The organism is Paenibacillus sp. NRS-1760 (assembly GCF_050467785.1).
GTDB lineage: Bacteria > Bacillota > Bacilli > Paenibacillales > Paenibacillaceae > Pristimantibacillus.
Genome location: NZ_JBITPK010000014.1, coordinates 519,045 through 575,431, shown reverse-complemented (window position 1 = coordinate 575,431; position 56,387 = coordinate 519,045). Strand labels below are relative to the sequence as shown.

The 56,387-nt window shown below is 43.9% G+C and carries 65 protein-coding genes (2 of these 65 cut by a window edge); 15 read left to right on the top strand and 50 right to left on the bottom strand.

Going from position 1 to position 56,387, the window contains the following annotated elements; genetic code table 11:
• From ACIFSR_RS21845 to ACIFSR_RS21730, 24 genes are all read right to left on the bottom strand, one after another.
• On the bottom strand, positions 1-1,296 hold the 5' portion of the coding sequence (locus tag ACIFSR_RS21845; RefSeq protein WP_430059921.1) for a hypothetical protein. It extends 153 nt beyond the left edge of the window; 1,296 of the gene's 1,449 nt are visible here — the first part of the coding sequence; it begins with the start codon at positions 1,294-1,296; its stop codon lies off the left edge, out of view.
• Between the two features lie 20 nt (positions 1,297-1,316).
• Positions 1,317-2,771, bottom strand: coding sequence for an AAA family ATPase (locus ACIFSR_RS21840; protein ID WP_430059919.1), 1,455 nt, complete (start codon positions 2,769-2,771; stop codon positions 1,317-1,319).
• Positions 2,764-3,570, bottom strand: coding sequence for a phage terminase small subunit (gene terS / locus ACIFSR_RS21835; protein WP_430059917.1), 807 nt, complete (start codon positions 3,568-3,570; stop codon positions 2,764-2,766). Before terS ends, ACIFSR_RS21840 begins: the two co-directional genes overlap by 8 nt.
• Positions 3,571-3,855: 285 nt before the next feature.
• Entirely contained in the window at positions 3,856-4,416 is a 561-nt protein-coding gene (locus tag ACIFSR_RS21830; RefSeq protein ID WP_430059915.1) for a site-specific integrase, read from the bottom strand.
• A 772-nt stretch (positions 4,417-5,188) separates the two neighbouring features.
• Positions 5,189-5,572: a hypothetical protein gene (locus ACIFSR_RS21825; RefSeq protein WP_430059913.1), complete on the bottom strand. Its 384-nt coding sequence runs from the start codon at positions 5,570-5,572 to the stop codon at positions 5,189-5,191.
• Between the two features lie 98 nt (positions 5,573-5,670).
• On the bottom strand, positions 5,671-6,060 hold the full coding sequence (locus tag ACIFSR_RS21820) for a hypothetical protein (protein ID WP_430059911.1): 390 nt from the start codon (positions 6,058-6,060) through the stop codon (positions 5,671-5,673).
• On the bottom strand, positions 6,057-6,734 hold the full coding sequence (locus ACIFSR_RS21815) for a hypothetical protein (RefSeq protein WP_430059909.1): 678 nt from the start codon (positions 6,732-6,734) through the stop codon (positions 6,057-6,059). Before ACIFSR_RS21815 ends, ACIFSR_RS21820 begins: the two co-directional genes overlap by 4 nt.
• 19 nt (positions 6,735-6,753) lie before the next feature.
• Positions 6,754-7,098: a hypothetical protein gene (locus ACIFSR_RS21810; RefSeq protein WP_430059907.1), complete on the bottom strand. Its 345-nt coding sequence runs from the start codon at positions 7,096-7,098 to the stop codon at positions 6,754-6,756.
• A 29-nt stretch (positions 7,099-7,127) separates the two neighbouring features.
• Positions 7,128-7,550, bottom strand: coding sequence for a hypothetical protein (locus tag ACIFSR_RS21805; RefSeq protein WP_430059905.1), 423 nt, complete (start codon positions 7,548-7,550; stop codon positions 7,128-7,130).
• Positions 7,551-7,579: 29 nt separating this feature from the next.
• On the bottom strand, positions 7,580-8,719 hold the full coding sequence (locus ACIFSR_RS21800; RefSeq protein ID WP_430059903.1) for a DNA-methyltransferase: 1,140 nt from the start codon (positions 8,717-8,719) through the stop codon (positions 7,580-7,582).
• A gap of 39 nt (positions 8,720-8,758) precedes the next feature.
• The gene (locus ACIFSR_RS21795; protein WP_430059901.1) at positions 8,759-9,844 is read right to left on the bottom strand and encodes a phosphoadenosine phosphosulfate reductase family protein; all 1,086 of its coding nucleotides are present in this window, start codon (positions 9,842-9,844) and stop codon (positions 8,759-8,761) included.
• Positions 9,845-9,869: 25 nt separating this feature from the next.
• Positions 9,870-10,364, bottom strand: a complete 495-nt coding sequence (locus ACIFSR_RS21790; protein ID WP_430059899.1) for a hypothetical protein — start codon at positions 10,362-10,364, stop codon at positions 9,870-9,872.
• 46 nt (positions 10,365-10,410) lie between these two features.
• A complete protein-coding gene (locus tag ACIFSR_RS21785) occupies positions 10,411-10,677 on the bottom strand; it encodes a hypothetical protein (protein WP_430059898.1) in 267 nt (88 codons plus the stop codon).
• Positions 10,661-11,500, bottom strand: a complete 840-nt coding sequence (locus tag ACIFSR_RS21780; protein WP_430059896.1) for a ParM/StbA family protein — start codon at positions 11,498-11,500, stop codon at positions 10,661-10,663. The genes ACIFSR_RS21785 and ACIFSR_RS21780 overlap by 17 nt, the downstream gene beginning before the upstream one ends.
• Before the next feature lie 112 nt (positions 11,501-11,612).
• Positions 11,613-11,852, bottom strand: a complete 240-nt coding sequence (locus ACIFSR_RS21775) for a hypothetical protein (RefSeq protein WP_430059894.1) — start codon at positions 11,850-11,852, stop codon at positions 11,613-11,615.
• 117 nt (positions 11,853-11,969) lie between these two features.
• Positions 11,970-13,535, bottom strand: coding sequence for a replicative DNA helicase (dnaB, locus tag ACIFSR_RS21770; protein ID WP_430059893.1), 1,566 nt, complete (start codon positions 13,533-13,535; stop codon positions 11,970-11,972).
• Complete coding sequence (locus ACIFSR_RS21765) at positions 13,465-13,857, bottom strand: hypothetical protein (RefSeq protein ID WP_430059892.1); 393 nt, start codon at positions 13,855-13,857, stop codon at positions 13,465-13,467. Before ACIFSR_RS21765 ends, dnaB begins: the two co-directional genes overlap by 71 nt.
• Complete coding sequence (locus ACIFSR_RS21760) at positions 13,814-14,797, bottom strand: DUF4373 domain-containing protein (RefSeq protein WP_430059890.1); 984 nt, start codon at positions 14,795-14,797, stop codon at positions 13,814-13,816. The genes ACIFSR_RS21765 and ACIFSR_RS21760 overlap by 44 nt, the downstream gene beginning before the upstream one ends.
• Before the next feature lie 33 nt (positions 14,798-14,830).
• Positions 14,831-14,980: a DUF6906 family protein gene (locus ACIFSR_RS21755; RefSeq protein ID WP_430059889.1), complete on the bottom strand. Its 150-nt coding sequence runs from the start codon at positions 14,978-14,980 to the stop codon at positions 14,831-14,833.
• Entirely contained in the window at positions 14,977-15,174 is a 198-nt protein-coding gene (locus ACIFSR_RS21750; RefSeq protein ID WP_430059887.1) for a hypothetical protein, read from the bottom strand. Before ACIFSR_RS21750 ends, ACIFSR_RS21755 begins: the two co-directional genes overlap by 4 nt.
• Before the next feature lie 264 nt (positions 15,175-15,438).
• Entirely contained in the window at positions 15,439-15,651 is a 213-nt protein-coding gene (locus ACIFSR_RS21745) for a hypothetical protein (RefSeq protein ID WP_430059885.1), read from the bottom strand.
• 14 nt (positions 15,652-15,665) lie between these two features.
• Positions 15,666-15,917, bottom strand: a complete 252-nt coding sequence (locus ACIFSR_RS21740; RefSeq protein WP_430059883.1) for a helix-turn-helix domain-containing protein — start codon at positions 15,915-15,917, stop codon at positions 15,666-15,668.
• A 167-nt stretch (positions 15,918-16,084) separates the two neighbouring features.
• Complete coding sequence (locus tag ACIFSR_RS21735) at positions 16,085-16,408, bottom strand: DNA-binding protein (RefSeq protein WP_430059881.1); 324 nt, start codon at positions 16,406-16,408, stop codon at positions 16,085-16,087.
• Between the two features lie 29 nt (positions 16,409-16,437).
• Complete coding sequence (locus ACIFSR_RS21730; RefSeq protein WP_430059879.1) at positions 16,438-16,704, bottom strand: XRE family transcriptional regulator; 267 nt, start codon at positions 16,702-16,704, stop codon at positions 16,438-16,440.
• Between the two features lie 199 nt (positions 16,705-16,903).
• Here ACIFSR_RS21730 and ACIFSR_RS21725 point away from each other — a divergent pair, with 199 nt between their 5' ends.
• Positions 16,904-17,635 carry a helix-turn-helix domain-containing protein gene (locus tag ACIFSR_RS21725; protein ID WP_430059877.1) on the top strand — a complete coding sequence of 244 codons (732 nt, stop codon included), beginning with the start codon at positions 16,904-16,906 and terminating at the stop codon, positions 17,633-17,635.
• 220 nt (positions 17,636-17,855) lie between these two features.
• Positions 17,856-18,086: a helix-turn-helix domain-containing protein gene (locus ACIFSR_RS21720; RefSeq protein WP_430059875.1), complete on the top strand. Its 231-nt coding sequence runs from the start codon at positions 17,856-17,858 to the stop codon at positions 18,084-18,086.
• 158 nt (positions 18,087-18,244) lie between these two features.
• On the opposite strand, the gene ACIFSR_RS21715 is transcribed toward ACIFSR_RS21720, so the two are convergent.
• Positions 18,245-18,577: a LytTR family transcriptional regulator DNA-binding domain-containing protein gene (locus tag ACIFSR_RS21715; protein WP_430059873.1), complete on the bottom strand. Its 333-nt coding sequence runs from the start codon at positions 18,575-18,577 to the stop codon at positions 18,245-18,247.
• Between the two features lie 125 nt (positions 18,578-18,702).
• Here ACIFSR_RS21715 and ACIFSR_RS21710 point away from each other — a divergent pair, with 125 nt between their 5' ends.
• Together ACIFSR_RS21710 and ACIFSR_RS21705 are read left to right on the top strand one after the other, a co-directional pair.
• Positions 18,703-19,914 carry a tyrosine-type recombinase/integrase gene (locus ACIFSR_RS21710; protein ID WP_430059871.1) on the top strand — a complete coding sequence of 404 codons (1,212 nt, stop codon included), beginning with the start codon at positions 18,703-18,705 and terminating at the stop codon, positions 19,912-19,914.
• Between the two features lie 125 nt (positions 19,915-20,039).
• Positions 20,040-21,302, top strand: a complete 1,263-nt coding sequence (locus ACIFSR_RS21705) for a methyl-accepting chemotaxis protein (RefSeq protein ID WP_430060426.1) — start codon at positions 20,040-20,042, stop codon at positions 21,300-21,302.
• Positions 21,303-21,385: 83 nt separating this feature from the next.
• Here the strand turns inward: ACIFSR_RS21705 and ACIFSR_RS21700 are convergent, their stop codons facing one another.
• Together ACIFSR_RS21700 and ACIFSR_RS21695 are read right to left on the bottom strand one after the other, a co-directional pair.
• The gene (locus tag ACIFSR_RS21700; protein WP_430059870.1) at positions 21,386-22,195 is read right to left on the bottom strand and encodes a (2Fe-2S)-binding protein; all 810 of its coding nucleotides are present in this window, start codon (positions 22,193-22,195) and stop codon (positions 21,386-21,388) included.
• Positions 22,196-22,287: 92 nt separating this feature from the next.
• Complete coding sequence (locus ACIFSR_RS21695) at positions 22,288-23,172, bottom strand: fumarylacetoacetate hydrolase family protein (RefSeq protein ID WP_339204497.1); 885 nt, start codon at positions 23,170-23,172, stop codon at positions 22,288-22,290.
• Between the two features lie 88 nt (positions 23,173-23,260).
• On the opposite strand from ACIFSR_RS21695, the gene ACIFSR_RS21690 reads away from it, so the two are divergent.
• Positions 23,261-24,139, top strand: coding sequence for a polysaccharide deacetylase family protein (locus ACIFSR_RS21690; protein WP_430059868.1), 879 nt, complete (start codon positions 23,261-23,263; stop codon positions 24,137-24,139).
• Positions 24,140-24,200: 61 nt separating this feature from the next.
• Here the strand turns inward: ACIFSR_RS21690 and ACIFSR_RS21685 are convergent, their stop codons facing one another.
• The 9 genes from ACIFSR_RS21685 to yicI form a co-directional block, all read right to left on the bottom strand.
• Complete coding sequence (locus tag ACIFSR_RS21685; protein ID WP_430059866.1) at positions 24,201-24,839, bottom strand: 3D domain-containing protein; 639 nt, start codon at positions 24,837-24,839, stop codon at positions 24,201-24,203.
• Between the two features lie 123 nt (positions 24,840-24,962).
• Positions 24,963-25,787, bottom strand: a complete 825-nt coding sequence (locus tag ACIFSR_RS21680; RefSeq protein WP_430059865.1) for a CAP domain-containing protein — start codon at positions 25,785-25,787, stop codon at positions 24,963-24,965.
• A 230-nt stretch (positions 25,788-26,017) separates the two neighbouring features.
• On the bottom strand, positions 26,018-26,704 hold the full coding sequence (locus ACIFSR_RS21675) for a peptidoglycan recognition protein family protein (protein WP_430059863.1): 687 nt from the start codon (positions 26,702-26,704) through the stop codon (positions 26,018-26,020).
• A 136-nt stretch (positions 26,705-26,840) separates the two neighbouring features.
• The gene (locus tag ACIFSR_RS21670) at positions 26,841-27,680 is read right to left on the bottom strand and encodes a DUF4097 family beta strand repeat-containing protein (protein ID WP_430059861.1); all 840 of its coding nucleotides are present in this window, start codon (positions 27,678-27,680) and stop codon (positions 26,841-26,843) included.
• On the bottom strand, positions 27,677-28,234 hold the full coding sequence (locus ACIFSR_RS21665) for an HAAS signaling domain-containing protein (protein WP_339204503.1): 558 nt from the start codon (positions 28,232-28,234) through the stop codon (positions 27,677-27,679). The genes ACIFSR_RS21670 and ACIFSR_RS21665 overlap by 4 nt, the downstream gene beginning before the upstream one ends.
• On the bottom strand, positions 28,231-28,551 hold the full coding sequence (locus ACIFSR_RS21660) for a PadR family transcriptional regulator (RefSeq protein ID WP_076267484.1): 321 nt from the start codon (positions 28,549-28,551) through the stop codon (positions 28,231-28,233). Before ACIFSR_RS21660 ends, ACIFSR_RS21665 begins: the two co-directional genes overlap by 4 nt.
• A gap of 220 nt (positions 28,552-28,771) precedes the next feature.
• Complete coding sequence (locus tag ACIFSR_RS21655) at positions 28,772-29,791, bottom strand: Gfo/Idh/MocA family protein (protein ID WP_076267483.1); 1,020 nt, start codon at positions 29,789-29,791, stop codon at positions 28,772-28,774.
• 34 nt (positions 29,792-29,825) lie between these two features.
• Positions 29,826-30,596, bottom strand: coding sequence for a sugar phosphate isomerase/epimerase family protein (locus ACIFSR_RS21650; protein ID WP_339204504.1), 771 nt, complete (start codon positions 30,594-30,596; stop codon positions 29,826-29,828).
• Positions 30,597-30,801: 205 nt separating this feature from the next.
• Positions 30,802-33,123 (bottom strand): alpha-xylosidase, encoded by a 2,322-nt coding sequence (yicI, locus tag ACIFSR_RS21645; protein ID WP_430059857.1) that lies wholly within the window; start codon positions 33,121-33,123, stop codon positions 30,802-30,804.
• Positions 33,124-33,294: 171 nt separating this feature from the next.
• On the opposite strand from yicI, the gene ACIFSR_RS21640 reads away from it, so the two are divergent.
• The 3 genes from ACIFSR_RS21640 to ACIFSR_RS21630 all read left to right on the top strand — a co-directional run bounded on the left by ACIFSR_RS21640 (position 33,295) and on the right by ACIFSR_RS21630 (position 35,654).
• On the top strand, positions 33,295-34,206 hold the full coding sequence (locus ACIFSR_RS21640; protein ID WP_076267480.1) for an AraC family transcriptional regulator: 912 nt from the start codon (positions 33,295-33,297) through the stop codon (positions 34,204-34,206).
• A gap of 140 nt (positions 34,207-34,346) precedes the next feature.
• Positions 34,347-34,574: a hypothetical protein gene (locus ACIFSR_RS21635; RefSeq protein ID WP_053372108.1), complete on the top strand. Its 228-nt coding sequence runs from the start codon at positions 34,347-34,349 to the stop codon at positions 34,572-34,574.
• Positions 34,575-34,754: 180 nt separating this feature from the next.
• On the top strand, positions 34,755-35,654 hold the full coding sequence (locus tag ACIFSR_RS21630) for an ArsR/SmtB family transcription factor (RefSeq protein ID WP_430059854.1): 900 nt from the start codon (positions 34,755-34,757) through the stop codon (positions 35,652-35,654).
• A 3-nt stretch (positions 35,655-35,657) separates the two neighbouring features.
• On the opposite strand, the gene ACIFSR_RS21625 is transcribed toward ACIFSR_RS21630, so the two are convergent.
• The 10 genes from ACIFSR_RS21625 to ACIFSR_RS21580 all read right to left on the bottom strand — a co-directional run bounded on the left by ACIFSR_RS21625 (position 35,658) and on the right by ACIFSR_RS21580 (position 48,002).
• Positions 35,658-37,283, bottom strand: coding sequence for a response regulator (locus tag ACIFSR_RS21625; RefSeq protein ID WP_430059852.1), 1,626 nt, complete (start codon positions 37,281-37,283; stop codon positions 35,658-35,660).
• The gene (locus tag ACIFSR_RS21620; RefSeq protein ID WP_430059850.1) at positions 37,276-39,099 is read right to left on the bottom strand and encodes a cache domain-containing sensor histidine kinase; all 1,824 of its coding nucleotides are present in this window, start codon (positions 39,097-39,099) and stop codon (positions 37,276-37,278) included. The genes ACIFSR_RS21625 and ACIFSR_RS21620 overlap by 8 nt, the downstream gene beginning before the upstream one ends.
• Before the next feature lie 10 nt (positions 39,100-39,109).
• On the bottom strand, positions 39,110-40,414 hold the full coding sequence (locus ACIFSR_RS21615) for an ABC transporter substrate-binding protein (protein WP_430059848.1): 1,305 nt from the start codon (positions 40,412-40,414) through the stop codon (positions 39,110-39,112).
• Between the two features lie 30 nt (positions 40,415-40,444).
• Positions 40,445-42,196: a family 43 glycosylhydrolase gene (locus ACIFSR_RS21610; protein ID WP_430059846.1), complete on the bottom strand. Its 1,752-nt coding sequence runs from the start codon at positions 42,194-42,196 to the stop codon at positions 40,445-40,447.
• Between the two features lie 84 nt (positions 42,197-42,280).
• On the bottom strand, positions 42,281-43,114 hold the full coding sequence (locus ACIFSR_RS21605; RefSeq protein ID WP_339204513.1) for a carbohydrate ABC transporter permease: 834 nt from the start codon (positions 43,112-43,114) through the stop codon (positions 42,281-42,283).
• Positions 43,115-43,723 carry a carbohydrate ABC transporter permease gene (locus tag ACIFSR_RS21600; RefSeq protein ID WP_430059844.1) on the bottom strand — a complete coding sequence of 203 codons (609 nt, stop codon included), beginning with the start codon at positions 43,721-43,723 and terminating at the stop codon, positions 43,115-43,117.
• A 6-nt stretch (positions 43,724-43,729) separates the two neighbouring features.
• A complete protein-coding gene (locus ACIFSR_RS21595; protein WP_430059842.1) occupies positions 43,730-44,011 on the bottom strand; it encodes a hypothetical protein in 282 nt (93 codons plus the stop codon).
• Between the two features lie 105 nt (positions 44,012-44,116).
• Positions 44,117-45,403, bottom strand: coding sequence for an ABC transporter substrate-binding protein (locus ACIFSR_RS21590; RefSeq protein ID WP_339204515.1), 1,287 nt, complete (start codon positions 45,401-45,403; stop codon positions 44,117-44,119).
• A 591-nt stretch (positions 45,404-45,994) separates the two neighbouring features.
• Positions 45,995-46,654 (bottom strand): hypothetical protein, encoded by a 660-nt coding sequence (locus ACIFSR_RS21585; protein ID WP_430059840.1) that lies wholly within the window; start codon positions 46,652-46,654, stop codon positions 45,995-45,997.
• A gap of 97 nt (positions 46,655-46,751) precedes the next feature.
• Positions 46,752-48,002, bottom strand: a complete 1,251-nt coding sequence (locus ACIFSR_RS21580; RefSeq protein ID WP_430059838.1) for an MFS transporter — start codon at positions 48,000-48,002, stop codon at positions 46,752-46,754.
• Between the two features lie 254 nt (positions 48,003-48,256).
• On the opposite strand from ACIFSR_RS21580, the gene ACIFSR_RS21575 reads away from it, so the two are divergent.
• From ACIFSR_RS21575 to ACIFSR_RS21550, 6 genes are all read left to right on the top strand, one after another.
• The gene (locus tag ACIFSR_RS21575) at positions 48,257-49,147 is read left to right on the top strand and encodes an ROK family protein (protein ID WP_339204518.1); all 891 of its coding nucleotides are present in this window, start codon (positions 48,257-48,259) and stop codon (positions 49,145-49,147) included.
• Between the two features lie 225 nt (positions 49,148-49,372).
• On the top strand, positions 49,373-49,975 hold the full coding sequence (locus ACIFSR_RS21570) for a DUF4183 domain-containing protein (protein WP_339204519.1): 603 nt from the start codon (positions 49,373-49,375) through the stop codon (positions 49,973-49,975).
• Between the two features lie 83 nt (positions 49,976-50,058).
• On the top strand, positions 50,059-50,343 hold the full coding sequence (locus ACIFSR_RS21565; RefSeq protein ID WP_076267468.1) for a DUF4183 domain-containing protein: 285 nt from the start codon (positions 50,059-50,061) through the stop codon (positions 50,341-50,343).
• A gap of 116 nt (positions 50,344-50,459) precedes the next feature.
• Entirely contained in the window at positions 50,460-50,894 is a 435-nt protein-coding gene (locus tag ACIFSR_RS21560) for a collagen-like protein (RefSeq protein ID WP_339204520.1), read from the top strand.
• Between the two features lie 237 nt (positions 50,895-51,131).
• Complete coding sequence (locus ACIFSR_RS21555; protein WP_339204521.1) at positions 51,132-51,683, top strand: glutathione peroxidase; 552 nt, start codon at positions 51,132-51,134, stop codon at positions 51,681-51,683.
• Between the two features lie 48 nt (positions 51,684-51,731).
• The gene (locus ACIFSR_RS21550; protein ID WP_339204522.1) at positions 51,732-52,412 is read left to right on the top strand and encodes a class I SAM-dependent methyltransferase; all 681 of its coding nucleotides are present in this window, start codon (positions 51,732-51,734) and stop codon (positions 52,410-52,412) included.
• 63 nt (positions 52,413-52,475) lie between these two features.
• On the opposite strand, the gene ACIFSR_RS21545 is transcribed toward ACIFSR_RS21550, so the two are convergent.
• The 3 genes from ACIFSR_RS21545 to rbsK all read right to left on the bottom strand — a co-directional run bounded on the left by ACIFSR_RS21545 (position 52,476) and on the right by rbsK (position 54,778).
• Positions 52,476-53,042, bottom strand: coding sequence for a TetR/AcrR family transcriptional regulator (locus ACIFSR_RS21545; RefSeq protein ID WP_339204523.1), 567 nt, complete (start codon positions 53,040-53,042; stop codon positions 52,476-52,478).
• 19 nt (positions 53,043-53,061) lie between these two features.
• Complete coding sequence (locus ACIFSR_RS21540) at positions 53,062-53,772, bottom strand: MBL fold metallo-hydrolase (RefSeq protein ID WP_339204524.1); 711 nt, start codon at positions 53,770-53,772, stop codon at positions 53,062-53,064.
• Between the two features lie 79 nt (positions 53,773-53,851).
• The gene (gene rbsK / locus ACIFSR_RS21535; RefSeq protein ID WP_339204525.1) at positions 53,852-54,778 is read right to left on the bottom strand and encodes a ribokinase; all 927 of its coding nucleotides are present in this window, start codon (positions 54,776-54,778) and stop codon (positions 53,852-53,854) included.
• An 87-nt stretch (positions 54,779-54,865) separates the two neighbouring features.
• Here rbsK and ACIFSR_RS21530 point away from each other — a divergent pair, with 87 nt between their 5' ends.
• Positions 54,866-55,411, top strand: a complete 546-nt coding sequence (locus ACIFSR_RS21530) for a hypothetical protein (RefSeq protein ID WP_339204526.1) — start codon at positions 54,866-54,868, stop codon at positions 55,409-55,411.
• A gap of 23 nt (positions 55,412-55,434) precedes the next feature.
• On the opposite strand, the gene ACIFSR_RS21525 is transcribed toward ACIFSR_RS21530, so the two are convergent.
• A protein-coding gene (locus ACIFSR_RS21525) for an adenylosuccinate synthase (protein ID WP_339204527.1) crosses the window boundary here: on the bottom strand, positions 55,435-56,387 show its 3' portion. It continues 328 nt past the right edge of the window; only the last 953 of its 1,281 coding nucleotides appear in the window; its start codon lies beyond the right edge, outside the window; the stop codon is at positions 55,435-55,437.

Sequence of the window (56,387 nt, the reverse complement as noted above, 5' to 3'; positions counted from 1 at the left end):
AACATAGTTATTGATTTTAGAACGCCTATCTCTTTCAATCTCATTTTCAGATCGTAAATCAATAGGAGCATAATCAACTTCAACATTTGTCTGCATCCCCTTTACCCTTGCGGACATAGCAAAAGCCCGCTGCCAGAAACGTTTGGTTACGCCCCGTGCGGACTCTACATTCTTGATGTATATTTGGGTATCGATTGAGCTGTATGTCTCCGTTGACCCTTGATGCCGGGAAAGGATTGTAAGCAACGTCTTAAGCGATGTAGCCATTTGAGTATCAATGATATCGATAAGTTTCTTAATATCAATCATCGGGCCTGTGCTGCCGCCTTTTAAATACTCGACCTTAACGCTGTCCCAATGCACGAAAGTATCGTCAGGGTTAAGGGAATTGAAGTGTGTCATCACCTCGCCCATCCGTTCTGTTAGGAACTTCTGCTGGGCTGCCGGATTGTTCTGTATAGATGGAGGTGCATTCTTCAACATAATCTCTTCCATCATCGAAATGTCCAATCGTGGGTACCCTTGATTATGGACTACCGCTTTCAGATCCTGCAGCACTTGAAGGTGGAAGAATACCACCTGAAGCACTGGCAACATAGGCGTTCGCCCATATGGATCATCAACCATGGGATCAAATTCTTCATAAATGAATGTCGGCGTGTCAATCTTCTTATATTGCCCAAACCATTCTTCGCCGGATTGCCGCCTTGGATGCTTTACATATTGCCATGGTGTAAGCCGATCAGTGTCTGACTCTCTCCGAAACCAAATGAGCGCCGGATCGACCGGGACAATATCTATCACATCGTTACATTGTTCATTTAGTACGACTTCACCAGCGCATGCCCCTCGGACCATAACCATCATACGTTGTATCGTATCCAGCTTGTCCAATGACCGTCCGTGCTGATAACCAGGTGACGGCAGCGGTGTATTCAGCATGCTCTTTAGCTCATCCAGCACACGTTGCCCGCTTTTATCGTTGCTGTTATTTGGTTTTTTAGCCGTAAACGTTAAGGCCGTATCCCCCATCCTCAAATAGGTGTACAGAGCATAGGACACGTCTGGATGGACGGATATAAGTAGCTCTAACAATTCCTCGGCTGTATAGCTTTGGAGCTTGGTAAGATCGATGTTATGCGCTTGCTGATACTTTTTTGGTAACCAGTTGAATATGCCGAATGGGTTCGTGCTTTTTGGAACTGTTGCCCTGCCTCCTCCCATCATCCGGTTCTTAACGGATGAAGGAAGTACACTCATGGCAAATGAATAGATTGTCTTTTGATACCATTTCAAGTCTCCACCTCCCTCCTTTACTACCTCCGAATAGTCACACCACCGATAAATGGAGTCATCACGCGATCATTCTGCGGCTCAAGCATGTATTCACCAAAGGCCAACACGAAAGCATCTGCTCTGTCAGGAGACTTGAGACCACGTTTCTTCATGTCATCCTTGCTTTCGAGCATGATCTTGCCCTTGGACGTCATCCGCCATTTACGAGTAGAGAGTTGAGATATTAATTTGTCATCATCGGGCAGCTCAAACTCTGGCTGCTGTCCGTTGATGAAAGCAGTCATGTTCCCTTCCAGCTCAGTTCGTATCGCTCCCCACATTTCAGAGCTTAAGTTGCCGTAATACTCATCATACGTCTTGCCATTGTTGTTGATCGGCACAATCTCCCAGAATAAACCTTCTTCTGCCACAATCTCATTTAAACGATCGGTTACTCCGCCGCCAACCCCAGTGTCATCCACTCGGATAATGACTCTTTCGATGTTGGTATGCTCGAGTAATATGTCTTTGGTCAATCTAATAACCCAGCCTGCTGTAACCATCGTATCCTCTTTATGATGATGCTGCTGACCGACTACCTTCTTGCCAATGCCTGCATATATGGATGTTTCGTCATCTCCGAAACGAGCAACGTCACAACCAATCGTTAGCACTGTGCCGGATGGATTGACTTGGACTTCCCTTGCCGCAAACTCCGCCACTTCTAACGTTATGAATGTGCCAGCTTCACCACGAGGGAATTGACCTTCCACCCTGACGCGATATACATCGCTGCCTTCGCCGTATTTCCGCTTCAACATTTCGATGTTTTCTTTGCTGGTGCGTGGGCTATTGAGACATGAGACTTGGTGCGTTTTGTAAATGTCCCGGTCTCGGTTGTGAGAATCAAAAAAGAACCCACTCGTTTTAGTTGGGTTACCGAACATCGCTAATTTGTTATTGTCGCCAGATAATGTACCGAATATCGCAGCCATAATGCGATCGTCCACGCCGGATGCCTCGTCCACGATGAACAACATATTTTCTTCGTGGAAACCCTGCATATTCTCTGGCTTGGTTGCTGTTCGCGCTGTAGCGAACCACCGTTCCTCATAATTACGCATGTAGACTTTCGTCTTTGTCCATTTGAGGATACGTTTCAGAATCGGGCTTTTGGATTGCCATTTACTGATCTCAGCCCACAACACGTCATTCAGTTGCTGTCGTGTTGGAGCTGTGCATACAACACGAGGAAATAGAAAGCAAGAGAGGAACCAAAGCGCAATCGCAGCTTCAAGCGCCGTTTTGCCAACCCCTTGTCCCGATCTGACAGAAACTAATCGATCGTTGGCTATATCGTTTGCGACCACTTCTTGCCATTCATCCGGATTAAAATTAAGGATCTCACGGAAGAAGGTATTCGGACTCTTTCGGTATACTGGTATGCGTTTCTTGAATGCGGCCATTCGTTTGGTTAAGCTCTCTGCCTTACTCATCCTGCATTACCCCGTTTACCCAGTCATCAATTAACTTGGAATCGTCATCGAGTTCATCGCCGTTGTTCGCCAGCTTCTCAACCTGTAACTTCACGCGCTCATGTTCTGTTTTTGCTTTCTCCATCTGCACGTTCATCATTTCAAGTTTGGCGCGGCGTTCGTCATTTTCCGGTGCAGCAGATAAGAATTGTTTAACGGCTGAGCGAAACTCTCGCATTGCAACAGCAAATGTTTTAATATCAACTGCCTGCTTATCCCATGCATGCTGATACTCCCACTCTTCCTCAACGAAAACATCGAACGATTCCATACTTGCGTTTTCGCCTTCACCGACCATTTCACGATCGATTTGACGTTTCTGTTTCTTTAGCACCTTTGTTTCATCGTTCTTATCCCGAACGAACATGATGCGTTGAGCCCAAATCATCTTGGTATACGCTATTTCTACGGTCTGCCAAATCATATCTAATGGCTCCATTTGCTGAGCCATGTCTAGCAATTCGAGAAATTCAGGATCTTGCGGCATGAATTTACGAAATAATCCGTGAATGACCGCCTTGTCGTTTCCAACAGGACCGCCGGGTCCACCACTATTGCCAATTGAGTTTTTATTACCAGGCTGAGCACCACGTTTTCGCTTAACTGGTATTTCGTCCCACTTGTCGAGAAACTTCCATTTCCGCACAAGCGCAGGACTGATTCCTAACTCTTCCGCAATGTCGGTCAGTTTCTTTTCGCGACTGCTTTTAATCCATATTTTTAGTGCTTCTGCTCTGTTGTTGCTCCTGCTTCTAGACAAGCATCATCACCACCTCCGATGGCATAATAAAGGTGTTTTTTAAGTATTCGAGTTGGAAAGAACGCTCCAGCTTCATTGGTAACGCTCATGATTGAGAAAGCAGCCACTAGACCGATGACGAGGATGGACTCTTAAAGCCTTAGTTTCTCCTAATAAATGGTTCTAGGATTCCTTTCAGTGTATATTGTATGGAATTCAGAAAATATCAGTTTTAATTGTTGTATCATGGCTTCGACCGATTCTGCGAAAACCGAATTCCCTATGCACCTTCTTAAAGGTAATTCATCACAGAGAATGACGGTCCATCGCCTCATCCCATGTGTCTTGTTTGATGCCCAAATAGCGCAAAGTAACGGATTCCTCACTATGGTTAAACAATTCCATTAGTAACGAAATGTCTTTTTCGCGCTGATAAAAATAATATCCAAAAGTCTTTCTCATAGAATGAGTACCGATATTTTCAAGGCCTGCCTTCTTAGCAGCTTTGCTGAGAATTTTATATGCCTGACTTGTAGTAATAGGTTCGTCTATTCTTCCCGAGCAATGCTTCTTATTCCGGCTCTTGAATAAGTATTCATGGTCTGGCTTACCTCTTATATAATTGTCAAAAACCTCTCTCAGAGCTTTGTTGATCTTGATCTGCTTGAACTTGCCGGTCTTTAACTCGGTCACATGAAGGTGAGTTCCTTTAACATGGTAGACTTGAAGTGGCAATATATCTGAAATTCGAAGGCCTGTGTTAATGCCAGTCATTAGCATCACAAAGTCACGCTCATTATTTGTATAGAGGTTTTCCTTTATTACTTGAAGTTTTCTCGGATCTCTGATCGGCTGAACAAATTTCATTAACACAACACCCCCCTTTGATTCTGAATAATAAAGCGGCAATAAACAATTGTTGAGTAATGTTTGCCCTGCAAAGTGTGTTACCAGGATGAAGGTGCCTCCTCATCATAGTTTCAGGTGCTACCTGACAGTGCAGGGCTGCTCCTCTCATAAGTAGTCATCAACTACATACTGATGAGAGTCTATATGTGAAGCGCTATAAGCGCTTATCACTGTTGTCTACCGTGACGGCGCTCTTTTCGATTGCGAGGCGCTGGAGCTGCCTGCGGGGCGAATCTCTTTAGTAGGTCTTTCAGCCATTTTTTCATCTTTTGGACACCTCACTCTGCTACAGAAATGTTTTGAACCTTCATGCCTACCCCATGGACAGCTGCGGCATTTAGCCGGTTGCTGTTTGCTGTCGCTTACTGTGGGTAATCGTCTTGTAAACCTCAACCGGATCGCCTCCTAAGCATAGAAAAAGGAGCCGCATTAGCGACTCCTTGAAATTATCAATTGGTCAGCTCGTCGGAATGATCCGGCAAACTGAACAAGGGACAAGTCAACCTTGTTAGGGGCATTTAACCCCACCTCATCATCACACGCTTGGCGACTGGCGCCTAAGGTTCGCAATCTTACATTGACCCACCGCGTGACCGAGTCCTACAAGTGATAAGGGTACAGTAGGATTCACCCGAGCAATGTTCTGCTCTTTATGAATCTAACTGTACCCCTATAAAACACGCATTGGACTAGCATCATGAAGGCTTTTCGCTTGCATTTTACACGCATTTCAAAATTCAAATTCTTTAAGGATGTTTGCTACTGCGATTATTCCTTTTTTGATCCTTCTATCCACGGTCGATGCGTTGTAGAAGCGATAATGCGTTACAACGTCCTTACGCCTTATCCCTTCGATGAATCGCATCTCTATTGAATTTTGAATATCTGGATTAATAATGCAACGTACCGCTCGTTCAATCGATAGTGTCGAACATTTGAATGTATTGTACGCTAATTCCTGTTTTGGTGAAAGAACATTCATTTGTTCTAGTTCTGACATGACGAATTTCTGTCTTCTATATCTCATTAATAATGATTTAGCTTGCTTAATCTCCTCCGCCGTTGCTGGAGGGAAGAATACCATCTGTTCTTCATACCGTAGTTCGTTTGCCATTGCCAACATTCCCCTCATCCCCTTTGTGTTATAATGGAAGATGAGATGTTTCATTAGTCATCCGGCGCCCGTTCCCCAACTGATGCCGGATGCTTTTTTTATTTATGAATTAATACATTATCGAATGGTCCAATGTCTTCCCCGTAACTGCCTTTGTATACCTCTCGATCGTGATCCCAGCAATGTTGGCACATCTTGCCCCCGTTTGAGTCACTGTCGAAAATATGGCAAAGTCGAAGCTTCAAACTCACCTCATCACACCAGGCGCACTTTCCACCATTTTCATATGCTGCAGCTATTAGAATCTGCTGTTCTTCTGATAATTCAACCGTCCCGATAACGGGAGCATGAAAGAAAATGTCCATCTCAAACTGTTCCGGCAAGCCCGTGAAGCCTTTCGCCTTGAATGCCAGTACATCGGCATTATTAAGATCGATTACCAATCTGTTATCCACTAAACGCAACATGAACTTATTGTACTCACTCATATGGTAGCAGCCTCCTTTAATTCAAGTTCCGCTTTTAAAACTTCTGCAAATAACGGTGCAACAATCTCACAGAAGACCATTGCTCGGCGGTCGCCGGTCGTTTCAACGTCCATACAATGTGCAAAATAATCTCCATCAAAGAATTCATTCAGGTATCTGGCATTCCACAACAGGCCCCAAAAAGCATCTGCTGACATTTCTCCTTCATTTTCAATACTCTCCAGCTCGTCCCAAGCATCTCTAACACGATTGATGAGCAGTGGGTATATTTTCTTCTTGTCTTCTTGCATGTAAGAGTAAGAACGTCTCTTTTCTCGGTACTGTTGAAGTAACTCCTTCTTCAAATATGCAATGTTTTTTTCAGGGTCCACTCTAGATGCTCTATCGCGGTCGTGGATTTTATCATACAAATAACCTCGCGCTTCCCCGCCGTGGCAAACTCTGATTAAAAATTCCTTGAAATTTTCTTTATCGAACATACGCCAGCTGTAATTAAAATTACCACAATCACTAATGACATTAAGATCGCCTGTATTATTAATGGTGATTGTGGCCCACTGGCAATGATAGCTGCCGATCCGAAGGCGGTATACTTCTGATACATCCTTTTCAACCTGATAGACAACCGGTTTATCGTCTTGTGTTACAACAGTGCTTTGCATTGCATTAGGCATGTGTAGCAGCCTCCTTTTCTTATAAAAATAATTGCGGTTCTAAGTCTCGAAGTAGACGCTCCGCATCCTCGGGAGTCCCTTCGCCATTTATAACACGGAAGCGAAGGTCATCATCAATTGGCCCCCAAATAACTAAGCGGCCGTTGTTGTACTCGTTGCATAACCCTTCGTTGAAAGCAATAGACAAAATGCAAAAAGTATCGTTATCGCCATATGCTTGAATAGTCTCGTTAGATATACCTACAGCATTGAGCTTCTTGCGGTTTTCTTCACTATTCGCAACAAGAATATAACAATCTTCTCCGCCTTGTTGCTCTATGACTTCAAGACTATTTAGGACGTTTAATGCAGTTTGCTTATTCACGTTAACCCTCCCATGTAATTGCGTATTCATTACCAAATCCTGAACCCACCGGATTTTGTAGCGAATTCAGCGAATTTCTCAACTTTCTCTATTGTTTCGATATGAGCAGGAAGATTATAAGTCTTGAATTCTTTATTCCATTCTTCCATTCGCGCCCGTTCTTCTTCATCGATCGATTCCCATTCACTTCGCTTTCCTCGTTCGACTGTAGACCACCCCATTGCAACAGCTGCCATCAATTTTGCGTTTTTTTGAGTGACGTAATATCCATCATTAGACATTGGGCTTCCACCCTTTTTACCAGCGATGTAGCGGTATGACGCTGGTCGGATTGAATTCCCGGCTCCGATTACAAGACCAACACCTATTTCGAGAAGGATGAACGGCCAGAAAAACGCTCCAATTCTTACTGAATCCATTTCTTTATTGCGTGGACATAGATCGTATGACATCGAAAGATTCCTCCCATGTAATTTAATATTCAGAAGCATAACTTCGGTTGTAGCGTTGCTGTCCGCCGTTCTGCTATTGCAACGTACTGCTCGCCTAGCTCTATAATTGTACATTCCCTATTATTCTCCAGTGCCACTTTCAAAGTGGTTCCAGATCCTCCAAACGGATCAAGTACATGTCCACCGACTGGCGCGCCTGCTAGAATACAAGGCTCAATTAGCTTCTCAGGAAATGTTGCAAAATGAGCTTCTGGAAATGGCTGAGTCGCTACCGTCCACACGCTTCTTTTGTTGCGCATTCCGCTATATTCAATCTCTTCCCGATCGGGGCGGTGCTGTTGCTGCTGACCTGGTGGCGGAGATTCTTTAACGGATCTCGCAAAAGAATTAGAACGGCTACGACCAGTACGGTGGATTGTACCATGTGCTCCCTCTTCCATATCCCAGCCTGCAGGAACCTTGAAATTTCCCTTTGTCTTCCGTTTGCCGCCATCTTGATTATCAAAAGTTGATCCTTCCGTGTATGAGCCACCGCGAAAACCGTTTGCCCATTCATCCTGCACACCTGGCTCTTTAATCGCTTCGTTGTCATAGTAGTAGCGCTCCGACTTGGCCAGAAGGAACATGTATTCATGTGCTTTAGTTGTTCGGTCCCGAGTACTTTCTGGCATTGGATTAGGCTTGGACCAAATATTGTCCATCCTTAGATACCATCCGTCTGCCTGTAATGCAAACGCTACACGCCATGGCATTCCGATTAGATCCTTTGCCTTTAATGCATTTGTCCGGCAACGTCTTCCGCCTTTCCCCGGGTTTATTGGATCTATCCATTTTTCATCATTTTTATTGCTTAAGCTGCTCGCGTAACTATCACCATAATTCAACCAAAGCGTGCCGTCATCTCTCAACACTCGCTTAACTTCGCGAAAAACCAGTACTGAATGTGCGACAAACATTTCAGGTGTTGGCTCAAGCCCAAGGCAACCACGCCAAGCTGGGACAGTGACTGGTGGAAGTCCTGACATTGGCGAGTATGTGACCTCCGGCCAGTCACTCTCAGGGATTCCGTAATCTCTCAACCCCCAATATGGCGGCGATGTTACGCAAGTGTTAAATTGCTCTGGCTCCATCTTCTGCATTATCAATCGATTATCGCCCTGCATTATCATCGTTTGCTCACCTCATGTTCTTCCGTATTCAGCGAATGTTCATTCGCAAAGCCCATAAACGCTGGAGCAAGACGGGAAATCATCAAGCTCTATCATCTTCAACAGATCGTATGTGTGACCGCCGTAGCTTGTCTTTGACCATTCCACCCAATCCCATATATCATTTTTATCATCATCCAAGAGAGCCGGGAGGAATGAAGCTGCACCTCTTTTTGAAGCTCCTGCGACAATTCGTTCCCATTCTGATATTCTTTCAATTTCCGCTGGAAATCGCCTAGCTATTTCGAACAGTTCACCTTTGTTGACATTTATACAAGGCATGCAGCCAACGCGGGACATCCCCTGCGAATATAGAGGATTTGGTTCGATGCCGTGTTTCTTGTGCATATCGAACACATCTTTAGCGCTCCAGCGCAGCAATGGTCGGTAAACTTCGTAACCTTCTGGCGTTTGCTCTCGTTCAGGCAGTTTGGCGCGGGCTAAACTTTCGGAAGCTCGGACACCTTGCCAACTTACAATGTGGTATCCATCCTCCAAAAGCGGGAAATAAACTTCCTCTGCAATTGGTAGTATTTTCAGCCATTCCGTGCAGAACCTTGCTTTTGTTGAAGGGAAACGACCTTTCCAAATACAGAGATCGAGAAATGGAATCCCAGTTGGATGTAAATGTTCAAGCGCCCTAGACACTATGGCTTCTGCTTCCTCAGAAGATTTACCTTTTACTGTTGGTTCCCATATCCAGCCGCTGACACCTTTATAGGTTTTATAAATATCAATTGGCGGAATCGACGGCGGGAGCGTTAAATCTTCTTCACTCGATCCTTCAAACTCTGGTTCCACGCTCACCCAGCGGCCAGGTATATCCTTCTGTAGTTTTGTAGGCCAATGATTTATTACATACTCACGTTTCTTGGCGATCTGCTTTGTAAAGTCGGGGACTACTCGGCGGATCGGACCAAGCTCTCTTTCGAGGTAGTCTAGATATTCATATGTTGAAGGGTGTTCGTTTCCAGTGTCAGCGAATACTGGGATGACTTTTATCCCCAATTCCTTCACAGCGTATATCCACATCGCCGCGCTGTCTTTACCGCCAGATACACTCATTACGTCTGCTATTTTCTCCATATCGTCCTCCCATACATCTCAATATTCAATATGTTGTATAGTCGATTTTTCCACCTTTTCTTAACAGGCAAGCATTAAGGAATATCCCAAACAACCGATCATCCCATGAACATATCCCGTCCTCTAAATCAAACCCCTTTGCGCCGTTATATAAATTCATAGCAGCTTGAACGAGACGCCTTGCCCCACCAGACAATCCAGCGAAGCATTCTCCTCCAGTGATCAAGTTCCCTTGTTCGTCTACCTCTTTAAAGTCACGACGGTAGTAGGTACCATCCTTTGAATAATCCCAATCGTCATGTTCTCCCACTTTCACTGTTTCATAGTCGTAGCACCATGAAAATAGCCATTCTAGTTGATTCAGATCTCCTAAGTGTTCAAACACGCCTGGTACTGCTATGATGTATCCTGCCGAACGGTAATCGCTTGCCTTCTCAATTTGAGAAAATTTTTCTTTCAGTTTTAAAAAATTTGCAGAATGTTCAAGGCTTATAAATTGCACGTTCTTTTCTTTAATCATTTTCTAAACACGCTCCTTAAGTTAGCTTGGTTTCTTTATTGCCTTCCTACAAGAAACTACCAAAGCTTTTATTAATAACTTCTTTTTGGCTTTTTTCTTCGTTGTGGGAAGTTTGTACGCTAGGAGCTTCTGTGATCGATACCCGTGCGGATATTAAGCCCTCCCTCCCCTGAACTCGATCCAAATGAATGAGCTGCTTTACATAACGACTAAAGTTTTTCCGCTTCATTGCATGCTTTAAATCCGCACTTTCGTCAGGATCGTCTATGTTAAATCCGATTGTTTTTCTAACCGTGTTATCCTCTTTGCTCACCGTATACCCCCTTGGCGATGGCATAAAAGGCAGCTGCACTACCAAAAGTTGGCGAAACCCGATTGCCATTGATTAATGGTTGATAAGGGGCAGCCTTTACATAATGGCTTTGTAGGGCTTCTGAAAGCTTCTCAGCCACACCACCAATTACCCGTACAGGATTTTCTTTTGACCATTTCGATTGAGTTTTAGAAATAAGCAGCCTAGACATTGCTGTTATATCTGCTTGTTTGACCGTATCCATACCAAACAACTCAGTATCCGAATCTCTATCTATCTTTCTGACAGATTCTCCATCGTAGTAGCAAGTAGCCCAGTTAAGAGTACCGCCGCCTAAATCAACAATATGAAAATATCCTAGTGGCGGTTCGAGCATTCCAGTTGAAGCACATTCGGCTCCTACTTCTACGCGATTTATTCTAAATGTCTTAGTGACACCGTTCACTGTCATGGTGTGAACCCCGATAAGCATGTTTTTAATAGCTAGTTTTTCGTCATCCGTATGTTTGCTGATGGGCTGACCTACTACTATCGCATTGTCTGTATCTGACGAGTATTGATGGACGGCAAGCAGAACTCGAAGTTTTGCATCCTCGTTTGCTTTTGTGTCCCCCTTAATGCTGCCAGAAAACTCGCTTTCGTAACGAGCTAACAACCCCGCAAATCCCTTACGATCGTTGTATTCGAACTCCATATCATCAGGACCATAAGTAGTGATTAGATTACGCTGCCTCCACTCACCAATGTCAGATGCAAAATCAAATGCACCATTTTTATTAACTACCTTGACTCGATGATTTCCCGCATCAATTCCTAAGATCATTTGTCCATTCCCCTTTTTTTATTAACTGGTTAATAATTTTATAGATAGCGTTGTTAATTCATCTCGTTTTTTAATAAAGGGTTATTAAAGTCGCTTTATTCAAGATGTTGTATCAGAACAATGTAAGTTGTTGAAAATTCAGCGGCTGTGCTTCCCTCTGCCAAGCTTCTTCGCTGTATGAACCAGCAGCTTCCTTACTACGGTAAAATATCCTCACTTGACCGTTCGGGACCTTGACGCGCTTCTCAAACCTTACCTTTTGACCTTCAATCCTATGGCTCCATTCCCCTGGACGGCTTTGCAGGATACTATGAGCCAGTTCTGAACAACCCTTCCAACTCAGTTTCAGCATGATCTTCACCCCTACGCATCAACTCTGTTAATGCAGCAGCTTTAAATAATAAGCCAGCATGATCGTTTTCATAAACGATGCTTTTTAGCTCCTCCTTAGAAGCCGTTTCGACAGTTATCATACAGCCTCCCTTGCCTCTTCCATCGCCCTGTTCAAACGGGACATTAACTCATTGCTGCCGCCTGTATCAGGATGATACTTTTTGGTTAAAACGCGGAACGCCTTTTCGATTTCTGCCGATGTTGCATTCTTCGACACTTCAAGCACCTTCCACCATGAATCCGGCTTCACATTGGTTTGTTTCTTAGCTCCGCTTTGCTCCTTCGATTCATGATGTGTACGATCCAAGTTTACGAATTTGTTGAATTGCTTTAAGAAGGCAAGCTCGACTGTACCCACAGGGCCATTGCGCTGCTTGGCAATGATAATCTCGATGATGTTCTTCTTCTCCGACTCCTTGTCGTAATAATCATCGCGGTACAAAAAGGCGACAATATCCGCATCTTGCTCAATTGATCCAGATTCCCGCAGGTCGGACATCATCGGACGTTTGTCCTGGCGTTGCTCAACACCACGACTTAGCTGCGACAGGGCGATAACTGGAACGTCAAGCTCACGAGCGATTTGTTTTAAAATCCGTGAGATATATGATACTTCCTCTTGACGGTTGTTCCCGATTCCGGTTATAAGCTGCAAGTAATCAATCAGGATCATACCCAATCCATGATCACGCTTGATTTTGCGGCACTTGGCGCGAATTTCGGTTACCGAAATTGCTGGCGTATCGTCAATGAGAATCGGCATTTCGGCTAGTTTCCCACTTGCAACAGCAAACATTTCCCAATCTTCATCAGTTAACTTACCAGTCCGAAAGCGTAAAGAATCGATATTCCCTTCCGCGCAAATCATCCGCCCCACAAGCTGTTTGTTCGACATCTCAAGGCTGAATATAGCTACATACTTCTTTGTCGATTGTGCGGCATTGCGCCCGATATTCAAGGCAAGTGCAGTCTTACCTACGGATGGACGAGCAGCTACAATTATTAAATCGCTGTTCTGGAATCCTGCAGTCATACGGTCAAGATCGGTGAAACCGGAGGGAACGCCTGTAATCTCCCCGTTCGGGTTTTCGCTCTTAGCCTCCATGTCCTCGCACACTTCTAGTACAAGGTCTTTAATGTGCATATATGGCTTCTTCGTAATGGTCTGATTAGTCAATGCTTCCATTTGCGCCTGTGTGGAAGCAATAATTTCGGACGGATCGTCGAGCTGACGTGCTCTCTCGATTCCAGAGGCAAAACCCGCTATAATTTCCCTTTGGGCATATACTCCTTTTACTATTTTGATATAATGTTCTACGCTGGAAGCTGACGGCGTTGAACGCGCCATATTAGCCATATAGCTGACCGGCTCTCCATCACTCAGCCATCCCTTTACTCGCAACCTCTCAGTAACAGTTACAAAGTCTATAGGTGTTCCGGTATCAGCGATCTCCTTCATGCAGCGGAATAGCCGCCTGTGCACTTTGTTGTAAAATTCTCCCCCGCTAAGGTCACTCAAAGCAGTATCTGCTGCCTGTTGGCTAATCAGCATTGCTCCCAGAACCCCTTGTTCAGCTTCCAGATTCTGCGGTAATGGCGATTGTTCTGGTTCCGTCTCTATCGTTGGTGGTGGAAAGTGCAATTCGCTTCATGGCCTCCTTTACCGTCTTAGGCATCGGTACAAACGTTTCTTTATCCCGATTCTCCAGCATGATCATTGTCTCTGCGGCATCGAGTACAGCAGGCCCTTTCGCCTGTAGAATCGACTTCGCTGCTAAAATGCCAGGACGCGGCGCGTACTCGTTATCGGGATTCAAGGCATAAGCATCAAGGTTCACTTCTGCTTGTTCAAACGGTATATGCTCCAGCACACGCAGCCACTCTTCGACCGTATAATCGTCATAAGAGAAGTTAAAAAGGTTAGCCATTCGAAAGAACAACGTCCGTATTTCCGACTCTTTCACGCTCTCTAGCCTCCCTTATTTTTTCTGCGTCTCGGTTATTCCGTTCTGCTGTTTTATTTATTCCAGAAGATTTCTTTCCCTTACCGCCTGTCATCTTCAAGCACAACTCAGGGTATTTTTTGCGAAGGCTTGCTGGGCTTAAAATATTCTCCTGCCAGAAAGGATCGGCAACCACCCAGCGAATCACATCTCCAACCTCTTGCTTAGGCCGCTTGTCCAACTCAATGATCTTCCGAAATTCATCCGCCCATTTTTGGAAGTTTGAATTTTGAATCAGATGTGCTTTTCCGATGCTGCTAACATAACTTTGCAATTGTTCGTGAAAATAGATTGCCATCTGAAAATAGGGATGGTCCTCGGCATACGATTTTGATTGCCGAGAAGAAATCTTTACTATCTTTTTCTTACTCTCCTTCTCCTTCTCCCTCTCCTTCTCTATTTGTGTATTTTCTGCAAGCATGTTGCTCCCTTTAACTTCGTTAATGTATACATTAATGCGGTTGTTGTATGAATCAACCAAATTGATAGGGTAACTGACCTTGTTAGCAGCCTCTTGGAGGTCAATTAAGGTGAATGCCTCGATGAAGGTAATGCTTTTCCTGCGTTTCGAAGCTCCAATATACCGATTCTGAATTCCTCTAGAAGTAAGTATGTGGTAATCATCAAAGCATTTATGATCGAAGAAACCCCATTTAATACATTCAATAACTAAGTCATTTATAGAGTTAATGTTCACATTAACTCGATTACTGAATACAATTTGCTCACGTTCTGTCCACGAATAGTAATAGCCGTTCTTGTAAATTTCCGAAAGAAGACGAATGACTACGCCAAACCCCTCCATGCCGAATTTACCGATAACGACCACTAGCTTATCATCCTCATGAATGTCTACATCCAGCGGGAAATAATCCAAGCCTTCTTTCACAGGACGCGCCATACTGCCACCTCGCTATGCGTTAAAAATATGAAATTAGACTGGAATGATTTGAGTTTCCTGAGAGTCGTTGACAACATGAATCTGATGCGGTTCCACTTTATACACTAACCAATCACTCGGATTAAGCTTGACGCTTTCCATAGCCTGTTTCTGTCGGCGCGTAGGACGCTTGCCGTTCTTCATTCCTTTATCCTCCCTCCCCATTTGAGTGGACCACGCTGCAAGATCTCTGCAACGTTTGATGCGTCCATAGGGAAGGGCTTCTTGCCATCGTCCGGCTTAAACAACATGAAATGACGTGCGCGGCCCCACATATCGCCTACGGTACCTCTAGTGCCGCATGTCAGTCTAACTTTGTCGTCCTTAAGCACAAGCATGTACAATCCCCTCCCTGATACTTACCTCGCATCGTCGGAAGCCCCCAGCTGACGCTCAGGACACCCGACGATAAAGGCAATCGCCTCTATCGCCTTGCAAACACTTCTATAACGCAACTTCTTTATCTGAGAGATGTGTAAAGTACTGACCGCAACAATAAGGACATCGTGGCTCATCTGTAACATCTGGGTTAATTGCATATTCTCCATCGCATTTGTCACTGGCACATCGGTAAAATGAAAACTTCTTAAATTGTTTTTGCATTATGAAATCCTCCGTTGCCGATTTTGTCGAATGGTGCTATAATTTAAATAACTAATAGTTTTACAAGCATTACTTACTGTCCAATTGGCGTTGGGCAGTTTTTCTTTTGTCTCTTTTACAATTTTCAAATCATACATACTAAAAAACGATGTAATCATTACTCCGATAAACGACAAAGCTCCTATCGCTTGCCACCACCAACTATTAATCAATTAATCTCCTCCTATTAAGCAGCTCCCGATACTTGTAAAATTGTTTGTAAGATTGTTGCTGGATCGACACCGTATAGAAAAGCTATTCCAACCTCTACATGGTTCGTAATTTTCGTCCAGTCACGAAATGTAGTAATGTCAATTGTTTGTTTACCTCTCTCATACCTACTTACATCTGATTGACTTCTGTGCATTTGCGCCGCTAGCTTGTCTTGGCTTATTCCGGCTTTTTCTCTGCAAATTTTCAATAAATCCGCCGCAGTCATTTCTAATTCACCTCCCCCCATCATCCATAACTCGCATGGCGCGGGCGAACGCTAATGTTTTACAATACAGCTATACCGTTCGATTACATATGACTCTAAGTTGATGTATTGCTTTGCCAACGTTCCCCTACCTCGCCCGACATCAGCGTTTTGATGTCGGGCATTTTTTAAGCAACATCATTTCTCCTGAAAATCGAATCTGAAGCGTTCTTATCAATCCATTCTGTATGCTGCTCAACCCAGCGAACAAACAAGTCTCTCGGAATGAGGGGATTCCCGAACTCACGACAAACCGGAAAATCAGCGCGATTCATTATTTCTGTAGCCTTTGTCTCACCAATTCCCAATATTTCTTTAAGCTTGGAGCGATTGATCATATAAGGAAGATTATTAACGAATGAGTGCTTAGCCATTTCTTCAGCAATTGTAGTTTTAATGATTTGCTGGAGTTGCGAGAAATCCAAATTCACAGATAATAATTGTTGATTCATGTAGTTACCGCCTTTCTAATCTTTTTTCTTTAAGCAGTCTTTATGAGGTGATCCAAAACATCAGCCGGTATTTTTTCACGATACGCTGCAGCTTTGAGTTCAACTTGGTCAATATTCAAAACAATTGCTAATGCATCATTAAACTTATCGCTAGCTGGCGGCTTTGAATCATTTTGCAATTTACTTAAGTAACCTTTATCAGCACTTATACCAGACTCCTTAAGGCTTTTTGCAACTTGAGATAAGGAGTAACCCGATTTCAATATTGCTTGTCTAACCAGTTCGGAATATTTCAAATAAGCACCTCCCTCTCTTGTAGTCATAAATAAATAACGTTATCTTTTAATTACTACGTTGTCATAAATTTACCACAACAAATAATCGTTGTCAATACTTAGCAACGAGTTGTATTTTATTAACTATAGTATTGGATACCAAACCCGTTGACTATAAATGACAACGAGGGATACAATAGAATTAAGAGGTGAAATCCAATTGAATTATAAAGATTTATTAAAGAAATATATTGATGATTCCGGCTTGAGTTTACGTGAAATCGAGGAAAAAATGCGCAGTAAAGGACTATCAACTAATAAGGCTTATATAAGTAAACTACAGAATGGCATTCACCCTCCTGCTGGAGAAGAAATAACTCGAGCTTTAGCTGAAGTGACTGGAGGAGATGCTGAGGATCTGATATTGGCTGGGTATATAGATAAAGCCCCAGAAGAGATTAAAAACACTCTTCTTGAGGCTCAAAAGAAAAAAGTAATATTCGTATTAATTGAATTTTTGGTTAAGTACGTTGAGAACCATCGAAGCGATAAAAGCGTAGATCCTAAGATATTACATGACATAGAATTAGCAAATTATAAATTTGCGAGAGATTACAAATACGAACTAGACTTAGGCAATTTACCAGAACATCCCGAACATGCAATCACTTTATTATCTGGTCTTAGGGATGCATTTTTCCCTCTTCAAGATACAATAAGCCAAGATGGTATTGAAATTAATTTTTCTGATTACTTGCCGACAAAAACTAAAAATATAATGTTACAAGAAGCTCAATCAACAGATGAAGAAATAGTGATAAAAGATGCCTTCGAAAGAAAAATACAATTTTTTAAAGAATTAGAAGATGAATTAGGTCTTGATTTAAACGATCCTGCTGTTCAAAACATGCTCAAGGGAGCTGCAAAAATCCTGTTCGCTAAGAAAGACTAGATTAATTTGAGACAATTTATCAAAAATGATGCCTTGGTGTAAATCATCTTCAGCAAGAGAATTTGCAATGAGTAAAATTTTCTTTGTATCTTCATTGTTCACATAAGCACCCGCCCTGTTGTTCTTTTCGCACGAACATCCGTTCTTATTTACCCATTGTATACGAACGCTTGTTCTTATACAATACTTGTATTACTATAATTATAAAGGGAGCAACACGATGCGGTATGTACCGGGTCGTTGCTTGCTTCGTCAATTGATACACGAACAAAGGAAAACCCAAAAATGGCTCTGTGGTCGAACTGGAATCAGTCAAAGTAACATGTCGGATTACGTGCGCGGTGAAAAGAAGATGAGCGCCAATACGATGAAGACTGTAGCCATGGCTTTGGGTGTCCATATGGATGATCTCTATGAATGGATAGAGATTACAATTGACGATAGCGAGTAGGAGAGAAATTCTCTCCCGACCCGTACATTACTTCTAAGTTCTTAGATGTCATGTCTATAGTTGTATTATAAATGAGGAAGACGGCGGTTTGTGTCGTAAAATGTCGATTGCGCCTTTGCAACATAGGGGGGTCGAAATGCATTAAATTTCTGTGACAATTATCCCATAACACTTCTACTGGAAACTTCAACAGTTGTCCCATCAATAAAAGTTATGATTGTCCCAGAAGTTTTTTTTGTTTCATGCTTTACTCTATCCCAATTTACTATCGTGGATTTATCTGCGTAGTTAAAACCGTGCTGTATGAATGCGATGGAAATATCTTTTAAAGTGAGGATTGGGGCTAGTATTCCTTTACTTGTGTGATAAACGGGAAACGATTCGGCGTTTTTATGAGGGCGAAACCTTTTAATATAGTTTATGTCATCGCGAGTAAACGACACGAAATCACTATTGTCTCCCTTTCTATTTTCTATTTTAACTCCTAGCATGATCATCCCCTATTCTATTTAATGTTAGCTTCATTTTAAGTTGGCAACATTATGTAAGTCATCGAACAAAATCTGGAATAAGAATCAGTCGAACGGAACTGCTAATAAACAAAGGGGGAATCACAATGGCATCTTTCACAAAAATCCCTGCCAGAAACAAGCAAGGTTACAAATGGATCTGTGTTAAGGATGCTCCTCCAGATCCTATTACCGGAATAAGGCAACAGATCAGACGGAGAGGCGATACTAAAAAAGAGGCAGAAGCAAAAGTTGATATTGTCATCAATGAAATGCTAGGCCAAGGATCTATGAAGCCACCAAAAAATTTAACTTTCGAGGATACTGCGAATGACTGGTACGATCTATACTCGAAAACAGGGGTTAAAGAATCAACTTTAAAAATCAGGCGTAATAGTATGGATGTCTTATTTAAATATTTTAGAAAAGTAAAAATAATCACTATTACCCGCTCAATGTATCAAAAAGTTTTAAATAAGTTATTTGATGAGGATTACGAAAGATCGTCTTTGATACTTTATAACTCTGCAGCCAAGATGATTTTTGAACATGCTGTAACTAATAACTGGATCAAAGAAAACCCTCAAAAGGGTGCTGTCGTTCCGATGAAGAGACTAACCGTAGAAGAAATTGAGAACTCTTCTCTTGATGACGAATATTTGGAAACTCAAGAATTGAAAGATTTTTTAAATGCTGTTATGACTCATGGTCTGAAATTCGACAAGAGTATCTTTTTTTTGCTAGCTTTCTCAGGCTTACGACCTGGTGAGTTATGCGCCCTTGGATGGGTAGATTTAGAAAAAAATAGAGTAAGAGTCACAAAAACATTGTATACTGAAAAAAACAACATGCGCGATTACAAATTGACCCCGCCAAAGACAGAGGGATCAGTTCGTAACTTCGACATTGATTTCGCGATTGTGACAATACTCGACGAACATCGAGTCGCGCAAAACAAGTCCAAGGAGCTGATGATAAAACTAGATGAGTATTTGCATGACGGGAATTTCATCTTTTGCAATGAAAACGGTTACCCTTTGAATCAATCGTTTATCTTAAGGAGAATGAAACGGCTCCTAAGTATAGCGGGTATAACAAAGGAAGTAACTCCTCATTCATTTCGCCACACACACATCAGCATGTTGACAGAAGCCGGCGTACCGTTACCCATTATAATGAAAAGAGTGGGACATGATGATCCAAAAACAACCATTCGAATTTACACGCATGTGACTCAAAAAATGCAACAAAAGACAGTTGAGAGCGTAAATGATCACTTCTCGGAATTAATTCAATTGGGCTTGTCGCAGAATACGTGACTTTTTCGTGACTTAAAGTCACAACAAGAAAATCAAAACGCTTGATTTCCTTGGTATTAAAGGGATTTTTAATTGTAAGTATAATATAATATGGATATTCTATTAAAAGGAGCGCTTACATAATGATCCAATGGTACTATTCGCTTTCCGTGCGCAATAAGCTGCTAATTACTTCTTACCTAAATTTAGCAGTGTTTGCCCTCATTATGCTTGTCATATTATCAGTATCAGGCGGCTCGCTTATCGCTGGAATTATTTTCACAATCATTATGGCAATCGCTACGCTTCCACTCGTTTCATTCATCGAGAGATCCATTAATAATTCATTTGATGAAATTAAAGGAACTGCACTTCGTATTTCCAAAGGTGATTTCACTCAAAAAATCGACACAACGTCTTCATCAGCTTTAGGCGAGCTTGGACATTCGTTTAACAGTATGATTGATAAACTTCGCGACATTCTTACGGAAACAACGAACATTATCCGTCATGTGTCCGATACAAGCCACAGCATTTTTGACAAAAATAATAATATTCAAATCGCGATGCAGCAGGTTGCTGCTTCTGCAAACGAGCTTGCTACTGGCGCAAACGAAATTTCCGAGGACGTTTCGGAGATGAGCGAATCCATTACTGAGATCGAAGAGAAAGTTTCCGATTACGCTACCTCAACAAAGGAAATGAACACACGCTCTGAGCAAACGCTTCAGCTCGTAGACAAAGGGATGAAGGCTCTTGATATTCAAGCCGACGGCATGCGCCGCAACGTTGAGGCAACCGAGAAGGTATCAGCTACAATTGAAGATCTAGCCCGCAAAGCAAGAGGCATTAGTGCAATTACGACGACTATTTCCGATTTGGCTGAGCAAACGAACCTGCTTTCATTGAATGCCTCTATCGAGGCTGCAAGAGCAGGCGAGCACGGACGAGGTTTTGCCGTAGTTGCACAGGAAGTCCGCAAGCTTGCTGAGGAATCCAGCGCTTCAACTAAACAAGTATTCAACCTCGTGAAAAGTATTGACGAGGGTATCAAGCAAACGATCAGCAATATGAAAACAAACGAAGAGGTCGTTAAGCTGCAAACCGAGCATATTAAGGAATCCGAAGTCGTATTCTCAGAAATTGTTCAAAGTGTTCAATTTATTACGGATAAAATTTATGTTTTCTCCCAAGAAAGCGACGCTATGCTTGAGAGTGCCCGCAAAATTTCCGGAGCCATCCAAAATATATCCGCGATTACGCAGCAATCGGCTGCTGGCACGGAGCAAGTTTCCGCTTCGATGAATGAGCAGATTGCATCTGTACAAGCGGTGGTAGAAGAAACCGAACGCATGCGTACAATGGCGGCTCAGCTGCTCAGAACTATTAATGTTTTCAAAATGAAATAATCAATTTTTTGATTGCTTATCGCGCAACAAAAAAAAGACCATAATCCTTCCATTCAAAATGGATGATTATGGTCTTTCTTAATTTACGCCTGCTGCTTGCAGCGATATTCTTCACGCTGTTCTACACGAACACTTTCTTTAACCCTTGGGCAAGTATAACAATAATAGCCGCCATCAACTAAATAATACAAGCAGCAAGCTGCTTTCAGCCGAACTTGCTTATCTTTGTCTCCCAACGACTCTGTCATACGGAATTTCACATCAAGCGGATTTTTGCTTCTGCCGAAAACCTCGCCATCAAGCGATTTGACCATTTTGAAATGAGTCACAATGCTTTGCTTTACCTGTTCATCTGCTTCGGCACTCAGCATTCTGTCATACCCATATTCAAGCGAGGTAGGAAGCTGGCTCCAGAGCATGCCTACTTTCAACGTTCCTACCTTCGCAATCAAGTCAAACACAGGACGTATCGTATGCTCAAACAAAGAGCTGATTTTATCCTTAATCCACATTTCTTGTTCTTCCAAAGGTAGTGGAGCCGCTACAAATTCAGAGTTATGTAAGTAAAAGCTGACAGCAATATATTCATGATTGTTATATTCAGCCTTGTATATTTGAACCGTTAAATTGTTAAGTGATAAATCCGGCGCTTGTTTCAAAACAGACAACGTATAAAGCAAGCCCAGCATAGGCCCGCGAAACCAACCTGCCATGTACACTTCCCCTACGGAAGGGTCCATGCCTTTAACTAGCGGTGTATAGAAAGCTAATAATTGCTTCAATTTATTCTCATCCAACAGATCTATTGCAGGGCAGGTAAACAGAAGATTTTCTCGTTTATTTACCGTTAAATCATAGCTGTCCTCCAACATCGCAAACAACGCTTCATTCATTGATGTTCTCGTCCTTCCATAACATGAATGTACAATAATAAACGATACGATTTATTATACAACGGACGAAAATGATTATCAATTGCATTTCATTATCTCATCGTGACAGTTAACTCACCAAGCTGCTCGATTTCCACGGTTACCACATCACCTGATTTTAAATAGACCCTTTGATCTCTCGGGTATCCGATTACTACCCCTTCCGGAGTGCCTGTTAATATGATATCGCCAGGTACGAGTGTCATATGCTTAGAAATGTAACTAATTATAGATCGGCAAGAAAAAATCATATCTTCCGTATTCGAATGCTGCTTTTGAACACCGTTTACGCGGCAAGAAATAGTGAGCTTATCCGGATCATTTACTTCATCTGCCGTTACGATATAAGGACCAATTGGTGCAAATCCGTCGCAGCTTTTGCCAAGCATCCACTGCGATGTACGGCGCTGCAGGTTCCTCGCTGACAAATCGTTAGCGCAGCTATAGCCAAAAACATAATCAAGCGCATCCGCTTCTTCGATGTTTTTTGCCGTTTTTCCTATAATGATCGCAAGCTCAGCTTCATAATCCACTTCATTGCTCGTAAGCGGCAGCTCCACCTTATCACCATGTGCACTCAGGGCATTGGCAAATTTATTAAACAAAATAGGGGTGGTCGGAATTTCAGCTTTCGTCTCCTCTGCATGCTTGCGGTAATTTAAACCGACGCAAATTATTTTTTGCGGGTTCGAAACGACCGGTGCGTAAGCGAAATTTGTGTCCTCAAGCACATACATGTGGTTGTTAGTTGCAACGACAGCCTCAATAACCGCTTGAAGTTCCGCTAATGCTGTTTTACCGCCTCTTATAACTTCTTCTATAGAAAGAGGAGCTGGAATATCCAGAGCTTGAGAGGCCATTTTAATATCAATAATTCCTAAGTCAACCTGCACGCCGAGTCTTAGTTGATCGGATTGCTTAAACTGCAATAATTTCATAAAAGATAACCTCCCTGCCATGAATTGGTGAACTATGTTTAGTTTAAGCCTCTCTTTTTTTAAAGTAAAGCGCATGAAAGTATGCAGCATGGGTAAAATAGCGGCACGGCTTGTTTACAATCAATCATGGGGACTGATGCAAATGTGGAAAACACCACATAAAATGGGGAAGACTGTGGCTGGCATTGCTTTAATCGGTTGTATGCTGCTTAACCTATCAACCGATTCCTATGCTTCAGCTGCCGATAAGCAGCAAATAGCTCAGTTCAAACCTGCAAAAGAATCAAAAAAACGAAAAACGGCTGTCGTGTCTTGGGATAGGCTTCATAGGCAATTTCCCAATACCTTTCTCCTTAATGGGCCTCGTAATAAGAAAAGAGTTGCGCTAACGTTTGATGATGTGCCCGATCCAAGATATACACCAGCTATTTTGGATATATTAGCGGAGCATGATGTTTGCGCTACTTTTTTTATTGTAGGAAATCGTGCTGCCAAATACCCTGCATTAGTAAAGCGGATACATAACGAAGGGCATGTCATTGGTAATCACTCTTATGACCATGCTATTTTTTCAAAGCTTACTTTAACGAAGTATCAGAAGCAAATTTGGCGAACGGACACCATAATAAAAAATATAGTCGGATATTCTCCTCATTTTATACGACCGCCATACGGAGAACTGCTGCCTCAGCAAGTAAGATGGAGCAAGCAGGCTGGTTTTGCTATCGTCAACTGGGATGTGGATTCCATAGATTGGAAAAACAATCCTAGCAGCGCATTGGTGCTGCAAAATATAAAAAGAACACTTCAACCTGGATCGATTATTTTACAGCACGCAGGCGGAGGAGTCGGCCAAAACTTATCCGGCACGGTTGCTGCACTCCCGAAGCTCATCCAATTGCTGGAAAGCAAAGGGTATGAGCTCGTTACATTGCCTGAGCTCGTCGGACAATCCAAAGCCCGTTAAGTTTTCTGTACAAAAAAGGCAATCCCTCCTGAAGAGTGGATTGCCTTTTCCATCTAAATTTTTATTCAAGAACGAATACTTTCACGTTTTGGATACCAAAAGACATGGCTTGGCTTGTTGAGCCTGGTACAAAAATATCAACGCGATTGCCTTTAATCGAACCGCCAATATCTGTTGCTGTTGCAATCATACCGCCTTGCGGCAAACCATTATAGGAATACCCTGTCACATAAAGCTTTGTGCCAAGAGGTATCATTTTCGGATCTACGGCAATCGTACCAACCTGGAGCTTGTCTCCAAAGTAGTCGACTGCTCCCCACTTGCCATTCTCAGATGCTGCTGCTGTATAAGCCGTAGCTTGTACGAGAAGTGCTTTCGAGTAAGCGTATTCTTTACCATTCATGGCTTTAACTGTTTTTGCGGAGTCGTCAGCTGCTGAATTCATCGTTGCCGGTTTCTTCTCTACAGAAGCTTCTGCGGAAGGTATCGTAAGCTTTAAACCTTTATAAAGGTTTAGCGGATCTATCTTAGGATTAGCTTCCATTAGTGTATCCAAAGGTACACTGTACTGCTTGGATAGCTTCCAGAATGTATCATTGTCATTCGCTGTATGTGTTTTCGAAGCTGCACTTACTGTTCCTGCTGCCATCATAACCGATAATCCTACTACTGCTGCTGCTAATGTACGTTTTTTAAACATGGGGTAAATCCTCCTGGGCGTTCCCGAAGTTTCACAACTTCGATCACGTGATTATAAATCTTGTTAAGGGCGGTTGTCCGCCCTTAACGTATTGCTTGCTGTTTTCTAAGGTCTAAGGAAAGACTAGCCGATAAACATTTGAACCCATTCGCCGTTTACATAACCAACGCCGATTTTTGTAAAGTTGCCGCTAAGAATGTTTGCTTTGTGACCTGGGCTGTTCATCCAAGCAGTCATAACATCTTGTGGTGTTTTTTGACCAGAAGCAATGTTCTCACCAGCATAAGAATAAGTCACTCCGAAAGAACGCATCATATCAAATGGAGATCCGTATGTCGGCGATGTGTGGCTGAAGTAGTTGTTAACGTCCATATCTTTTGCTTTCTCTGACGCTACTTTCGTAAGAAGCGTATCACTCTTCAAAGCGGACAAGCCAACTTTAGCACGTTCCTTATTCACTAAGTCGACAACTTGTGATTGATAAGCACTCAAATTGGAAGCTCCTGTGTCGGTACCTGTGCCTGGTTTTGTTTCAGTTCCTGGTTTTGTTACTGTTCCAGTACCTGTTCCTGGTTTTGTTACTGTTCCAGTACCTGTTCCCGGTTTTGTTACTGTTCCAGTACCTGTTCCCGGTTTTGTTACTGTTCCAGTACCTGTTCCCGGTTTTGTTACTGTTCCAGTGCCTGTTCCCGGATTAGTTACTGTTCCAGTGTTACCGCCTGTTGTAGGCCATTGAATGAAGCTGCCATTCAAAAGCTTGCTAATATCTATTCCATATTTATCACCGATCTGTTTGATCGTATCTTGGCTAATGAGGCATGGTTGTTGAATCGTGGAGAAAGTTTTCACAGCCGGTGCTGCACCTGCCGTTGGAGCCGTAAAACCTGCGCCGATCACCGTTGCTGCGATTATGCCAGCGACACCTACACGTATTGGTTGCATCTTCATGAATGAATCCTCCTAATAAGATAAGTTTTTGTAAAAAAGCGTCTGACGACTGAAGCTTTTTCAGCTGCGCATTCGTTTTGTTTGCGCATCGTTCTTCCTGACGCCACTTATCTTACCATGGGGTTTTTGGTGTTTCATGACACAAAAACTGGTAATCATGTGAAAATAGCTAGCAAAACAGCACCATTACTGCTTTATGAGAATATGCTCATCACCGTTTTTTGCTGCTTTTAGAGCTGTCCGCTAGATTTTCGAAGCTCATTTGCGAGCCGATGAATTTCATCTTTCTCCGCTTTTGTGGTTGCTGCAAACCATGCTGGAGAGAGCCAAGTAGAGATAATTTTGTTAGCATCCGCTGCGTTCATATCAACATCCCTCCAGTCGCGAACAAGCTCTAAAAAAGCCGCTTTGTTAACTGAACTTCCTGGACATGTTTTCGCTGGATTCATTTCGCGATGAAACAAAATTTGACTGTCTGGCAGCTTCCACATGGCAGCAATTTGACTTGTCAGCTTAACGGCTGAAGCAAGCTGAGCACCTTCCAGCTTCTCAGCTCCAACATCAAAATTACCGATCATCTCGAACATAAACGGATGTATGCGGTCTGGATCAGGGTCATTGTAGCCAACAGCAGAGGCCGGCGCCTCCAGAAGAGAACGACCCTCCCATATATAGCCGTCAGGGTCGATCGTTGCGTGCTGGGCGATATCACCCCAATTTTGTGTAATCGCATGAAACCGCCACATCCCTTGAATGATTTTCATTTTATCCGCAGCTCTGCGATAATCCACAATAGTCGGCTTCCATGTTCCATGCACATGAATCTGCGAAAACTTCACTTTTGATACGAATGGTTTCAAATACTCAACATACTCCGCAAAAGTAAACCTTTGAAAATATTTGCGCTCTACGACCATTTCGTTTCGCATCCCCTCGATAAACAATTGCTATATTTTATGCGATACATGAATGAATCGAGACGGCAAACACATAAAAAAAGCAAGCCATGGATAAATTCCACGACTTGCTTCTTGTTTATAAATCTATTTTTGCTTATCGAGTGCCGAGTTTGATGTTGCCCGTCTCCGACTCCATGCTTATTTTGATATCACCGCTGCCGATTACACCTTCAATGTGATTTTCCGTTTCCTTGTTAACTGAGAAACCATCCCAATCCACCTTGCTGTTTCCGGTATCCTTCTTGATACTTATAAAAGCCGAAGCAGGCTGTTTATTTGCATTTACGATAATATTCCCGGTATCCGTCTTAATTGTAAGATCGCTGCGCAATTCGTCTGTTTCAACTCGTACATTTCCCGTATCAGATTCTGCTTTTAGGGTGCCTTTTCCGTCCGCTATATTAATGTTTCCAGTATCTGTTTTAAATTCAAGCTCCTGAGCCGTGTAATTCGTTAATTTTATATTGCCGGTATCTGATTTTAATTTCATTTTGTCAGCTTCCATCTGATCCACTACAATGTTTCCTGTATCGGTTTCAATATCAACTGAGCTCCATAGCTTTGCAGGCACCTCAATCGTCAGCTTCAAGTTAACGATAGAAATACCGAATGTAAAACGATCCTTCGTATTTGCCTCAATATTAAGCGTATCCCCTTTAGGAGCTGCCGTTAGGATGACGTCTCCAGCAAGCTTTTCACTTACATCTCCTTCAAGTCTCACTTTAATATCATCTGCTGTGCCGGGAACGAAGGTTATATTAAACGTATCCGTCTCCGCATGGATTGAGCGAATGGACGATGCATCAATCGTTTTTTCCTGCAAAAAAGGTTCGCCCTGAAATTTCGTTACAATCTCATCTTTATCGAATACAAAAAACGCGCATAGTACTCCTATGCCAAGCAAAATTAATGCGAATGCCGCTAATTTTTTCATTTGTTATTCCCCTTTACAATTCTTGTATTGAATTTCAAATATTTTAAGGTCATTTTATAGAAGGAAGTTGTAAGTGCCTTTAAGCCGATGATGAGTAATATCGTAATTGAGCTTGTAATCAAGCCTATCGTCAATGCCTGCGGCTTAGTGAATGTACCGTTCCACAAGCTCTCTGCCATGATTCCGATACCGCCTACGCCAATACCCAAAGCTGCCGCCCATAAAGCAACAATGACCGACGCCAGAGCCAGATAGGGGCCTAGAACGAATATAATATTGAATAAACCAAGGCTTGCTGTTGCAAATACAGCTTTTGAGAGCTTTCCGAAGCCCTTGTTCGTCTCTGCCTGATTAACTCGGTATCCTAGCAGCATCTCGTTCGCAATCATCCTTGGATCTCCCAGCTCGCTTGCTGCTTGCTCCTCGGTTTGACCATTCTCTACCGCTTGCTGAAAATGAAGATAATAATCGTACAGCCATTCCTTCCGCTGCGGCTCTGGAATGACTTTGAGCATGCTCTCAAGCTCCAACATATATCGATCTCTTGTCGTCATGGTCTTAAACCTTCCTCTACAATTTCATTTACGGATTGCGTGAAACTTTCCCATTCTGCAATTAATTTGCGCATATGACTCCAGCCCTCTGCTGTTAATTGATAATATTTCCTAGGCGGGCCTTCAGTTGATTCCTTCAAGTAGGTTGAGAAATAGCCGTCCTGTGTCAATCTGCTTAGTAATGGATATACGCTTCCGACAGCTACTTCAAACTTCTCGGAAATTTTAACAGCCAGCTCATAGCCGTATCGATCTCCCCTTGTCGCAAGCACAAGAACGCATATTTCAAGCACGCCCTTTTTAAATTGAATGTTCATTTCGTGTCCTCCATCATTGAAGTTCTAATTCTTCGGTACTGTATGTGGAAAGATACTAAGCATAACTTACTATTAATCAATACAGTATAGCATTGTACAGCAATTCCGTCTTTTGTATAATTTACCACACGCTATTCTACAATGCAAGATAGTGTGCAAAAAAGAATACCTCCAACCTTACGGCTTGCGCACGTCGGTTGAAGGCATTCCTGTACATGAATTAGTTTACGCTAATGAATTTGCCTGTTGCTTGTGACTCAAATGCACACAAGATAACTTTCAAAGAAGCACGGCCATCTTCACCGCTTACAGCAGGTGTTGTGTTCGTAAGAATGCTTTCCAAGAAAGCATTGACTACGCCGCTTGTCTCTTGCTTATCGTTAGTCGAGATTGCGCCTACTTTATGCTTCTCAACTGTGCCGTTGCGCAGCTCCACGATTACTTGATCGTCAGGATGCGTACCGATTTTCATAACGCCGTTCTCGCACCACAAAATAGTGCTGTTGTCCTCACCCTTATAGTAAGTCCAGCTTGCTACAAGCGTGCCGATTGCACCGCTCTTCATACGAAGCAAGCATGATGCGTTATCATCAACATCGGTATCCTTATCAAGTGTGCCAACAAATCCAGCTACTTCTGAAACTTCGTCGTCAAGCATCCAGCGAATAAGATCAGATTTATGAACGCCAAGATCGCCCATTGCGCCCATAATAGCTTCTGGCTTACGGAAGAACCAGCTTTCTGCGCCATCGATGCTCCAGCCATCTGGACCAGGGTGACCAAACGATGTGCGGAATGTAAGTACTTTGCCTAGAATGCCGGATTGCAATACTTGCTTCGCTTTAACATGCGGCGGCATGAAGCGTTGGTTATGACCAACCATCAAGTGAACGCCATTTTTCTTAGCTGCTTCAATCATCGCTTCCGCTTCTTCATCTGTTACAGCCATTGGTTTCTCAACTAGAACATGAGCGCCCGCATTAGCTGCAGTAATTGACATTGAAGCATGCAATGCATTTGGCGTACATACGCTTACTGCATCAGGTTTGATTTCTGCAAGCATCGTTTCGAAATCAGCAAACGCTTTGCCGCCATGCAAATTTGCATAGTGTTCTGCGCGCTCGATAATTGGATCTACGAATGCAACAAGCTCAACATTCTCATGAGCTGCATATTCCGGGATATGACGGTATTTCGAAATCGATCCGCAACCTATAACTGCTACACGTACTTTAGACATGAATATTTTCCCCTATCTATGATTAATTAGATTATTATTTGTTCAAAAAATTTGTTTTCAACCATTCCATGCTTTCTGCAACAGCTTCAATCGGAGGATTCGCACAAGTGTCCTGCTCAACAATAATCCATTCTACAGATGCTTTCGAGGCAGCATCAATAATAGGAAGAAGCGGCAAATCGCCACGGCCAAGCTCTACTGTATCGATTTGTTGGCCCTTCTCACCAGCGCGGAAGTCCTTCAAATGAAGAAGCGGCAAACGTCCTGCATATTTTGCAATGTAAGCAAGCGGATCTACACCGGAGTATTGTACCCAGCCGATATCCATTTCAACTTGTAGATATTGCGGATCAATCCGCTCATACAAAGCGTCAAATACGATTTGGCCGTCGATTTCAACTTCAAATTCAAATTCATGGTTGTGGTAAGCAAAAGAAATGCCAGCTTCACGGAAACGCTTACCATACTCTTCAAATTTCACGAGATGTCCGCGCCATGCTTCTGTATCACGAGCATCTACCGGCAACCAAGGACAAATGGCATATTTAGCTCCAATGGTTTGAAGATAAGCAATTTCCTCATCAAGATTGCCTTCAAGCAGATGCAAGCCAACGTGGCTGCCGATTGCTTTCAGATTCAATTCTTGAAGCAGATCGCGCATGTCTTCAGCTTTGATATCACCGTATCCTGCAAATTCTACGCCCTCATAGCCCATTGCTGCAACCTTCCGAAGCGTGCCTTCAAAATCTTGTGCGGTAGCGTCTCTTAACGTGTACAATTGCAAACCAATATTCATTCGTGACATGTGAGCTGCACTCCCTTATATTTATTATTTGATGTATTTGATTTTGTTTTCTGATCTTTATTATATCGACAGTCCTATGCGAAAACCAGTTGTATTATTAGTCTTTTCTTATGCGATTTTGGTCAATGCTCGTACAATGGCACTATAAAAGGGGCAGCTTCGGCCTAGCCTGCATACGGCTGTGACGAAGCTGCCTCTTAATTGTTTAGATATGAATAGTAAACGCCAGCTGCTTCGAGCCAGCTGCAATGTGCAGAACTGTATCCTTCACATCAGCTTTTACCCCTTCGACTGAACGAATTGGACCTAGCCCTTTCAGTTCCAACGAGAATGCTTTGCCGCTGCCCTCTAATTGAACAGTGATCGCCTCGCCTTGGCGTGTTGCCGAGATCGTCAATTCTGTATCGCCTTTGGTATTGCGCACAGCCGTTGCAGCTGTTTTTCCGTCTTCCAGATTATGAAGCTCAAACTGGACGCCATCCGCATAATCATAATCTGGTTTAACCTCATTCGCTCCAAGCGCAATAATGGAATTAGGACGAACGAATAGTGGAAGGCTAAAGAAGTCATATTTCTCTTTACGCCATGAGCCTCCTTCTACAATTTCTCCAGATAACAGATGAGTCCATTTTCCAGCTGGCAAATAATAAGTGACATGGCCCTGCTCGTTGAAAATAGGAGCTACCAGGATAGAGTCGCCCAGCATGTATTGGCGGTCCAGCATTTCGCTGGTCGGATCTTCTGGGAACTCAAGCACCATGGCACGCATCGAAGGCAAGCCCAGCTCAGTTGCTTGAACAGCTGTATTAAATAAGTAAGGCATGATCTGGCATTTCAGCTTCGTGAAGAAGCGAGTAACATCTACCGCTTCCGTATCGTATGCCCAAGGCACTCTATACGATTTGCTTCCGTGCAAGCGGCTATGGCTGGACAGCAGTCCAAAGGCTAACCAACGTTTGAATACATGCTCTGGCGCAGTATTCTCGAATCCGCCAATATCGTGGCTCCAGAAACCAAAGCCCGACATCCCGAGCGACAAGCCGCCGCGCAAGCTCTCCGCCATGGACTCATAGTCCGCATAACAGTCACCGCCCCAATGTACGGGGAATTTCTGGCCGCCTGCCGTAGCTGAACGGGCAAACAAAGCGGCTTCGTTTCGGCCAAGCTTCTCTTCCAGCACTTCAAATACGACTTTGTTATAAAGCTGAGTATAGTAATTATGCATTTTCATCGGATCGGAGCCGTCAAAATAAGCGACATCGGTCGGAATACGCTCACCGAAGTCGGTTTTAAAGCTGTCCACACCCATATCGACAAGCTCACGCAGATAACTTGCGTACCATTCGCATGCTGCTGGGTTTGTGAAATCAACGAGCGCCATGCCTGGCTGCCACAAATCCCATTGCCATACATCGCCGTTTGGCTTTTTCACCAAATAGCCATTTTGTTTGCCTTCCTCGAACAAACGCGAGCGCTGAGCAATGTAAGGATTGATCCACACGCAAATTTTAAGCCCTTTTTCTTTAAGGCGTGACAGCATACCGACAGGGTCTGGGAATACCCGCTCATCCCATTTAAAATCCGTCCAATGAAACTCACGCATCCAGAAACAGTCGAAGTGGAACACATGCAATGGAAGATCACGTTCTGCCATTCCATCGACGAATGAATTAACTGTTGCTTCATCATAGTTAGTCGTAAATGAAGTGGTAAGCCATAATCCAAATGTCCATGCCGGCGGCAGCGCTGGCTTGCCAGTCAAATCTGTATATTTATGAAGAACATCCTTCATGCTCGGACCATCGATAATGAAATATTCGAGTGATTCTCCTGATACACTGAATTGTACCTTTTTCACTTTTTCCGAAGCAATCTCGAATGATACCAGCTCTGGATGATTGACGAATACACCATATCCCTTATTGGTCATGTAGAAAGGAATATTTTTGTACGATTGCTCCGAGCTTGTGCCCCCGTCTTTGTTCCAGAGATCTACTACTTGTCCGTTTCTTACGAAAGGCGTGAAGCGCTCGCCAAGGCCATATACCCACTCACCAACACCAACATCCAATTCTTCGCGCATAAACGTATTGCCGTTGTCTTCTTTAATGTAGGCCATCGATTTTTGCGTACTTCCCGTAATCCGCTCACCCGCGCGATAGAAATCCACCGCCCATACGGCTCCTTTACGGATATGAACGCTAAGGCTGCCGCTTGTTAGAACAGCCCGCTCATCGTTTTCTTCAATTACAACATGGTCGCCAGTTTGCGAGGACAGCTCGAACACTGGGCCACGCTCCCGAACACCTGCATGATGCACAAGCTTAACGCCAATAATGCCTGGCAGCGGAGAATGAAAATGGACCGTTAATAACATCGTATCCAGCATATTAGAGCGATTATGGATAGGTTGTGGCGAAGCATAAGCAGTTAGTTTGCCATCCTTTTGCTCGAAATCATGGACTTGTACAGCCCCTAATACTTTGTATTCATCACGAATGAGCCAGTTGCCGTCTGTAAATTTCATCGACTGAACCAACCTTCCTGTTTAGTTTTATTTGCAATCCTATATATTTGCATTATACTGATAATTAATCTAATAATTCTAACAGAATACTGCTCATCTATAGCACTATTTTGACGATATGCCTCTATGGAATGGCAACAAACTCGCATCAAGCACAGGAGGCCTCTCAAAATGGATCAAACAACTAGGCACGCCTTAAAAGAAGACCGGCTGCATGGCGACAATATGTTCCCGCTTGCCGCCTACTGGATTGAACATGAAGAGGCTGGCGTCCCCGTTCTGGATTGTCATTGGCATGCTGAAGCGGAGTTTTTTTATGTGCTTGAAGGTGAAGTGCTGTTCCAGGTTGATACCGATTATTTCATAGTAAAAGCAGGCGAAGCTGTTTTTATAGACGGTGGCGACATTCATGCTGGACATGCACAAGGTGATACTGCCTGTTCTTTTTGCGCCATTGTGTTCGACACTCATTTGCTCGCCAGTGCCAGCTATGATGCCGTACAGGAACGATTTATTTCACCGCTTCAGGACAAGAAAAAGACGTTTCCTAGACATATTCAGCCAAAAACAGAATGGGAAATCGCGCTGCTTCAGCATTTGCAATGCATTATGAATGTATGTCAAAGTCAGAAGCCTGGTCATGAGACCGCGGTGAAGGGTCACTTTTATTTAATGCTTCATGAAATTGCCGCGCAAAGCAAATTTTGCAACAGAAGTGAAACAAGCAATGCCGACTCTACAAAAATTGATAGACTGAAGACCGCTATTGTTTATATGCAAAATCATTTCCAGCGCCCTATACGGATCGCAGAAATTGCTGATCAAATTCCGATGAGCGAAGGTCAGTTTTGCCGCTTCTTCAAGACGATGACCAGACAAACGCCAATTGAGTATTTGAATGCTTATCGAATTAGACAAGCAACGGAGCTGCTTCTGAAGCCAGAGCTCAAAATAGCAGCTGTAGCGCTTGATGTAGGATTCGATCATATTAGTTATTTCGTCAAAGTTTTTCGCAAAATGATGAAATGCACGCCTTCCCAGTTTCGCAAAAAACAGCTTGAATCGTCGGATCGTCGTCCATAATAAGAAAAAACGTGTATGATTTGGTCATTTACTCAAAAGTTACAGCTTTGTAACCAAATACTCACCGAATTTTAAGAATTATTTAATAATTGTACGTTACACTATAAAAAAAAATCCTTCGCGGGATGGAGGTCCATACTATGAAAACGATGCTGATGTTCCAAAATAAAACGATACCTGTCTATTTAACAGATACAAATAAGCAAGCCATTGAGAAATTGACCGCAGTACTTAACCGTAAACTGACAACAGGCAAAAACGCACTTAAAACATGTATCAAATCGCTAATTAGCGTAGAAATTGTAGGCAGTGAGGCAACGCTTCATTCTTATTTCGAACGTGACACTCTAACCATTTCCCTATATTAATCTAGACTTCCCATATACCGAAATACGAAGAGGGTGATCCTTTTGGTCTATACAGGCCATTAGGACACCCTCTTCTTTTGTTTACAACGTTCAAACGTTTTAATTAGTAAACATTTGAGTTGTGTAATTAACTTTCGGATTATATAATGTTAGCAAACATAACGGAATGAGGATCAATCGATGAACATAGAGGTTAACAGCCGCAATATCAAATTTCTTGAATGCTTTGCATCGGACACAAGAGTGAAGATCATTGAATTATTAAATATTAAACCAATGAACATTAAAGAAATAGCTGAAGCGCTAGGCATTTCGTCAGCCATTGTGACTAAACATATTCAGAAGCTAGAAGAAGCATCCATTATTACGACAGAAAGTGTGCCCAGCACGAGAGGCCGCCAGAAGGTGTGCCATCTCACACTCGATTCTGCTACGCTGCAATTTCGTGTGAAGGAGCAAACCATTCAAAACAGGTATGCCGTATCCATTCCAATTGGTCAATATTCCTCTTATGAAGTAAAACCTACTTGCGGACTGACATCGGACACCAAAATTATCGGCATGGTGGATGACCCGCGCTACTTCTCCGATCCTGAGCATGTGAAGGCATGCCATCTGTGGTTCGGAAGCGGCTATATTGAATATCGCATTCCTAATTATTTAGTAGGGAAACAATCGGCAAAAAGCATTTCCATATCGCTTGAAATATGCTCGGAGGCACCGCATTACAACGAGAACTGGCCTTCCGATCTTTCCTTTTATATTAATGACAGCTTGCTCGGAGTATGGACTTGTCCAGGAGACTTCGGTGCAGTAAAGGGTGTGTATACGCCTAGCTGGTGGGATTTGGGGACTCAGCATGGCTTGCTGAAACAAATAACCATCGACTCAGGAGGCTCCTTCATCGATGGCATTCGGATGTCTGATCGGACGATAACGGATCTTGATGTTGGCTTTGGCGACGACATCAGATTCCGTATATGTGCGCCGGAGACGGCAACCCACAGCGGAGGATTAAGCATGTTCGGCAAACAATTCGGTAATTATGATCAGGACATCCAAGTTTACGTCGCCTACTAGCAGCTAGTTCTGCATAACATTCGGTTTGATATGGATATCTTCACGGTATTCCTTTGGCGACATACCGGTTTCATTGCGAAACACACGGTTAAAATGGCGGATATTCGTGAAGCCCGTGTGTTCAGCTATCGTAGCAATTTTATTATCGGTTTGAACCATTTGCCGCTTCGCTTCAAAGATTCGAATCTCAGTAAGCCGCTCAACGAAGGATTTCCCGGTTTGCTTCTTGAACAAGGTGCTGAAATATGCTGCATTTAAATAGACGGAATCGGCTACCTCTTTAAGCGTCAGCGCCTTGGAATAATGCTGTTCAATATATCGAATCGATTTTTCAATGGGATCATGCTCAGGCTGCGCCGTACTCTCAGCGATACATAAGGCTAAACGAACGAGCAGCTGTGAGCATGCATCCATAAGCTCTTCTCTGGAAGAGATCGAGCAAATATCAAATAGAACGGTTTTCATATCCTTCATGCCCAGCCACTGCTTCGTTAGCCGCAGCCGCCCTGCTGCTTCATAATAATGAATGAGCAGCTTGCACAGCTGCTGATGCACGGTTTCCGGCGTTTTGGCATCAAGGCAAAGCTCACTAACGAAAGCATGGGCTGCCGCCGCGACCTGTTCCAGCTTCCCCTCATTCATGGCCAGATCCAGCTTCTCCCACGACCATGTTTTCAGCTCACCTTTGAAACGGTCATCCGTACCTAAATCACTGTAGACTAACACTTTATCTCCGCCAACGATGAGCCTGTGAAGCAAAGCAATTTCCGCTTCGTTGTACGCATCGGATATCGATTTAAAGCCTTTTGCCACCTGGCCTATGCCGATCGTGACCGTCATATTCGACAAGCTTGTAATTTGTCTGCGAATCGTCTCGCCTATTTCCCGCACGGCAGCCATCACTTGGTCGCTGTCCTCAATATTTAACAGCGCCGCTACTTCTGTCTCCGACATGATGAAACAAAAGCCATTTGTTCTCCTGCTCAGCACTTCTTGCACGAGCTGTTGAATATATAATTGAAACAAAGAAGGATCAGCTTGATTATACCGCTCACTGCCGATTGAATTTTTGTCTAATTTCACAACCATGCATGTGAAGAAAGGTTGATGAAAGTCAATCCCAATGGTCCGAAGCAGCTCCAAATCCGCTTCATTTACGCTGCCCTTCAGAAGGCCGGTTAACAGATGTTCACTGACATGCTGCCTAATCCGGTGCTCATCACGATGGGGGTTGCTGACGGGAATCGCTTGGCTAAGCTGCACTTTCTCTTTAAGCATTTGAAGCACCTTATCCAGCTCTTCGCGCTCAATCGGCTTCATCATATAATCCTTCGCGCCTTGCCTCATCGATTGCTGAATATAGACAAAATCATCAAAACCGCTAATTACGACGCATAACACATGCGGAAAACGCTCCTTCATCATCTGCTGCAATTGAATGCCATCCATGCGAGGCATCCGAATATCCGTCAGAATAGCTTCTGGCTCAAGCTCCTCCACCAGCTGCAATGCTTCATAACCATCCCGCGCTTCACCAACGACCTCCCATTCCGGGTCGAGTTCTATTATCATTTTGCGCAAGCCTTTTCGAAATATCGATTCATCATCTACAATAACGATTCTAGGCATGAGCATCCCCTTTCATTTGATCAGGCTTCTCAAATACAGCAGGAAAAGTCATCGTTACTTTCAAGCCTTGATATGGCATGCTCTCCAGCATTAAACCATACGATTCACCATAATGAAGAACAATTCTGCGATGGACATTTAATAATCCATTGCCGGAGCTGCCTCCTAAATCCTTCGAATGCTGCAGCCGACGGCGAATATCCGCGAGCTGCTCCTCCGTCATTCCAATGCCATCGTCTTCAATAACAATACGCAGCACGTTTTCTTCAATTTTGCAGGTTAATGTAATTCGCCCATTGCCCACACCCTGATCGATGCCATGGTTAATGGCGTTCTCGACAATCGGTTGAATAATTAAGGGAATGACCGTACAGGTCAAAGAAGCTTCGTCTCGGTCTAATCGAAAATCGATCCGATCCTCATAGCGCATTTTTTGAATCGTCATGTAACCCAAGACATGTCCCAGCTCATCCTCAAGGTTGACATGTTCTTTCTGGCTGCTCAAGCTGTAACGCAGCAGCCTGCTTAAATTATTCGTCATTTTGACAACCTCTTGATTGCCGTCGACTTCTGCATACATACTGATCGATCCAAGCGTATTATACAAAAAATGCGGATTGATTTTGCTTTGCAAAGCCGCAATCTGCGCATCCTTCTCGCGAATCTCTGTCTCATAAAGCAAGTAACCAAGCTCGCTTAGCTTGGATACCATCGTATTGAACGCTTTGCCCAAATGGCCAACTTCATCCCATTGCTTGACGGGAAAGGATACGAGAAGATCGCCGCGTTCCACCTTGCGCATGAGCCTAATCAAACCCCGCAGCGGCTCTGTTATTCGAAACGCAAGGAATACCGACATAAGCATAGCAAGGCCCATACAGATGACACCAAACAGAATAATAGAATTCCGCATAATTAAACTGTCCTTCATCAGCTCCGACACCGGAACGATTCCAACTGTCGTCCAATTGGTGATCGATGACGTCACGTAAGAAACGAGCTGCCGCTCTCCGTTAAGTGCAGCATGTGTAACCCCTTCCGGCGCTTTATCCTTATAAAGGCCTCCCAAAGCCTCTTGCGGCATCGTTCGATTTTTACCGACAACGACTCCACCGTCTTGATCCATAATATATAAAGCTTCCTTCGTTCCGAGCGTAACCTGCGATATCATCTTATGAATAACCGTTGGATCTACATCAATAACGATATAACCAAGCTTTTTCCCGCTATCAAAGCTGCGCAGCTCCCTTGCAATAGAGAACACGGGGTATACCGTACCGCTGGTAGTCTGAATATTGTGGGTTGTAATAAAAATGGATTGTCCATTGCCGTTCTTCTCGTTTTGGAGCCACTGCGCATTCTCATCTAGTCGATACGTCGTGACATATTGGCTTTCCGGCAGTACAACATAGGATGCACCGCTTTCCCCAAATAACGAGACGCCTACAATATCGATGCGGCCGTTCAGAAATACTTGGGAGACAAAGCTGTTTAATTGCTTAATCTCTTCCAGTGTTAAAGCCTGACCCTGCTCACGGTTGCTCTCTAGAAAAGCTGTAATTTGCTCATATTGATAGGGCATAAGCGTCAAACGATCTAACTCTGCCATATAAGTATCCAGATTTAGCGTCAGCTGCTTCATGGTCTGCAGTTGATAGTCGCCGACCTTCTGCTCAAGCGTCGAAGCAAACCGAGTGAAGGCGAAATACCCCATAACGCTGAGTGGAAGCACGATGAGTATAAAGTTTATGAGGATGAGCTTTCGTGCCAGCTCCTGATTTTTGAACCACCCAATCACCGCGAGTACCCGCTTCATAGCTATCTCCTTACTTCCTCAGCTCGATGTTCACCCTTTTCACGGCTGCTTGCAGCGTTTCCTCAGGCGTTTGCTCCGAATAATTCATTTTTTCAAATTCTTGAATTAAAATTTCAACGATCGACCATTGCCGGACATGACGCGGCCAATAAGCTACATAGTTTGCGGAAGCTGCATAGGAGCTTCTGTAATTCAAGCTGTTAAACGGTTCGCTGGCAACGACCTTTGTCATGCTTGGCACATGGCCCGCTTCCGCCCACATCGCACCATTTTCTACACACCATTTAACAAAAGTAAGCGCCGCTCGCTTCTTCTCATCCGTCATCCCATGCTTGGTCGGTATGGCAATGGTGTGCGAATCCCCCCATACCGCAGCGCGGTCGAACAGCGCAGGCATTGGAATTACACCAAAGTCCAAATTTTTTGCTTTCTCAAATGCACCCGTTCCCCACATCCCTGTAATTAGCACCGCAGCTTTTCCATCATAAAAAAGCTTGAATGCATCATTAATATCAGGCGGAATAAGCTCTTTCTTGTACAAATCATTCATATAGCTTAGTGCTTGCAGCGCTTGCGGATTGTTGAATACGGCAGCACTTGCATCCTCATTATAGAAGCTGCCCCCGCCGTCTATTTGGTTATAAAGGCTCCACCAAAGCCAAACGGAATCAATCCGAGTACTCGGCTGAGCCATCGGCGCAATGTCAGCTGGAATCGAAGACTTAAGCTTCTGCAGGAAAGCTTCAAATCCCGCAGCTCCTACCCCTATTAACGGCTTATCCGCCTCATCAATTAGACTCGCTTTACGCAAATAGGTTTTATTGTAAAACATAACAAGCGCATGCGTATCAAGCGGCACGGCGTAAGGGATTCCGTCATACATGGTAGAATCAAGAATATTGCGATTAAAGCCCGACCAGTCCAGCCCGATCTGCTTCGCAGGTTCTGTCAAATTCTCGATATAACCGTTCTGAACGAACTGCGGCAAACTTGTCTGATGCAAAATCGCAAGCTCCGGCGCATTGCCAGACATTATCGCCGTTTTTAGCCTCGTGTAATAGTCATCCAATCGAGAGTTTACTTGCACAACGTTAATCGTCGGATTCTCTTCATTAAATCGTGTGACCATTTCCGTCATAAACTGATTGTCGCCGCCGCTAAACGGCGTCCAGTACTCAAGCCTTATAGCCTCAGGCTTCGTCTCTTCATTCTTCTGATCTGCTTCTTGCTCGGAGGCGCAGCTTGTCAAGGCAATGACCAGGAGACCGATTAGTGTATAGGAGACCCACTGCGCGCTCCATTTTTTTATATTCATGTTTAGCGCCTCCGTTGCCTGAGTTGTTAGTTAGTTTTTATCGGCTACAACATCGATATAATCGATTTCAAGCGGCCCGGTCGCATTTCCAAATTGCAAAGCATTGTCATCCATTTTCAGCTTTACGCTTACGGTTATCTGCTGCACTGCATCTGACTCGCTTGCGGGAATGCTTATCTTTTGTACACGTCCACCATTAACCTTCAGCTCCAGCATCTGCTTGCTTCCTGTTCCATTTGCCACACTTAAATGTAGAGCATATTTCCCATCCATCGGAACTCTAACATGATCAAATCGAATCGCGTCCTTATCACCCTCTGCCAATTGAACAGAACGGCCATTCAATTTTGTCGAGCTTTCAATAAGCTCACTGTCTGATGAGAACTGCGCGTACTCCGCTTCAAAACGTGGAATTTCAATCGCCGAGATCAGATCAGCTGCCTGATTTCCTATAAAAGAAAGGTTGTTTTGCCCTTCGTTCAGCGCAATTGAAGCATATACATATCCCACTTCATTTGGCTTAGTAGGTGGAAGTATAATTTCTGCACCAACCGCATCATTCACATTGATCTGAATACGCTGCTCTGTTTCCGTATCGTTTGTGTAATGGACTAATAATGGGGCATCCGTATCAAGTGACGAGGATATTCCGCTGAAAGCTAAGTTATCTTTATCAGCAGCTGCTGCATGCTCTGCGCGGATTAATCCTGTGCCCGCTGGTACTTCAATTGGTGTAGTAAGCGATAATGGAGAACCAAAGACAGGCAAACCATCCTTCCCCCATTCAATCCGCTGGGCACGCGCCTTCCGATTATTCCAGCCGTCCCCTTGACCGCTTGTTGCATGATAGACGATCCAATCCTCAGTTCCGTCTGGCGAGGCAACAAACGTATTGTGTCCAGGACCGTAAACCTCAGCGTCTCCATCCATTTGCATAAGCGGCTGCTCAGCTTTTGTCCATTTCGCCGGATCAAGTGGATCTGCTCCCAGCTCTAGTGACAATAAACCGATGCTATAGAACGGTGTCCAGCTGCCCGCACCAGAATAAGCAATCCATACACGGCCGTCTTTTTTCAAAATCGCTTGGCCCTCATTAATGAACGGAGGTCCGCCTGCTCTCTCCCATTCCAAATCCGGCTCGCTAAGCAATACTCGCGGTCCACTTATCGTGTAAGGATTGCTCATCGGTGCAATGTACGTATTTTGTTGTACATTTAAATCGCCTTCCCAGCCCGACCATACAAAATACAGCTGGCCCTCATGCTCAAGCGCGAGGCCGTCAATAGCCCATTTGTTTGTCGAATCCGTCACTTGACCTTTAAACGCATAGCTGCCCATCGGATCGCTGGTCTCCGCTTCGAGAGCATACATGCGATGGTTTTCATTTTCACCGTTATCTGCTGCAAAATAGATATAAAACTTTCCTTGAATATATTGAATTTCCGGTGCCCACAAATTTGCCGAATACATCGTATCTACAGCCGGGTACCATACCACCTTCCGCTCTGCCTGATTGAAGTCGAGCGATCGCGATTTCATAATCATAATATCCGTTCCGTTATGCGTAAACGTCATATAATAAAATCCATTGACATAAATGATGCTCGGATCTGGTGTGTCCATAGATGCTAACGTATTTTTGAACGTTCCACCATGCCCATTATAAGCTCCCGCAGCCGTAGTGTCATGATTCATTTTATTCACGATCCAAGCCCCCAAAATAATAATAATTACCGCAATCATAGATGCGATCAGAGTTATACGCGTACGATTAAGTTTCATGCCATTCCCTCCGCTTACTCGCCAACATGGACAGAAAGAGACCTTATCGGTCTCTTCTCCTTGCCATATCGGCGTAATCATTGATTATTTCACTGCCGATTGTGTGATAGCTCTCACAAAGGAACGCTGTCCAAGAATGAACACAATAACGACTGGCAGCGTTGCGACTGTCGTCATCGCCATAAGCTTGCCGTAGCTTTGGGTATAGCTTCCTGTTGCCATCATCGCTATGCCCGCCGTGATCGTGCGCATCTCTGGTGATGTTGTCGCATAAAGCGGCCATACAAAATCGTTATAGATCCCCATAAAAGTGAAGATGGCTAATGTCACCATAATAGAAACGGCGGATGGCAATAAAATACGAGCATAAATTTGCCACTTGTTCGCTCCGTCAATTCGCGCCGCTTCTTCGATTTCCTTTGGAAAAGAAGCGAAAAACTGATAGAGCAAAAAGACGCCAAACGCTCCCGCTGTTGCCGGCAAAATCAGTGCGGGATACGTATTGATTAAATTGAGGGCATTAAATTCCAAATACATGGGCAGAAACGTGAGCACGCCAGGAATCATAAGTGAAGCGATAAATAAGGAAAGCATAATTCTGCGAAGCGGCAAATCGTTTAATCTCGCCAATGCGTAAGCCGCCATAGAATCGATAATGAGTACGAGAATGGTGCCAATGAGCCCAACCGACAAGGAGTTAACAATCCAGCGCGTAATGGGTACGTTCATTAATTCACCGGTCAAGCCTAGTACGAAGTTATCGATCGTTGGTTTTATCGGAAAAAAGTTCATTTTCCCAGACAATGCTTCGAAATCATTTTTAAACGATGTTGAAATCATCCAAACGAGCGGGAGGAGGAAAAATACCGCAATGATTATGGCAAGCACGATAAGCCATAACTTTCTTGTCTTTACCATTTAAACCTCTCCCTTTCTGCCGCTCGTCAGCTTGAACTGTACGATGGATATAATAATAATGAGCAGTGCCATAACGATCGCCATCGCTGAAGCTGAACCTACTTCTTTGCGTAAAAAGGCTTGATCCAGCACATTGATGAGCAGCACCTTCGTCGTATCGCCGGGTCCGCCGCGTGTCAATAAATAAGGCTGCGCATAAATATTAAAGGAAGCAATCGTCGATGTAATCATAATGAACAGCATAACCGGACGAATCGACGGTAGCGTTATTTTCGTAAATTTATTCCATGCATTTGCCCCATCTATCGAAGCAGCTTCATAGAAATCCTCTGGCACTTCATTCAGTGCATTAATAAAAATAATCATATTGAAGCCAATTGTCCACCAAAGCGTCGTCACAATAAGCGAGATCCATGCCCATGGCGTATCCGTTAGCCAAGGAATGCTGTTGATGCCAAGCTTCGCAAGCATACTATTGAGAAAACCGGCATTCGTATCGAACATCATCAGCCAAATGACCGCCATAACGGAAGCTGACAACGCGTACGGAAGAAAATAAAAGGTACGAAACAAACCGCGTATTTTGGCAGGCAGCGCATTAACCAGCATCGCTAATTACAAGCCAACAATAATTAAGAGTGGAACGGAAAATAAGACAAACTGAGCGGTTACCCACAACCCTCTAAAAAAAATATCGTTGAGATACGTGCCTGGCGTGAAAATTTTGATGTAGTTGGCAAGTCCAACAAATTCATGTTCCTTCGATAGCAGCTCGAAATTTTGAAGGCTTATATATACGCCGTACAGAATCGGGAACAGCAAAAAAATACTGAACGCTGCTAAGTATGGCAGTACGAATAAAAAAGAAGTGAATCGTGATGCAAATGTCGTTTTCAATCGGAGTCCCCCTGACGCTTTCCATATTTTCTAGCACAAGCAATCGCAGCTTAGAAGATGGGAACGGACTCTGCTATTCCCATCCTCCTCGCTGCTTACGATTATTTATTTTTTCATTGCTTGCTTCGATTTGGCTGCCGCATCATCAAGAGCCTTTTGTGCATCTTTTTTGCCAAGCAATGCATTGTTCAGCTCGCCCCAGATTGGCTCAGAGATCGTGCCCCAGTTCAATACATTTGGCGCAAATTGCACATAAGAAAATGCCGATGCTACATTGTTTTGGAACGTTAGCGCTTTAAACGCGTCACTCTCAAGCATTGGTTTCGATGCCAGCGCTTGACCGGATTCCGCCCAGTCCATGGAATTTGTGGATACGTATTTCAAGAAATCGCCGATACCTGCTGTTTTGGCTGCATCCGTTACGCTTTTTGGAATAACGAAGCCATGGGAGCCTGCGAATACCGCTTGCTTCGCTTTACCGATTTGTGGAACAGGCGCAACGCCATAATTTAATCCTGCTTCATCAAATTGTGATTTCATCCACGGGCCGTTGAATTGGATCGCATTTTTTCCTTGCAGGAACAATGTATTTTCGCCGTCTTGTTGAACATTCCCAGGCGAAACGCCGTTATCCACCATGCCGCGCAGCCATTGAACCATTTCAACCGCTTCCGGAGAGTTGTAGGCTACGTCTGTTCCGTTCCAAAGCTCGCCGCCATTTTGCCATACTAGTGTTGGGAAAATGAACTGCTGCGGCCACAAGGTTGGAACAACATAACCGTAAACGCCTTTTTCTTTGTCCGTCAGCTTCTGAACGGCATCATCAAACTCTGTACGGTTCGTTGGAGCCGCAGAAATGCCCGCTTTATCGAACAAATCCTTGTTGTAATACATCACAAGCGGATGGATATCAAGCGGAATGGAAAACCACTTGCCATCGAGCGTCGAATACGTCGTTGCTGCATCTGCAAAGTCCGCTTTATTGATGCCTGCACCCGATGCAATCTCATCGATCGGCTGCAATTGATCTTTGCTGGCGTAAGTTGGTACTTGGTCAACGTGCATAATCATCATGTCCGGGCTTTCTTTGCCTGTGCTTAGCGCTACGTCCAATTGCTTGTAATATTCGCCGTTTGGCTGAATAACGAAATTCACTTTATATTGATCTTGCGAGCCGTTATATTTGTCTACGATTTTTTTCATGAACGGGCCATCCGAACCAGAGAATGGTGACCAGAACAAAATTTCTGTCTTTTTGCCGCTGCCGGCGCTTTTACCGCCGTCTGCTGGCTTCTCTCCGCCATCCTTATTGCCGCTGCAGCCAGCTGCAACCAGCGCAATGATTGTGACCATCAGAAGCAGCATTGAAAACTTATTGCGTGCTTTACTCATTTTTTTGTCCCCCTAAAAATGATATTGGATAGACTTGGTGTCTTCCGTGGTTTCATCATAAGCGGAGGGGCAGAGCAAACATATGCCGCATTTATAGATGATATGGACATATTTTTGGATAGCTGCAGCTACCGAATGTGTGTACACAGCAAAAAAAGGCCAACCAGTAAGCTCTGGTTGACCTAATAATAGGAAGGGACTTAGGAAGAACGATGATGTCCTCCCCTTATTATACTTATAGCTTATGAACCGAATAAGCCTTATTTAAAGCATTCTTAATGGATTAACATTCTAATGAACTCCAGAATCGTTATTTCGAAGAAAGCAGCTCATGATACCCTGTAAACCATAATATAACGTTACTACGGTTCGTTAAAATGAAAGAAAAGCCCTTTTCTGCATCATAAGCATAATACAGTTCGTTAGAGAAACCAGCGAGCAGACTAGTTTTGAGATCGCCTACTTCTAATGTTGGTGGAACGACTAAATTAGCATTAACGCTGCAGGTGCTTCGCTTTCGGAGGGTGCATTAGTTGCTGCATTGCTATTTGTGTTATTCGTACCGCCGCAGGCGGATACGAGGACAGATAGCTATTGCGTTGTTGTCTGCTGCTCCTGCTGCCTTGGCTGTCTTCCGCCGCCAGCGCCTCCGCCAAAACCACCAATACCTCCCGTGCGAACAGTAATGGATTCTGCAATCTGCGTATCGTCAGTTAGCATAATAGACAAAATATCATCGGCTTTTAGATCTGCCAGCGCTATTTCTTTCTCTACCATTTGTTCATTCTCGAAGGTGACTGTCATAATTTTAGTCGTATCAGTCACCTGAATGTCCACCGTCTCCTCTGAGAACATAGCGTCCATATTCATCCTGCCGCCACCCTCTGAAGCCGTTCCATCACCAGCAGGTGGTTGCGGAGCCTCACCTTCTGCTGGAAGTTCAGCGCCTTCTGGAGGCTGCTGCCCCTCGCCCGCTCCAGGCATATTGCCCGTTCCATCCCCTTGCGACGGACCGCCTTGTCCCATAGCCGATTTGTAGAGGGTGATCGTTTGGCCATCCACCGATTTCACTTTACCCATCAAATCCGCTTGAGCCCCCATCTGCCCCATGCCCGCTCTGGCTCCATTCCGCTGTACTTTGCCCTGAGCATCCACTTGCTGATCGGATGATACCTGTTCGTCCTGAGCTCCGCAGCCTGCCAAAGCAGCAGCGATAACAACAGCGCTAAGCATCACTTTCCATTTGTTCATATCGTTCATCTCCTACGAATATGTAATGAATAGCTTCTATTCAAAACATTCTAGCATTCGATTATGAACATGAGATGAACGGAAACTGAAGCGAAAATTAACCTTTTTGAGTAAGCGGATTCCGCTTCCAATTGCCTGATATAAATAGAAACGTACCAATCCATCCACATATAGAAGCAATAACCAGCAGCAGCGACAGAGATACACTATGCGAAAGCGATGTGCTTAAAGTCGGCCCAATCGTTCCTCGAATGCCAAAAAGCATCAAATGCAGTCCGAAAACCATTGCTTCCCGGCCAGGCGCCAGTCGGAAGACAAATGCTAATATGCCGATATCCCAAATCGCTTCCCCGATTCCTTGTATCGCATTGCCGGTTATGACCGCAGCATAGCTGCCCCAAAGTCCATATAACATCGGCACTATAGCGTAAGCTGCAATGCCGCATAACAGCGTATATTTAATATCGATGCGATCGATCATCCAGCCCGCTATCCAGAACGTAAGCAGCAGCGCTGTAAAATAAGCGACACGAGCATAACCAATTTGCAAATTGGAAAGCTGAAGCACATCTACCTGTATAATTTGATACAACGGATTTGCAAACATATTGCCAAACCCGGTAAGTGTAGTCGCAGCTAAAAAAACAGCTAACGTTCGATTTTCTTTAATAAGCTTCCACTGCTCCTGAAGCGGGAACCGGCTCGTTTTTTTCAGAGAAGCAGGTTTATCAGGAGCTTTCTGTACAGGCAGCTTCAGTGTATTAAATAGACTTATAGAGAGAAAACCCGCAATGGAAGCTGCAATGAGTGGACCTGACGGCCCAAAGGCATCCGACCAGCTGCCAACAAAGTAAGCAAGCGGGATCATAATAATCCCCATTGCCACCCGCACATACCCCATTAGTCTTCCGCGCAAATCAGAAGGATACATACGCGATACTAATGCCGCATACGCAGGAGCCTGAACGCCCATTAACAGCTGAAATACAAGCGCAGCCACTACATACAAGGATGGATAAGCGAAAAAAGCCGGCAACAGCAGCAGTAATCTGCCGATGGCATTAGGAATGACGACGAACGGTTTTGGGTTATTCGCTTTCTCAATCCAAGACGCCCAAAATGGTGAAAACAATAAACCAACGGCAGGTGCTGCTGACAATAATCCAACTTGAAAATTGCTTGCTCCTTGTTGAATCGCGAATGCTACATAGAACTGGTTCATTACGACATTAAATAAGCTAAAAAGACAGGACGCACCTAAATCGATGCGGGCATTTCTCCATACATTTGCAGTCATTGGCATACCGAACTTCATGATTCGCGAACTTTCCTTGGCCTCGGATTCCATTTGGGCAGCTACCTTCTTCTCTAGGTTGATGATATACGCACGGAGGACCCCTTGCGCTGCAAAGGATCCTCTCTCAAGCACTTCATTCGATTGGATATTACTACACTCCTCACTTTTTGTACAGCATTAGTTGATCAAAAAAGCATGCGCTTCCAAATGGCACTGATACGTTCGGTTCTTTCTAATATTCCTGTAGTATGATAGACTTTTTCTCAAAGGTTCACAGTCATTTTCATATCATTGGAGGGTATTACGTGAGTATTGCAGTAGGAATTGATATTGGTGGAACAAAAATAGCATTTGGCTTCGTAGACGAGCAAGGAAACGTTATAGCGAAAGGTTCATTAAAAACTAATCTGCAGATCACGCCCGCAGACATGCTTGCGCAGGTTGCAGACGCGGTAAAGCAGCTGGCCGAGCAAAATGGGCTATCACTAGAGACGCTTAAAGGAGTCGGCGTAGGCGCGCCCGGCCCGCTTAATACGATCAAGGGTGAGCTGACTTGTCCTCCAAACTTAAAAAGCTGGTGGGGTTTCCCCGTTGTAGAGGCATTGCAAGCCCATCTGCCGCTTCCGATTAAGATGGAGAATGATGCAACCGCTGCTGCCCTTGCTGAGAAATGGGTCGGCGCTGCACAGGATTCCGAGCATTTCATCTTTATTACGATAAGCACAGGCATTGGCGCCGGCATCTTTATGCATGGCAAGCTGCTTACTGGATCAACAGGAAATGCCGGCGATGCTGGCTTTATGATTATGGATCAAGCCGGTACGCCATGGGAAGTCGTTGCTTCCGGTACAGCCGTTGCCCGTCAAGCGACGGAGCTGCTCGGCCGAGACGTTTCTTCCAAAGAAGCATTTGAGCTGGCGGCGCAAGGCGACCCCCAAATGTCCGAGCTGGTTAACCGTGTATTCAAAACAATCGGTATGGGCTGTGTATCGCTAATCAATATTCTTGATCCGAACAAAATCGTTATCGGCGGCGGCGTATCACAAGTAGGCGAACCACTTTTTGCAGCCGTTAGAGACTATGTTTCCAAAAACGCGCTTAACCCATCAGGCAGGGAAACGGCTATCGTACCCGCGAAGCTTCAGCAGGACGCTGGACTAATCGGCGCTGCCGCATTAATTCAACAAGCTTACTAAGCGGTTGAAAATAGAGAAGGAGCTGCTGTTCGAGGCTATAAGCCTTGTACAGCAGCTCCTTTTTTGCGTGATGAATGAATAGAGTTATATTTGAACTTTTGGTTACTCCGTTACCTATTTTCATTAAAATAGTTTACAGCCTAATTGTAATGGACGTTTAGTCCATACCGCAGTTCGATAGCGTCATATCATACCCTATATAGTTTAATAATTAGGGAGGTATGAATGAGCTTGGGAAATCCACTCGCAACAAAGAAGAAAACAATTCGTATATGCCCAATAAAAAGAAAGAAAAAGCACAAAAAGATCATTAATTTCAAGAAGAAACCTCATGCTGCTTATCAACATGACTCACAAGAATTTCGAGGGTCACAAGGTTCGCAAGGGCCTTCTGGACCTCAAGGCAGACAAGGTCTTCAAGGTCTTCAAGGTGCTCAAGGACCTCAGGGACCTCAGGGACCTCAAGGTCTTCAAGGTGCCCAAGGACCTCAAGGGCCTCAAGGAGAATCGGGATCTATTATCGTCCCTTCTATTCTCATTTTACCAGCTGCCCAAAGATTTTTTTATAAGATGACCTCAGATGCCGAATCCCCATTCACTATTCCAGCTGATGATTTTACAAACGATGAGGGAGTTTTCATAACTGCTTTTGTAGGCAATGGTCCAAATAGCTATAGCAACCTCTATATTAATGGGATACTGCAAGCAAGCGGTTTGTATATCATTAATGATAATAATTTGAACATTAGTCTCGATAATCAAACTATTTATTCGGGTACACCAATCATTCTCGAAACCGTTACATTCTCGGCTATAGTTGTTCCTTAGTTCAATCTATTAAACTCCGCGATTCAGACCTTCCCTTTTTCGATTACTAGCATAAGTTAGTAGAGAGAAGAGAGGTGATATAAGTGCCAATCACAAAACCATTCATGGCTGCCAGAAGATTTAGTGCCACAGCAGGGGACGGAACTGGAGTCGGTGCTGCGTATAATATTCTTGCAACAGCAACAACGAATGACACCGGTACAGCTGCAACAGCATTTCCAACTGCTCCCGCCTACTACAATCTTTATATTAATGCACAGATTCAAACTGCAGACACATCAACAGTTACGACTACTGCTATTACCATACCAGACGGTGATACACTCGATCCTTTGACTCCAATTGTAATCGAATTTGTTGTAAACTAACCTAATTTGTTGACTTGGTGCCGACAATACTTTTTTTATATTGTCGGCATTATTTTTCATTAGAGGTTATTAATTCCTTACATAGCTTCTAATCATAAATAAGGAGTTGAATATGAATGCCGATCATTTACCCTATTTCTCCCCCAATAGGTTCCGGATATATTTATAATATCAGCGCTCAAACTGTTCCTGTGGAGGCAGATATTATTTTTGATACAAGTGTTATTTTCACACCCGTTATTACGCATTCCCCTGGAACCAGTCAGATTACCGTTTCCACCCCTGGAAATTATGAAGTTACTTTTTCAGTGCCGGGAGTAGAACCGAATCAATTCGCCTTATTCTCAAATGGTACGCTAGTTACAGGATCCATATATGGTTCAGGAGCTGGTACTCAGCAAAATAATGGGCAGTCTATTATGGCTCTAGCGGCTGGAAGTATTCTCACACTGCGAAATCATAGTTCAACTGCTGCCGTTACGCTGCAAACTCTGACCGGTGGCACTCAAACAAATGTAAATGCTTCTGTTATAATCAAAAAATTAAGTTGATTTCTAATCCACAACCTCACGAGGATGTGGATTTTTCTTTCCTGCAAAATAAATTAACTTTATAATTTTTGCTAATGGCATCGACTATTTATAGCATTTGCCTATAACGCTTATTTTCTTTATATATTAGACCAATAAAATATTTGGCTATATGATAGATTGAATCATACAAATGGTTTCCATATTACGCAGTTATTGAGGAAAAAATAAATCAGTAACACAGGGGAGGTTAACCACATGTCGATTTATAATTTTCAAGCGATCTCCATTTTCGGAGAAACAGTAAAGCTGTCATCCTACCGTGGAAAAGTTATCTTGATCGTCAACACGGCAAGCAAATGCAGTTATTCACGTCAATTCAATGATCTGCAGGTGTTATACGAAAAATATCAGGAACAAGGATTCGAAATTCTCGCTTTTCCTAGCAACCAATTCAACGAGAAAGAGCCAGGCAGCAATTCGGAAGTGAAGCAATTTTGCGAGGTCAACTACAAAGTTACGTTCCCGCTGTTTGAGAAAACGAATGTGAGAGGAGCATCAGCTCTTCCATTATTTCAATATCTGACGCAGCAAGCTCCGTTCCAAGGCTTCGACACAGAGACTGCGAGCGGACAATGGATGCAGCAGTTCCTGCAGGAGAAATACCCAGAAATATATGCTGGGGACGGGATCAAGTGGAATTTTTCCAAGTTTTTAATTAATCGCGACGGATTTGTTCAAGAAAGATTCGAATCCACGATAGAGCCCATCGCTATTGAGCCTGCCATCATATCGCTTCTATGTACCTAAGGAGTAAGCCAGTGAGAACATATTCGGAAAGTCTAGGAGGATAAACGGATGGGGATAGAATGGTACGATCGAATTGCACGAAAAAATGGCGGATATCGAAGCAATGCGGTATTTACGATCGAAGGCATTTCAGCTGAGCAATTATTTGAAGAAAGATTGGTTGAAATGCTGCCTGCATTTGATACGGTTCTTGATGCGGGTTGCGGACACGGAGATTTTACACTAAAAATGTCACGTCATGCTAAGTCGATTGTTGGATTTGATAATTCAATTGAAATGATTAAGATTGCCAACTCCATGAAAGATGAGAGCCAAGCTCATAATATATCATTTATTTACGCGACTACAAAAACCGATTTGCCATTCACCGACGGGCAATTTGATTTTATTTACGATAGGCGCGGACCAACGTCCATTTTGAATCATAGCAGAATACTACGCTCGGGAGGTACGATATTTGGTATACACTCAGGCGCGCTAGAAATGGTCAAAGAAAGATTACACAGTAATGGATTTATAAATATTCAAATTGAAGAGTTTGATCAAGCTGTTTTCTATTTTCCAGACACAATTGAATTTGCTAAGTTTCTCACAGGCATTCCCGGGAATCCTGACTATACCGATCCTTCATTAAGCAAGGATTTCGACGCCAAAGTTGCAGAGAATCAAATTAATGGAAAACTAGGCGTAAAAGAATACAAATATATTTGGAAAGCTAACAAACCTTAAATTACTATCGTAGCGGGAGCCAAGGCACTCCATTAAGCATCTCTGGCTCCTGCTTCTTTTCTATCATGATTTAACACGGAGACCGTTCAAATACGTTTGGATGACAATTTTTAAGCTTTCGTCGATAGCCTGCGGCATGCCAAATCCATTCTTTTGTTCAATCGAAGCGAATCCGTGCAGCAAGCTGCGCAATCCCCGTACACTGTGAATGGCCTTCTCATACCCAAGTTCATAATAGCTTAGCGTCTTAACGAGCAAATCCACAAGCTGCTCTCCAATTGCTGCATATTCTGCTTCATCCGCATCTGGCGAGCGCAGCGTCAGCTCATACACGCCTGGATGTTTTCTTGCAAAAGAAATGTAGGCAGAAGCAATGGCATGAACCGCTTCATCGCCTTCTTTATTTTGTAACGATTCATTTATCGCTGCAAGCAGCTTCTGTAAACCGTAGATAGCCAGCTGGATGCGCAAAGCGTTTAATCCATCCACATGGTTATATAATGAAGGAGAACGCACGCCAAGCTTCTTGGCAAGCGTCGCCAGCGTAACCTCTTCGATGCCTAGCTCATCTGCTATGGCAGCTGCTTCCTCTACAATAGTCGCCAAATCAAGCCCTCTTCTAGGTGACATAGAATCCCCCCTCTCCTATTTATTTAACCAAAGAGCGTTCCGCTGTGGCAATCGCCTTATCCAATAAACGTTTTGGCTGCAGCACCATGTTGCCATGGCCAGCAGCGAGCAACGATGGTTTCAAATCTCTTAATCTTCGAGCCGTCTCCAAGCTCGTTTGTTTATCCCAAGTAGCCATTGCTGGAAAAGGAAACAGCAGCTTTATCTGTCCTGATACTGCAACGCCTGCTCTAGTTTGAAAAGCATCCCCTACGATGAGAATGTCATTCCTCGTATCTAGAAATGCCATCGAACCAGGCGTGTGCCCCGGTGCAGCTACCGCAAGCAAAGAGCCCACGCGATCACCATCCACGAGCAAAACATCAGGTTTTGTTCGAACGTTTTTAGGCAAACCGCCACGAATCGGCAAGCTGCTCTCATTAGGATCTAACGTATGGTCACCGCCAAGCAGTCTTGCATCTCTCTTGGATATAAACACCTGTGCATTTGGAAGCCTTTCTTTTAGCCCGTCGAGCGAACCGATGTGATCCGCATGAGCATGAGTCAAAACAATACGGGTAATCGGCTTGCCTAGCTGCTCCGCTGCCCTCAGAATGGCATTGACGTTGTTTGGAAGTGCGGCATCCACTAACGTCAATCCTTCCGCCTCCTCCACCAAGTAACAATTTACTGGAAATACCTTAGGTAAATAGGTCAGCTGTACAACCGTTTTCTCGCGTGTCATTCTCATTCCAAATGGCCTCCTCAACAAAAACTAATGATATTAGTTTCATAATAAACTAATACCATTAGTTTTAGCAAGCCTATTTTTATTTTTTCTGTTCGCTTTGAAGAAAAGCTTCAATTTCTGCTTTAGTTGGGATCGATGCTTGGGCACCTTCCTTCGTAACGGCTAGTGCTGCTGCTGCTGCTGCAAAGATCAAAGCCTGCTCAGCCTGGCAGCCATCGGCGCTTGCAGCGGCGAATGCACCGAAGAAAGTATCGCCCGCTGCCGTCGTATCAACAGGTTTTACTTTGAATGCAGGAATCGTAGCTTTGTCGCCTTGCTTATTTTGATAGAAACAGCCTTTCTCCCCTAATGTAATAATGACGTTTTTTGTTCCTTTGCCCATGACTACTTCTGCTGCCGCTTGCGCTGAGGAAGCATCGTTTACCGTTAAGCCCGTAACAACAGCCGCCTCGGTTTCATTTATAATAAGAGTATCAATAAGCGGAAAAACATGCTCAGGAATAGCCCTTGCCGGGGCAGGGTTATAAAATACTTTACTGCCGCCGCTGCTAGCACTATTCATGACGGATAGCGTCGTCTCCCACGGTATTTCATTTTGAAGCAGCACGGCATAAATATCCGACCACTCTCCATAACCCGCGGCTGCATCCTTGTCTGTCAGTTGACCATTCGCACCTTCAGATAAAACAATATGATTCTCGCCTTCACCGTTCACGGTAATAATAGCGAAACCTGATGTTCCTTGCTTGCGTAATACTTGACTAGTGGAAATTCCATTATCTTGTAATGATGTGATCAATGTCTGAGCAAAAGGATCCTCGCCAACTGCGCCGATCATCACACATTCCGCACCTGCGCGAGCCGCTGCAACCGCTTGATTTGCCCCTTTGCCGCCCGGAAAAAACGAGGTGGCTGCACTAGAGATTGTTTCACCCGGGAGTGGGAATTTTTCGACCTGACTAACGATATCCATATTTATGCTTCCAACAACGAGTATTTTTTTCATAGTTTGTTCATACCCTTCCCTAATTAACGATTCAGTTCATTCTTTTGAATGCATGTACCTATTTTAACAGAAGGAGTAGATCTTCACATGATTACCGCTTTTATTATCGGCTGCGAGATAGGATTTTGGTTATTTGTACTTATCGGCTTATTATGCCGCTATATTTTCCGTTTAAAAAAGCTTGGCGCTATATTCTTGATTGCAACACCTCTCATCGATTTGGCATTGGTTATTGCTACTATTTATGATCTCCGCGGCGGCGCAACAGCTACCTTCGCACATAGCTTGGCTGCAATATATATCGGGGTTTCCATCGCTTGGGGTCATCGAATGATCAAATGGGCTGATGAAAGGTTCGCTCATCGCTTTGCCGGCGGACCTGCTCCTGCTCGGAAGCCGAAATATGGCAAAGATCATGCTCGCTACGAGCGAAATGGCTGGCTGCATCACTTGCTCGCATGGGTGATAGGCGCTGCCATTTTGTATGGCATGATTTTAATGGTCGGCGATGCGTTGCGAACGGAGGTTTTATTTAACACGCTTCGTTTATGGTCGATCATACTCGTCATTGATTTTGTTATCAGCTTTAGCTATAGCTTATGGCCACGCGCCAAAAAAGCAGAATCCAATTAGGATTCTGCTTTTCTTATACTAAATCATCGTGTGATTAGCTGCTCACGACGCGGTCCTACCGATACGCTTGCAACTTTTACGCCAATGGCTTCTTCCACAAACTGAACGTATTGCTGGGCTGCTTCAGGCAACTGCTCAAAAGTTGTAGCTTGCGAAATATCGCAGTTCCAGCCTGGCAAACGCTTAAGCACTGGCTTAGCGGAAGCAAGCGCTGCTGTCACTGGGAATGAATCCTTAATGATTTGTCCACCCAATTCATAACCTATGCATACTGGAATTTCATCTAAGTATCCTAGAACATCAAGATTGGTCAGCGCAACCTCCGTAGCCCCTTGCAGCATGCAGCCATAACGCGTAGCCACCGCATCAAACCACCCCATTCGGCGCGGGCGCCCTGTATTCACGCCAAATTCTCCTGCGTCGCCTCCCAAACGGCGAAGCTCATCAGCCTCCGCACCTGTCAGTTCACTGACGAACGGTCCGGCTCCAACACAGCTGGAATACGCCTTAACTACCGCAATAATTCTCGTAATTGCATAAGGAGGAAGACCCGCGCCTACTGGCGCAAAGCCCGCCAGCGTAGACGATGATGTGGAGTAAGGATAGATGCCGTGATCCGGATCACGCAGCGCCCCAAGCTGTCCTTCCAGCAATATCGACTTTCCAGCTCGATACGCATCATTTAACAGCTTCGTTGTATCACAAACGAAAGGCCGCAGCTTCTCCGCTTGCTCGAGCAGCACGGTCAGAAGCTCCTCCGCTTTGATCGGCTTTTTGTTGTACAACTGCTCAAGCAGTACATTCTTGGCTGCCAAGGATTGCTCTAAACGCTGCAGCAATCGCTGCTCATCATACAGATCCGCAACTTGTACACCAAGCTTCGCATATTTATCAGAATAAAATGGAGCAATGCCTCTTTTCGTCGATCCGAAGCCGTTTGAGCCAAGCCTTTCCTCCTCCAGCTCGTCAAATAAGC

Excerpts from the sequence above, each read along its gene's own strand:
- ACIFSR_RS21720 (WP_430059875.1), top strand. The coding sequence starts at position 17,856 with ATGCGGTATGTACCGGGTCGTTGCTTGCTTCGTCAATTGATACACGAA.
- ACIFSR_RS21735 (WP_430059881.1), bottom strand. The coding sequence starts at position 16,408 with ATGAATCAACAATTATTATCTGTGAATTTGGATTTCTCGCAACTCCAG.
- ACIFSR_RS21585 (WP_430059840.1), bottom strand. The coding sequence starts at position 46,654 with ATGAACAAATGGAAAGTGATGCTTAGCGCTGTTGTTATCGCTGCTGCT.
- ACIFSR_RS21635 (WP_053372108.1), top strand. The coding sequence starts at position 34,347 with ATGAAAACGATGCTGATGTTCCAAAATAAAACGATACCTGTCTATTTA.
- ACIFSR_RS21740 (WP_430059883.1), bottom strand. The coding sequence starts at position 15,917 with ATGACTGCGGCGGATTTATTGAAAATTTGCAGAGAAAAAGCCGGAATA.
- ACIFSR_RS21670 (WP_430059861.1), bottom strand. The coding sequence starts at position 27,680 with ATGAAAAAATTAGCGGCATTCGCATTAATTTTGCTTGGCATAGGAGTA.
- ACIFSR_RS21610 (WP_430059846.1), bottom strand. The coding sequence starts at position 42,196 with ATGAAACTTAATCGTACGCGTATAACTCTGATCGCATCTATGATTGCG.
- ACIFSR_RS21825 (WP_430059913.1), bottom strand. The coding sequence starts at position 5,572 with ATGGCAAACGAACTACGGTATGAAGAACAGATGGTATTCTTCCCTCCA.
- ACIFSR_RS21715 (WP_430059873.1), bottom strand. The coding sequence starts at position 18,577 with ATGCTAGGAGTTAAAATAGAAAATAGAAAGGGAGACAATAGTGATTTC.
- ACIFSR_RS21560 (WP_339204520.1), top strand. The coding sequence starts at position 50,460 with ATGCCGATCATTTACCCTATTTCTCCCCCAATAGGTTCCGGATATATT.
- ACIFSR_RS21640 (WP_076267480.1), top strand. The coding sequence starts at position 33,295 with ATGGATCAAACAACTAGGCACGCCTTAAAAGAAGACCGGCTGCATGGC.
- yicI (WP_430059857.1), bottom strand. The coding sequence starts at position 33,123 with ATGAAATTTACAGACGGCAACTGGCTCATTCGTGATGAATACAAAGTA.
- ACIFSR_RS21625 (WP_430059852.1), bottom strand. The coding sequence starts at position 37,283 with ATGCCTAGAATCGTTATTGTAGATGATGAATCGATATTTCGAAAAGGC.
- ACIFSR_RS21580 (WP_430059838.1), bottom strand. The coding sequence starts at position 48,002 with ATGGAATCCGAGGCCAAGGAAAGTTCGCGAATCATGAAGTTCGGTATG.
- ACIFSR_RS21800 (WP_430059903.1), bottom strand. The coding sequence starts at position 8,719 with ATGATAATGCAGGGCGATAATCGATTGATAATGCAGAAGATGGAGCCA.
- ACIFSR_RS21780 (WP_430059896.1), bottom strand. The coding sequence starts at position 11,500 with ATGATCTTAGGAATTGATGCGGGAAATCATCGAGTCAAGGTAGTTAAT.
- ACIFSR_RS21820 (WP_430059911.1), bottom strand. The coding sequence starts at position 6,060 with ATGAGTGAGTACAATAAGTTCATGTTGCGTTTAGTGGATAACAGATTG.
- ACIFSR_RS21760 (WP_430059890.1), bottom strand. The coding sequence starts at position 14,797 with ATGGCGCGTCCTGTGAAAGAAGGCTTGGATTATTTCCCGCTGGATGTA.
- ACIFSR_RS21805 (WP_430059905.1), bottom strand. The coding sequence starts at position 7,550 with ATGTCATACGATCTATGTCCACGCAATAAAGAAATGGATTCAGTAAGA.
- ACIFSR_RS21665 (WP_339204503.1), bottom strand. The coding sequence starts at position 28,234 with ATGACGACAAGAGATCGATATATGTTGGAGCTTGAGAGCATGCTCAAA.
- ACIFSR_RS21650 (WP_339204504.1), bottom strand. The coding sequence starts at position 30,596 with ATGTCACGAATGAATATTGGTTTGCAATTGTACACGTTAAGAGACGCT.
- ACIFSR_RS21710 (WP_430059871.1), top strand. The coding sequence starts at position 18,703 with ATGGCATCTTTCACAAAAATCCCTGCCAGAAACAAGCAAGGTTACAAA.
- ACIFSR_RS21590 (WP_339204515.1), bottom strand. The coding sequence starts at position 45,403 with ATGAGTAAAGCACGCAATAAGTTTTCAATGCTGCTTCTGATGGTCACA.
- ACIFSR_RS21600 (WP_430059844.1), bottom strand. The coding sequence starts at position 43,723 with ATGCTGGTTAATGCGCTGCCTGCCAAAATACGCGGTTTGTTTCGTACC.
- ACIFSR_RS21615 (WP_430059848.1), bottom strand. The coding sequence starts at position 40,414 with ATGAATATAAAAAAATGGAGCGCGCAGTGGGTCTCCTATACACTAATC.
- ACIFSR_RS21790 (WP_430059899.1), bottom strand. The coding sequence starts at position 10,364 with ATGATTAAAGAAAAGAACGTGCAATTTATAAGCCTTGAACATTCTGCA.
- ACIFSR_RS21545 (WP_339204523.1), bottom strand. The coding sequence starts at position 53,042 with ATGTCACCTAGAAGAGGGCTTGATTTGGCGACTATTGTAGAGGAAGCA.
- ACIFSR_RS21700 (WP_430059870.1), bottom strand. The coding sequence starts at position 22,195 with ATGAATGAAGCGTTGTTTGCGATGTTGGAGGACAGCTATGATTTAACG.
- ACIFSR_RS21750 (WP_430059887.1), bottom strand. The coding sequence starts at position 15,174 with ATGCTTGTGCTTAAGGACGACAAAGTTAGACTGACATGCGGCACTAGA.
- ACIFSR_RS21550 (WP_339204522.1), top strand. The coding sequence starts at position 51,732 with ATGGGGATAGAATGGTACGATCGAATTGCACGAAAAAATGGCGGATAT.
- ACIFSR_RS21840 (WP_430059919.1), bottom strand. The coding sequence starts at position 2,771 with ATGAGTAAGGCAGAGAGCTTAACCAAACGAATGGCCGCATTCAAGAAA.
- ACIFSR_RS21775 (WP_430059894.1), bottom strand. The coding sequence starts at position 11,852 with ATGCTGAAACTGAGTTGGAAGGGTTGTTCAGAACTGGCTCATAGTATC.
- ACIFSR_RS21620 (WP_430059850.1), bottom strand. The coding sequence starts at position 39,099 with ATGAAGCGGGTACTCGCGGTGATTGGGTGGTTCAAAAATCAGGAGCTG.
- ACIFSR_RS21675 (WP_430059863.1), bottom strand. The coding sequence starts at position 26,704 with ATGGTCGTAGAGCGCAAATATTTTCAAAGGTTTACTTTTGCGGAGTAT.
- ACIFSR_RS21655 (WP_076267483.1), bottom strand. The coding sequence starts at position 29,791 with ATGTCTAAAGTACGTGTAGCAGTTATAGGTTGCGGATCGATTTCGAAA.
- ACIFSR_RS21680 (WP_430059865.1), bottom strand. The coding sequence starts at position 25,787 with ATGAAGATGCAACCAATACGTGTAGGTGTCGCTGGCATAATCGCAGCA.
- ACIFSR_RS21605 (WP_339204513.1), bottom strand. The coding sequence starts at position 43,114 with ATGGTAAAGACAAGAAAGTTATGGCTTATCGTGCTTGCCATAATCATT.
- ACIFSR_RS21570 (WP_339204519.1), top strand. The coding sequence starts at position 49,373 with ATGAGCTTGGGAAATCCACTCGCAACAAAGAAGAAAACAATTCGTATA.
- ACIFSR_RS21630 (WP_430059854.1), top strand. The coding sequence starts at position 34,755 with ATGAACATAGAGGTTAACAGCCGCAATATCAAATTTCTTGAATGCTTT.
- ACIFSR_RS21530 (WP_339204526.1), top strand. The coding sequence starts at position 54,866 with ATGATTACCGCTTTTATTATCGGCTGCGAGATAGGATTTTGGTTATTT.
- ACIFSR_RS21660 (WP_076267484.1), bottom strand. The coding sequence starts at position 28,551 with ATGAACATTCAATTTAAAAAGGGCGTGCTTGAAATATGCGTTCTTGTG.
- ACIFSR_RS21755 (WP_430059889.1), bottom strand. The coding sequence starts at position 14,980 with ATGAAGAACGGCAAGCGTCCTACGCGCCGACAGAAACAGGCTATGGAA.
- ACIFSR_RS21540 (WP_339204524.1), bottom strand. The coding sequence starts at position 53,772 with ATGAGAATGACACGCGAGAAAACGGTTGTACAGCTGACCTATTTACCT.
- ACIFSR_RS21830 (WP_430059915.1), bottom strand. The coding sequence starts at position 4,416 with ATGAAATTTGTTCAGCCGATCAGAGATCCGAGAAAACTTCAAGTAATA.
- ACIFSR_RS21815 (WP_430059909.1), bottom strand. The coding sequence starts at position 6,734 with ATGCCTAATGCAATGCAAAGCACTGTTGTAACACAAGACGATAAACCG.
- ACIFSR_RS21555 (WP_339204521.1), top strand. The coding sequence starts at position 51,132 with ATGTCGATTTATAATTTTCAAGCGATCTCCATTTTCGGAGAAACAGTA.
- ACIFSR_RS21690 (WP_430059868.1), top strand. The coding sequence starts at position 23,261 with ATGGGTAAAATAGCGGCACGGCTTGTTTACAATCAATCATGGGGACTG.
- rbsK (WP_339204525.1), bottom strand. The coding sequence starts at position 54,778 with ATGAAAAAAATACTCGTTGTTGGAAGCATAAATATGGATATCGTTAGT.
- ACIFSR_RS21685 (WP_430059866.1), bottom strand. The coding sequence starts at position 24,839 with ATGTTTAAAAAACGTACATTAGCAGCAGCAGTAGTAGGATTATCGGTT.
- ACIFSR_RS21795 (WP_430059901.1), bottom strand. The coding sequence starts at position 9,844 with ATGGAGAAAATAGCAGACGTAATGAGTGTATCTGGCGGTAAAGACAGC.
- ACIFSR_RS21695 (WP_339204497.1), bottom strand. The coding sequence starts at position 23,172 with ATGAAATTATTGCAGTTTAAGCAATCCGATCAACTAAGACTCGGCGTG.